Raw genomic sequence first — 54,105 nt, 5'->3', positions numbered from 1 at the left:
CGCGGAGATCCTGAAAAATCTTGATCAGTTGGAAGACGGTCAGGATGTGATGCTCAAATTGACGATCCCGACCAAAGCCAACCTCTATGATGCGGTGGCCGATCATCCGCGCGTGTTGCGCGTTGTGGCTTTGTCGGGTGGCTATTCGACTGAAGAGGCCTGCGACCTGCTGGGGCAGAACGGCAAAATGATCGCCTCATTCTCGCGCGCCTTGACCGAAGGGCTGTCGAAGCAGCAATCTGAGGCCGAGTTCAACGCGGCCCTGGGTGGCAATATCAACAAGATCTTCAAAGCGTCCTGCTAAACCGGCTTGACGAACGCGCGGCGCTTTTGCGCCGCTTTGTCTCGAAAGACGCAACCTTCGGCGTGATCATTGATCAGCCCCATCGCTTGCATAAATGCATAAACGGTGGTGGGGCCGACAAATTTCCAGCCGCGTTTCTTCAGATCTTTAGACATCGCAACCGACTCGGGTGAGGTCGATGCGCTTCGCGGCGCGGGTGGTGTTTCAGGCTCATAGCGCCAAACATAGGCGGCGATCGAGCCTTCCTGAGCGACCAACTCCTGCGCACGCCGTGCGTTGTTGATCACCGCTTCAATCTTTCCGCGATGGCGAACGATACCAGTGTCTTGTAGCAGCCGCGCGACATCTTCGTCAGAAAACACGGCCATCTTGTTGAAATCAAAACCACAAAAGGCACTGCGAAAATTCTCGCGCTTGCTCAGGATCGTGCGCCAACTCAACCCGGATTGAAAGCTTTCCAGGCACAGCTTTTCGAACAGACGAATGTCGTCTGAAACCGGATAACCCCATTCCGTGTCGTGATAGTCAAAAAACTCAGGTGCGGCCTGGCACCACGCACAGCGGTGTTGGCCGTCAGGGCCGGTGATGAGATTACTCATTTGGTCCTCATTTCAAAAGAAACTGCATTCGCGGATCAGCGCGCGACGGGTCGAGTTCCAAAACCTCCGGGGTCACCACGTCGTGGATCACGAACGGGTCCTGAGCGACAAAGGTTGTCACGGCATCACGGTCATCCGAAACCGCCAGGACACCTCCACCGACCTCTTTCAACGTCCCGGCGAGCAGGAATAAACCGTCTTCGAATCCTGTCTTCAGCCATGTCTTATGCGCGTCAACATGCTCCGGTGCCTTATGCTTGTTCTTTGAAAATCTTAACAAGATTAAATACATTGATCACTTTCCTTACCTTCGGTACCGCGTTCTAATTCGTCGTGCAGCCAAGCGTTTAGATGATCAACTTCCTGATCGATATAGGCTTCGTCCTCAAAAGCTTGCGCAAGTGTAGCCACGCCCTGGCTATGGGCCAGCAAGCGCTTTGAAAGCGTTTCCGCATCATCACCTCGTCCAGCCAGTACAAACTGGCGCTGCAACCAGTCTTGAAACATCTCGAACAGTTTGTTGGCCTTGTCCTGGGCACTGTGCTCAAGCTTGGACAATTCCGTGCATAGCGACCCAACCGGACAACCGAAACGCGCGATCTTGGCGCGGTTCATGATCAGAATGCCAATGAAACGTTCGATACGTTTTTGTGGTGAAACACCTTCCTCCCAATCGTCCAGCATCTGCCGCGTTCGGTTCAGGCGTAGACCAATCACCGCATCCAGGATTTGGTCTTTGGTTTTGAAATGATGGTAGAAATTGCCACGCGAAATCTGAACCGCCTGCGCGATGTTCGCAAATGAGGTCTTTGCATATCCTTGTCGATAAAACAGATCGTCGGCAACCTGTATGATCTGCTCTTTCGTGCTTTGACCAGTCATCAAAATTCGGCTCCCAAAACTAGGACATGTGTCCTAATTTTGGTTGTAGGACGCTTGTCCTAGCAAAGTCAAGCATCTTGACCATGCTCTAGTCCAAACGCTCTTGATACCAATTCAGGATATATACACGGATGGCCGAGGCCAAGCCTGTTTCCGGGTCTCGCGCGACATCAATTTCCGACGCCAGGACATTGATTGGAATGTCTTTTTCCTTTGCAATGCTGCGAAAAGCGCGCCAGAACTCATCTTCAAGGGAAACCGAGGTCCGGTGCCCCTTTAGCGTCAGTGAGCGTTTCACCGGGCGGCCGCTCATTCATCCAGCTCACGATTGTCGAGGTCACGTTTCAGCTTGTCCAGCCGCTCAAGCACCTTGTCTTTTTCCGCCTTGGACCGCCCAAACGCCACAGCATTTTGGTCTGCGCGGGCCTTTTTTGCAGCCCGCGCTTTTTCTTTTCGATACCGGTTCAGATTGACCGGTTTGCCCATCAGTCTTTCGGGCCGATCATCTGTTCAGGGCGTACAACCGCATCAAAGGTCGCCTCATCGACAAAACCCAGGGCAATGGCCTCTTCCTTGAGGGTGGTGCCGTTCTTATGGGCCGTCTTGGCAACCTTGGTGGCATTGTCATAGCCGATGGTGGGGGCAAGCGCGGTCACCAGCATCAGCGATTCCTTCATCAGCTTGTCGATGCGGGGCTCATTGGCCTTGATACCCAGCAACATGCGCTCGGTAAAGCTGTCGGTTGCATCGCCCAGCAACTGGATCGATTGCAGCAGGTTGTAGGACATCATCGGATTGTAGACGTTCAGCTGGAAATGACCCTGCGAGCCCGCAAATTTCATCGCCGCATCATTGCCCATCACATGGGCGGCGACCTGGGTCAGCGCTTCGGCCTGTGTCGGGTTCACCTTGCCTGGCATGATCGAGGAGCCGGGCTCATTTTCCGGCAGGATCAGTTCCCCCAGACCTGACCTCGGGCCTGAGCCCAGCAAGCGGATATCGTTCGCGATCTTGTAACAAGAGCCCGCAATGGTCGCCAGGGCACCTGACAGGAAGACCATGGCATCATGGGCCGCCAGCGCTTCGAACTTGTTCGGCGCGGTGACAAAGGGCAGGCCGGTGATGTCTGCCATGTTCTTTGCAACTGCTTCGTCCCAACCATTGTGCGTGTTCAGGCCAGTGCCCACCGCAGTGCCGCCTTGCGCCAGCTCGTAAATGCCGGGCATCGACGCCTCAACGCGGGCGATCCCCTGACGGATCTGATGTGCGTATCCGCCAAACTCCTGTTCCAGCGTCAAAGGTGTCGCATCTTGCGTATGCGTTCGACCGATCTTGATGATCCCTTCGAACTCTTTTGCTTTTTTCTCAAGCGCCGTAGCGAATTTCTCCAGACCCGGCATCAGCACATCTCGCACGCTCATCGCGGTGGCAATATGCATGGCGGTGGGGAAGGTATCGTTTGACGATTGTCCCATATTGCAATGGTCATTCGGATGCACCGGATCTTTCGAACCGATCACGCCGCCCAGAATTTCGATGGCCCGGTTCGCAATCACCTCGTTCGAGTTCATGTTCGATTGGGTGCCCGATCCGGTTTGCCACACAACCAGAGGGAAGTTGTCATCAAACTTGCCCTCGATCACCTCACCCGCGGCTTGGATGATCGCATCGGCAATCTTGGCGTCAAGCTTGCCAGTGGCTTTGTTTTCCATCGCACAGGCTTTCTTGATCACGCCCAGCGCGCGGACAATGGCCACGGGCTGTTTTTCCCAACCGATCGGGAAATTCATGATCGAGCGCTGAGTTTGCGCCCCCCAATACTTGTCAGAAGGAACCTCAAGCGGGCCAAAGCTGTCGGATTCGGTGCGGGTCTGAGACATCTGTCACTCCGTCTGGTATGCAGTTGTATGCCGTTTAGCCCGAGAGATCGTATGACTCAATCGGCAAGTTGCGCGCACCATAGAGGCTGGGCCTTCAAAGATATAGATCGTCAGTAGCGCTCAAACCTTGAAGTTAACGCAAACAGGCCCATTGTGCTGATGGGTAGGCCGGATAGAATGTAGTGCACCCTGCGATGGAGAGTGAAATGCAAAGATCGATTCCCGGACAGTCACTGATCGTGACGCTTGGCGCGGCGTTGATCATGCTGTTCTTGGCTGTTGCTGCCAAAGCGTCCGACATCACACCTTTTGTGGGCAATTATGTTGGCTCGGCGAATGTGGTGAGCATCGACGGCGAAGAAACCCCGCGCGATATGAGCGTTTCTATTCATGAGCTTAAACAGGGGTTCAATGTCAGTTGGACGACAACGACCTACAAGCCGGACGGGCGCGTGAAGGACGAGAAGTATTCCATCGACTTTCTGCCCTCGGGGCGCGGCGACCTGTTCTCGGCTGCGATGAAACGAAATGTTTTCGGGCACGAGGTTCCGTTGGACCCGATGAAAGGCGAACCCTTTGTCTGGGGGCGGATCGACGGGCCGACGCTGACTGTCTTTTCTCTGTTTATTGACGAATCCGGCGGCTATGAATTGCAGCAATTTGACCGAACGCTGGCCGACGGCGGGCTGGAATTGTCCTTCTCGCGGTTCCGCAATGGCGAGAAATCACGCTCGGTCGAAACGTTCTTGCGAAAAGAATAAAGGCCTTAGGCGCAGCGCCGCGATTTGCTTACTTCCGAAAACTGTCGAGCGAGACGATATCTGCATCCTGATGCGACTCGTCTTCTGTTTCCGGCGCTGAGACAGCGATCTCTTCCGAGATATCATCCTCGCTATCGTCATCATTGCTTTCGAAGCGCAAGCCAAACTCGACCGACGGATCCACAAAGGTCTTGATGGCCAGATAGGGGATATACAGAACCTCGGGCGCATCGCCGAAATTCAGCGTGATCGAAAAGCCTTCGTCTCCAACCGTCAGGTTTTCGAACCAATGCTGCATGACGATGGTCATTTCATCAGGATAGCGCTCGCGCAGCCAATCGGCCAACTCGACGCCCGGTTGGCGCGTATCGAAGGTGATAAAGAAGTGATGCGCCCCAGGCAGGCCGGTGTTGGATACATCCGTCAAAACCTGCTTGATCAGGCCGCGCATGGCCGTGTGCATCAGGTTTCCATAGTCAATGTCCTGCGACATAAGTTGTCCTCAATACTCGCTACACTCAGCATAGGGGATTTGGCCGGAAACGAAAGGCCGCGTGGGCCAAGACTGGCTACAAATAGTGCAAAACCAGACCGGCGCAGGTCATCAGAGCCAAACTGACTGCAAACCCCAATTTTGCCCAGAAAATCAACAGCCCAGCGCCAATTGTCAAGCCTAGCGCGGCAAGATTCAAAGAGGTGATTTCGGGCAAAGGTATTGACACCGGACCAAAACTCCAATCCGCGACTGTTCCGAATAAGACGCTCAACCCAAACCAGAGCGACAAATTGAGAATCACTCCGACCACAGCTGCCGTGATCGCATGCAATGCCGAGGTCAGACGCGGGCGTTCAGCAAGGCGGTCGAGATAGGGTGCTGTCAGGAAAACCCACAAGAAACACGGCACGAAAGTCGCCCAAAGGGCCACCGCTCCGGCCGCCAGGGCCAGGGCATATCCACCGGACAGGTAGCCGCTGAGCATGGCCACAAACTGTGTCACCAGAATCAGCGGGCCGGGGGTTGTTTCGGCAAGTCCCAACGCGTCGATCATCTGATCGGTGCTGATCCAGTGATACGTATCCACCACGGTCTGCGTCATATAGGCCAAAACCGCATAGGCCCCGCCAAAGGTCACCACTGCCAGACGGGCGAAATACCAGCCCAGATCACTCAGCAAGGTTTGACCTGTCAGGGTCAGCAGGACCAAGGGGGTCAGCCAAAGCGTCAGCCAGATCGCTGCCGTTCGGATCGGGCTGTTACGGACGGGCGAGGGGGTCGCAGGAACACCCTTGGGTACTGGTGTAACGGCGTATCCCCAAAGGGCGGCGCAGAGGATGATGATCGGGAAAGGCAGGTTGAGCGCGAAGATAGCAACGAATGCCAGCGCAGCGGTCGCTTTGTGGCTCGGCCCGTTAAGAGCCTTTCGCGAAAGGTTGCTCAACGCCTGAAGGACGATCACAATGACGGTTGCCTTGATGCCCAGAAATCCGGCTTGAACCAAGGGCAAATCCCCATAGGCCGCATATAGCGCAACCAGCAGGGCGATGACGATGGCTCCGGGCACGACAAAAAGCGTGCCTGCGATCAGCCCTCCCCAAACGCCGCGGAGCCGCCACCCGGCATAGGTGGCCAGTTGCATCGCCTCGGGCCCAGGCAACAACATGCACAGAGACAGCGCCCTGAGAAAGCTCTGCTCATCCAGCCAAGGGCGGCGCTCGACCAGTTCTTGATGCATCAGGGAAATCTGTGCCGCCGGGCCACCGAAGGACAAAAGCCCAATGCGCCCGAAGACGCGGAGCAGTTCGGGAAATGACGGGCTCATGCGGACCACACGAGATGTCGTGTCACCACAGGGTATGCGCGCGCGTTGGACAGCTGGCGCGCATTCTGCGCCGGACACAGAACCCAAAGCGGCTTGAGGGGCCAAAAGGCTTGGGTTTCAAATCTTCGCGGCGAGGCTGCCATTGCATGTTTCCTGTTTCAACTCGGATACATGCGAAGCTTGGAAAGCGACCTTTGGGGTGTTCGCAAGCTAACCCCGTTCGGGGCTGAGCTAACGCGGAACGCGCGATTTGGTCAAGCGTGCTGTCAGGCCCAGTCCAGGCGCTGCCCAGTCATGCAGACGGGCAGGGTGTCCTGCGGGAACTGACCCAGTTGTTCAAACAGCGAAACGAAGTCGAACTGGTTATAGGCCTCAACCATTTTGTCGCCTTTGAACCGCGCCATAACCTGCCCTGTGGCCGTAACCGGAGCCCCATTGTCAGCGCGCGTTGTTTTCAGGTGTACAAACGCGCTGACTCAATCGCCGCTTTCAAGGATCTTGGGCATTTCAACCGTGATGTCGCCCAGGATGTGTCGAAAGGACATGACGAGGTCACGAAAATCGCCACCATCCATCTGCATTTCAGGGATCAACCCTTCGGTTGTGGTGTCGGGCGCAAAGAACTGATCGATTGCATCCGTATTGCCCTGTTCCCAAACCTGCGAATACCAGTTGCGAAGCATATCTGCGTTGCTCATCACAGCCTCCTGTCTCTTGGTCAGGACGATGCGGCAAAGGCCTAAATAAACCGTGAACAAAACCTGAGATCTTGTTCAGAATTCGCGCATAGGGGAAATGCAGGTTTCTGTTGCCAGGTACCTGCGAACCCCGCCTTACGCGGCTAGGCGCAAGGGCTTAGATTTCGGTCTTGTTACTGCTTACGCAGCAACTGCAACCGGAGCACGATTGTCGTTTGCAATTGTACTAGTTTCGCCGGTAACGGTGGCAGACAGCCGAGACAAAGCTAACCCCTTTAGACGTTCGTCGATCCTGTTTCGGCCCCAAAATCCCCAAACGAAGGATGGTTGGTGGAGCCGCCGGGTACCGCCCCCGGGTCCGATCCGCTTATTACGAGCGCGTTTATGTCCATAGTCCCGAAGGACATCTTTTATATAGGCAAGGCGTAGGACAGATGCAAATGGCGAATCTGCGGCAGCGCCAATGCCTTAGGCGGTTCTGTTGAGATTGGCCGCAATCAGCCACACGGCCAGCACAAGCTCGATTCCCCCAAAAATCAGAGCTTTGGCCAGGGGTGGGTTGTCCAGCACAACAGACACGAACCGCCCCAGCGCCGCCCCGGAATAGACCACGCCCAGCATGACATAGGCCATCGGCTGGTTGAGCCACAAAACCGCGATCCCTGTCACCACAAACAGCCCGCCAACCGAGGCGCGCATTTCGCTGAGCCCCATAGTGCTGGTGGTGGGTGCCAGATCCAGCGCATTGGCCGTATAGGCGGGGGCCAAAAAGCCGAACAGGCCAAACCCGATGGTCAACAGGGCGGCAATTGCGTTCACGATCGGTATCATTCTGGCCTCTTTTTCTGTGGGTTCATTGCGAACCTAGACTGCCCTTGGCGAATGAACAGCACCAACTTGGCGCTTCAAGCGGGTTTGCGACGTTGTTCGGCCACGTCCCGGGCCAATTGCCGCGTATAGGCCTCAAGCTCGATCAGAGCGGCCTCGACGCCATCCGCGTCGCGCGCATCCAGAGCGTCGGCTATGTTGCCGTGCAGCTCGATAATGGCCTCGCGCGACCGGGCGGTGAAGGTGATCATGTTCATCAGTGGCTGCATCGCCTCAACCGCACCCGCCAGTTGGTAGGACAGAACCGGATTGCCAGCACCGTCGACCAACGCGCGATGGAAGGCCACATCCGAGGCGCAAAAGGCCTCATCCGTCAGCCCGGGCTGCGCCTGACGAAAGATCTCGGCCCGCATCGTGGCCAGCTGATCCGGGCTTCTGCGTTCAGCGGACAAGGGCGCGCAGGCGCGTTCCAGCGCATAGCGCGCCTCGCAGGCAGTATCGAAACTGACCGCATTCATAGACAGCAGCAGGGTCGAAGTGGTGATTTGCTGCGAATAAGCGTCCTCAAAGCTGAGACGGTTCACAAAAGCGCCCCCCGTGGCTCCGCGCTGGGTGCGGATCAGTGCCTGAGCGGCCAGACGTTTCAGGGCCTCGCGCACAGTGGGGCGCGAAACCTGGAACTGATCGGCCAGCTCAGCTTCGGACGGCAGACGCTCATCAACGATCAGCGCGCCGGACACGATGGCGTCGCGAATGGCCTGCGCGATCTGCGCCGACAGGTCCGCCGGGTTTTTGGGGTCAATTTTCATCCCGTGTGCCTGCAAATATGAATTTTTATTTGTCTGACATTTAAAAGTCTGACATTTGAAAAGCAAGAGCGATGCTGTGGGAGGATCAGGTGAGTCGCGCAATCATCCGCAACGGGCTGTGGCTGGGCTTCTATCTCGCGATTCTGTGCGCATGGTGGGTGATGTTCTCCATGAGCCGCGCGATGGATCTGGATTGGATCGGGCGCCCGGGGCCCATGGGGCAGGCGATGGCGGCAATGGATCCTCGGATGGATATGTACATGCCCATGGCCGAGTTCGGCCCGTTGTTTTGGATGTGGGCCATCATGATGGCCGCCATGATGCTGCCGACGCTTGTGCCCACGCTGCGCAGTTACGAGGACCTGATCCGCAGCGCCAATGGCTCTCGCGCTGGATGGCTGGGGGTGTTGCTGGGGTATTTCGTCGTCTGGGTCGGATTTGCAGCCCTGATTGCAGGTGTTCAGCTTGTGCTGCTGTTTGGTGGCGTGATCGACATGCTGGGCATCGCCAAATCGGGATGGGTCGCCGCAGGGTTGATGATCGTTGTCGGCGCGTTTCAGTTCACCCGCGTCAAAGAGGTCTGCCACGGCGTCTGTCACGCGCCCATGACCTATTTCCTGGGCCATTGGAAAACCGGCTTTGCAGGCGGTCTGCGCATGGGGCTGGGGCTGGGCAGTTTTTGCGTTGGATGCTGCTGGGGCTTTATGGCGCTAGGCTTTGTGGGCGGAGTCATGAGCCTCTTGTGGATGGGTTTGGCGACGCTGTTCATGGTCTTGGAAAAACTGCCTCAGATCGGGCACCGTGTGACCCGGCCGATGGGGTTTCTTTTGATTGCCGGCGGCGTGCTGCTGCTGGCCTTTCCCGTGACTTACGGATGACTTGCGGAGGAGAGTGAAATGGCAAAAAACAGAAGGGCAGATGCGGACAGGCTGCCGATAAGCCAGCGGATCGACAGCCGCATGCCCAACCCCAAACGGCGCGAGATGAGCCCGACGGAATGGGCCATCAAGGGCGAGTTGATCCTGAACTGTTCCTGCGATGTGTTTTGTCCCTGCGTTGTCTCGCTGGGCGCGCATCCACCAACCGAAGGCCATTGCCACGCCTGGATGGGGGTGATCATCGACGAAGGCCATTACGAGGGCGAAGACCTGTCCGGTTTGAATGTGGGTCTGCTGGTCGATATTCCGGGCCGGATGGGCGAGGGCCAGTGGAAAGTCGCCGCCTATGTCGACGAACGCGCCAGCGGCAAGGCGTATAACGGCCTGCTGCAGATCTTCAGTGGTCAGGCAGGCGGCACCACAGGTCTGTTCACCATGCTCGTCAGCGAGATCATCGGAGCCGAGCGTGCGCCGGTTGAGATTGAACGCGACGGAACCAAGCGTCGCATCATGATTGGTCGCAAAATTCAGGGCGAGATCGAGATGCTGGGCGGCAAGGACCCCGATCATCCGGTGATGGTCTCGAACTCGAAATACTGGATGGGCCCCGACATCATCGTCGCGCGCGGCACCAAATCTAGGGTGCGTGATTATGGCCGGGTTTGGGATTTTGGCGGTAAATCCGCCGAAATTTGCCCCATCGACTGGCACGGACCCAAGTGATGCGCGACCGAAGCGTCGTCGAATGTCTGATCAGTGAGAGGAGAGCGGCGTGACCCAAATTTCTCTGTCCCGGCGCTTGCGGCGCACCCCGTTCTCAGACGGTGTCGAAGCGGCAGGGGTCAAAGCCTATACGGTTTACAATCGGATGCTGCTGCCGACAGTCTTTGAAAGCGTCGAAGCGGATTATCGGCACCTGAAAGAGCATGTGCAGATCTGGGATGTCTCTTGCGAGCGCCAGGTCGAACTGCGCGGCCCGGATGCGACGCGGTTGATGCAAATGCTCACCCCACGCGATTTGCGTGGGATGCTGCCGGGGCAATGCTATTACGTGCCCATCGTTGATGAGACCGGCGGGATGCTGAATGATCCGGTGGCGGTGAAGCTGTCAGAGGACCGTTGGTGGATTTCCATTGCCGACAGTGACCTGCTGTTCTGGGTCAAGGGAATCGCCAATGGCTATCGCTTGGATGTGCTGGTGGATGAGCCCGACGTCTCACCCTTGGCGGTGCAGGGGCCAAAATCGGATGAGCTGTTGGCGCGCGTTTTCGGAGACCGTGTGCGCGATATCCGGTTCTTCCGCTTTGATATGTTCGAGTTTCAGGGCCACAGCCTGGCGATTGCGCGCTCGGGCTATTCGAAACAGGGCGGGTTCGAGATCTATGTCGAAGGCAGCGCGGTTGGAATGCCGCTCTGGAACGCTCTTTTCGAGGCTGGGCGGGATCTGAACGTGCGGGCGGGGTGCCCAAACCTGATCGAACGGATCGAGGGTGGGTTGCTGTCTTATGGCAATGACATGACCGACGACAACACACCGCATGAATGCGGGCTGGGCAAGTTCTGCAACACACATACGGCCATTGGATGCATTGGGCGTGACGCGCTGTTGCGTGTGGCCAAGGAAGGGCCGGTGCAACAGATCCGACCGATCGCCATTGCCGGGGATCCGGTACCGCCCTGCGATCGGCCCTGGGGCGTTTTTGCCGAAGGCAGGCGCGTGGGGCAGATCACTTCGGCTGCCTGGTCCCCGGATTTCGCAACAAACGTGGCCATCGGCATGGTGAAGCTGAGCCATTGGGACGCGGGCACGGCTTTGGAGGTTGAGACGCCCGAGGGGACACGTGATGCGGTGGTGCAGGCGCATTTCTGGATCTGAGCGGAGGTAGGGGGCTCTGCCTCTGTCGCTGCGCGAACCCCCGGGGATTTTTTTGGCCAGATGCAGAGCGGATCTGGCGCTGAGGAACAGAAAGGAAGAACTGAATGTTTAATGCGTTGATCATTAACAAGGACGAGGACAGCGACGCGGCGCAAGCCGAGATCAAGCAAATCTCGGAAGAGGACCTGCCATCCGGAGATGTGACTGTGGCGGTCGAATATTCCACAGTGAATTACAAAGACGGTTTATGCCTTTCCCCCAAGGGTGGAGGGCTTGTGCGCAATTACCCTCATATTCCGGGGATCGATTATGCCGGTACCGTCGAGACGTCCTCGGATGCGCGCTATGCGCCCGGTGACAAGGTGGTTTTAACTGGTTGGCGTGTAGGCGAGGCGCATTGGGGCGGGTACGCCCAGAAAGCCAGTGCCAAGGCTGACTGGCTGGTTCCCTTGCCGGATGGCTTGAGCACGCAACAGGCGATGGCTGTGGGCACGGCAGGATTCACTGCGATGCTGGCGGTGATGACGTTGGAAGACCACGGGCTGACCCCCGGCCACGGGCCTGTTCTGGTTACCGGCGCTGCGGGTGGCGTTGGATCGGTGGCTACAGCCATTCTGGCGCATCTGGGCTATGAAGTGGCCGCAGTAACGGGACGCCCAGAGACAGGCGATTACCTGAAGTCATTGGGTGCCAGCACCATCGTGCCGCGCGAGGAGTTGAACGAGACCACCAAACGCCCGCTTGAGAGCGAAACCTGGGCCGGGTGCGTTGATGCGGTCGGCGGTGAAATGCTTGCACGGGTTCTGGGGCAGATGAAATACGGTTGCTCGGTCGCCGCTGTCGGTCTGGCCGGGGGGGCAGGGTTGCCGGCCACGGTGATTCCGTTCCTTCTGCGCGGTGTGAACCTGCTGGGGATCGACAGCGTTATGCAGCCCTATGACAACCGGGTGCGCGCATGGAACCGCATCGCCACTGATCTGCCGATGGACAAGCTTGAAGCGATGGTACAACCCGCGACTCTGTCGGATCTGCCAAAGCTTGGGGCCGATATCCTGCAAGGCCAGGTCAAGGGCCGTGTCGTTGTCGATGTGAACGCTTGAGGCGCGGCCACAACTCCGGGCATTTGTCTGACAATGGCCAGAAACAACTCTGGCCATTGCCACAATTCATGCTCATGATTGCTATACATCCCAATTGTGATGGCTTATGACCCATCCAAACAGCACCTGAAGACCGGGAGTGAGCAGCATGTCTGATGATTTCGAACTGGACACCGATGATTTGCAACGCCGCATGGACGGCGCCATGGCGAATTTGAAAACCGAATTTGCGTCGCTGCGCACCGGGCGGGCATCGGCCTCGATGCTGGAGCCTGTGATGGTGGATGCCTACGGTTCGATGACGCCGATCAATCAGGTCGGCACAGTGAATGTGCCCGAACCGCGCATGGTGACGGTCAACGTCTGGGACAAGTCGCTGGTCGGCAAAGTGGAAAAAGCCATTCGCGAAAGTGGCTTGGGGATCAATCCTCAGCTGAACGGCACGATCATCATGCTTCCCATTCCCGAGCTGAACGAAGAACGTCGTCGGGAACTGGGTAAGGTTGCCGGGCAATATGCTGAAAGCGCACGCGTCTCGATCCGCAATGTGCGCCGGGACGGCATGGATCAGATCAAGAAGGCCAAGGCCGACGGCATGTCGGAAGACGATCAGAAACTTTGGGAAGCCGAAGTTCAGGAGATGACCGACGCAATGATCAAGTCGGTGGATGACGCGCTTGAGACCAAGCAAACCGAGATCATGCAGGTCTAAGGCCCAGCATATGCCAAAAGATCCCCATACCGGGCCGCGTCACGTGGCCATCATCATGGACGGCAATGGCCGGTGGGCGCAGGCACGTGGTCGCCCACGGCTCTATGGCCATCACGCGGGTGCCAAGCGCGTGCGCGAGGTGGTTGAAGCCTGCCCGGAACTGGGTGTGAAATTCCTGACGATCTTTGCGTTTTCAACCGAAAACTGGAAGCGGACGCAGGTTGAGGTTGCCGGCCTCATGAGCCTGTTTCGGCGCTATATCGTCAAGGAAACGCGCACGCTGAAGGAAAACGGGATCCGGGTGCGGTTCATCGGGGATCGGGTGCGGTTGGACAAAAAGTTGACAAGCTTGATGGACAAGCTTGAACAAGAAACCAAAGACAATGATCTGGTGCACCTGACAGTCGCTCTGAATTACGGCGGTCGGGATGAGGTCGCGCGGGCAACCAAACGTCTGGCCCGAGATGTGGCCGCAGGAAAGCTGCAGCCTGAAGACGTAGATGAGGAAACTCTACCAAAATATTTGGATACAAGGGTTTTACCGGATCCCGACTTGGTGATCCGCACCAGTGGTGAGGCGCGAATTTCGAATTTTCTGCTCTGGCAGTCAGCCTATTCGGAATATGAGTTCATCGATACCTTGTGGCCCGATTTTACAGCCGCTGAGTTCGGTCGCGTTTGCCAAAACTACGGTGCGCGCGAGCGGCGTTTCGGAGCGGTGCCCGCATGAGCGATGGCCGATGGGCTGACCTTACCGCCCGAGTTCTGTCTGCTGCTGTCTTGGTCGCCATTGGCGCGGTTGAAGTTTGGCTGGGCGGCCTATGGTTTGAAATCTTCGTTGGCATCGCCTGTGGCTTGATGACCTGGGAATTGGTGCGCATGATCGCGCCCGAGCGCGCTGGCGTCGCGATCCAGCTTGCGATCTTGACCGGGGCTGCGGTCATTGCCAGCTATCATCTGCCCGCCATTTACCGTCTGCCGATCCTTGCTGCACCCGCGATTGTCGGCGCGGGGCAGGTTGGACGTGCAAAGCTGACCTATGTCGCCTTTGCCGTCTGGATCGCAGCGGCAGGTCTGGGCTTTATCTCGATCCGCGAAAACATGGGGTTTGGCTGGATGGTCTGGCTGATCCTGATTGTCGTCGCCACGGATGTCGCGGGCTATTTCGTGGGCAAGGCGATTGGTGGGCCAAAATTCTGGCCACGCATCAGCCCCAAGAAAACATGGTCGGGAACCGCAGGAGGATGGGCCGCCGCGGCGGTGGTTGGAATAGTTTTTGCAGCCTATTTTGGCTTGGGCTTTTTCTTCGTCGTCATCTCGGTACTGGCGTCAATGGCCAGCCAGATCGGTGATATTGTTGAAAGCGCCACAAAGCGGAAGTTTGGCGTCAAGGACAGTTCGAACCTCATTCCCGGCCATGGCGGCTTTCTGGACCGGTTCGACGGGATGATGGGGGCTGCGCTATTTGTTCTGATCGCAGCTCAGTTCTTTGTTCCTGTGGGGATGTAATGCGCAAGCTATCCATTTTGGGCGCCACAGGATCGATCGGTCAGAGCACGATTGATCTGATATCCAGACAAACAGACGCCTATGATGTGGTGGCGCTGACCGGTGGCAACAACATTGAACAATTGGCAAATGATGCCAAACGCTTACAGGCTGATATTGCGGTAACGGCTTATGACGGACAGCTTGACGCATTGAGGGCTGCGCTGAAAGGATCGGGTGTCGAGGCCGCAGCGGGTCAGACTGCCATTGCCGAAGCGGCTTCCCGTCCGGTGGACTGGGTGATGTCCGCCATCGTCGGGGCCGCAGGGCTCGCCCCAGGGATCAAAGCGTTGGAACAAGGCGCGACGCTGGCGCTGGCGAACAAGGAAACACTGGTTTGCGCCGGACCTTTGGTGCTGCAGACCGCGCAGCAACACAATGCCCGGCTTCTGCCGGTCGACAGTGAGCATTCAGCTGTGTTTCAGGCTCTCGTGGGCGAGGATATGGACGCGGTCGAGCGGATCATCATCACCGCCAGCGGCGGTGCGTTTCGGGACTGGCCTTTGGAAGCTCTGGCCAGTGCAACGGTCGAACAGGCCTCGAGCCACCCGAACTGGGATATGGGGCAGCGCATTACGATCGACAGCGCGTCTATGTTCAACAAGGCGCTGGAGGTCATTGAAACCAAAGAATTCTTTAAGGTTCATCCCGACCAGATCGAAGTGCTTGTTCACCCCGAGTCCACCGTGCACGCGCTTGTGGGTTTCAACGATGGAGCATTGATGGCACATCTTGGCGCGCCAGATATGCGCCATGCTATCGGATATGCGTTGCACTGGCCGGATCGTCGCGATTTGCCTGTCGAGCGACTGGATTTGGCAGCGCTTGGTCAATTGCGGTTTTCAACGCCCGATCTGAACCGATATCCAGCGCTGCGCATTGCCCGGGACGTTATGGAGCGTGGTGGCTTGTCCGGCGCGATATTCAACGCCGCCAAAGAGCGCGCTCTGGATCATTTCATCGCCCGACGGATCGGTTTTTTGGACATGGCAGACTTGGTCTCGGTCGTTCTTGACCAATTTGACACTACAAATGACCTTATTGATGCCGCTTTGACCCTTGATAACGTCCAGCAAACGGACCATCTCGCACGGAAGTGGGTGGATGAAGCCGTGCGACAACGAGCAGGATAAGACACTTGGATATTTTTTCTCTGATCCCGCAATTCGGTGGGCTTCTCTACACAATCGCAGCCTTCGTGATTGCATTGTCCGTTATCGTCGCGGTCCACGAATATGGCCACTATATCGTTGGGCGCTGGTCTGGCATTCATGCCGAAGTTTTCTCGATCGGATTTGGCCCGGTCCTGTGGAGCCGTGTCGACAAGCGCGGCACCAAGTGGCAGATCGCCCTGCTTCCTTTCGGCGGCTACGTCAAGTTTCTGGGCGACGCCAATGCGGCCTCGGGCAAAGACGAAGACACGATGACCGAAATGGCCGAGCAAAGCCCCGAAGCCCTGCGTCGTACGATGCACGGTGCGCCGCTTTGGGCGCGCGCAGCGACGGTGGCTGCAGGACCTGTGTTCAATTTTGTCATGTCGATCTTGGTTTTCGGCGCGATTTTCTGGTCCGAAGGCGTCACCCGCGAGCCGCTGACAATTGCCTCTTTGAAACCTTTGCCGGGGACCGTACAGGGCTTGCAGGATGGGGACGAGATCATCGCTATCGAAGGGATCGCAACTCCCGATATCGATGATGGCAACACATGGTCGGAATTCCGGGATGCGCTGCCCGTCGAACCCGTATTGGATTATACGGTGATCCGAGACGGCGAAACCCTGGACGTCGCTGGCCCGTGGCTGTTCCCGCCGCTGATACAGCAGGTGACGCCACGCAGTGCAGCCATGGATATCGATTTGAAAGCGGGCGATGTAATCACCTCGGTTGACGGCGACCCAATCTTTGCCTTCGACCAGTTGAAAGAACATGTTGAAAGCTCGGACGGGCGCGCCTTGCTTTTGAATGTGTGGCGCGATGGTGCAGACCTTGAATTTGCTTTGGCGCCGCGTCGGACGGACGAGCCCTTGGCCGATGGAGGTTTTGCAACGCATTGGCGTATCGGAATCGTCGGCGGCATGATGCTGGAACCTGCGACCGTTCCCGCCGGTGTTGGCGAATCCCTCTCGGTCGGTGTCAGCCAGACGATGCGGATCATCGAAGGATCATTGTCGGGTATGTGGCACATGATCACCGGAGCGATCAGCACCTGCAATATCTCGGGGCCTATCGGGATCGCCGAAACCTCGGGTGCGGTGGCCAGCCAGGGCGCGCAGAGCTTCATCTTTTTCATAGCTGTCTTGTCTGCGGCGATCGGCCTTTTGAACCTGTTCCCGATACCCGCTTTGGATGGGGGCCATCTGGTGTTCTATGCCTATGAGGCGGTGTCGGGCAAACCACCCAGCGACAAGGCGCTTCGGATCCTGATGGGCATCGGCATCACCATGATCCTGTCTTTGATGCTGTTTTCGATCAGCAACGACCTGTTCTGCTGATTTGGGAAAACCCGGCACAATCTGGACGCATTCTTGCCGCATTTAAACGCTATGATCTGTACTTACACAGAGCATGGAAACCGGACAGATGACCAAGGCATTGCAGAAATCATATCAGAGTTTCAGCTTTCTGTTCCTGATGAACTGGAACATGCTGATGAGTTTTGCGATCACCGCACTTGCCCTTGCGGCAGGCGCTTATCTGGTGACTATGTGATTCCTCGTCTCTGAAAGCCTAAAACCAATACGCTTTTTATGCAGTTTGGTCTTTTGACAAGACTGCATATTCCCGCTACTCAACTTGCAAAGACTTAGATTCTGGGTTGAGAAAAAAACATGGCGGACAGCAGAGGTACGGGCACATCCTGCGGCTCGGTACAGGCACCAATCAATATATTGTGGCGCGCACTAGTATTCATTTTTGCCTTTACTGTCGTCGGGTTAACGGCAGCACCACAGGTCGCGCAGGCGCAGACTTACACGATCAACAGCTTCGAAGTTGAAGGCAATCGGCGGATCGAAACGTCGACGATCATCGAACGAACAGGCATCGAACCGGGCCAAACAGTAACCGCAGGTCAGTTGAACGATGCTTTCCAGCGTTTGCTTGACAGTGGCGTTTTTGAAACAGTTGAACTGACACCGCGCGGCACGACTCTTGTGATCGAGGTGCAGGAATACCCGACAATCAACCAAATCAGCATCGAAGGGAATCGCCGGGTAAAGGATGAGGTGCTGCTTGACGTCATTTCGTCTGAGACGCGGCGGGTGTTTACGCCCCAAGTGGCCGAAGCGGATGCCGATCTGATCGCCGAGGTTTACTCGGCCCAAGGACGCGTTTCGGCGACCGTCATCCCGCGTATCATTCGTCGCAATGACAATCGGGTTGATCTGGTTTTCGAAGTGGCCGAAGGCACTACGATCGAGGTTGAACGCGTAAGTTTCGTAGGGAACCGAGCGTTCTCGGACCGACGTTTGCGCCGTGTTCTAGAAACCAAGCAAGCAACGTTTTTGCGGACCTTTATCCGAAGCGATACCTTCATCGGCGACCGGATCGAGTTCGATAAGCAGGTTATTCGGGATTTCTATCTTTCGCGCGGCTACGTCGACTTTCGGGTTAACAGCACGAATGTCGAGTTCACCCGCGAGCGGGATGCGTTTTTCCTGGTCATGAACATCACCGAAGGTCAGAAGTTCTCATTTGGCAACATCACAACGGTCAGTGAAATTCCGGGTGTCGATCCAGCGATCTATCAGGAAGCCTTGAAGATCAAACCTGGCGTTACCTACACGCCCTCGCTGGTCGAACAGTCGATCGCGAGACAAGAGCGCTTGGGCTTGAAGGAAGGTGTCGATTTTCTTCGGGTCGAGCCTCGCGTCACGCGAAATGACCGTGATCTATCATTGGATATTCAGTTTGTTCTGACCAAAGGGCCTCGCATCTTTGTCGAAAGGATCGACATCGAAGGAAATACGACAACACTCGACCGTGTTATCCGACGCCAGTTCGACACTGTCGAAGGAGACCCCTTTAACCCGCGCGAAATCCGTCAGGCCGCTGAACGTATTCGGGCACTTGGCTTCTTTTCCGAGGCCGATGTCGAAACACGAGAAGGGTCGAGCCCAAGCCAGGTGATCGTCGATGTGGATGTCGCCGAGCAACCCACCGGTTCGCTGAGCCTCGGTGGTAGTTTCTCGGTTTCCGACGGGTTCGGCATCGCGGTTGGTTTGAACGAATCGAACTTTTTGGGACGTGGTCAGAATTTGGGCCTGACAATCTCGACGGCTCAGGAGTCAGAACAGTACACCTTGAACTTTACCGAGCCCTATCTATTGGGTCGCCAATTGCGGTTCGACCTGGGTCTGGGTTTCGCTGCCACGGATTCAAGCTTTGCTTCGTACAATACTGAGCGGTTGTTCTTCCAACCGCAGTTGACCTATTCGATAGGTGAACTATCAGCACTGCGTCTTCGCTATGGTTGGGAAGACAGTGAAATGACCCAGCAAAGCGGCCAGACAAGCGGTGCGGTTATTTCCTCTGAAATCGCCCAGGGCAGCCGGACTTCAAGCTCGGTGGGCCTGTCTTATATCTACGACAGCCGGCTCGGTGGATTGAACCCCAATGCAGGCGTGCTGTTGGAAGCAAACCTGGACTACGCTGGGCTGGGTGGTGACAACAAATATATCCAAACCACAGCGCGCGCGATCGCGCAGCAGCGTGTCTTGAATGAAGAAGTAGTTCTGAGAGCCACACTTGAGCTTGGCGCGCTTAACTGGAGAGGTTCCGATTTTAGTCGAACACTGGATCGCTTCTTGCTTGGAAGCGGGACCTTCCGTGGCTTCGAGCCCTCGGGGATTGGTCCGCGCGACCTTTCGAACGGTGAAGACGACGCTATCGGTGGCAACTATTACTGGGTCGCCCGGTTTGAGACCGATTTTCCACTGGGGCTGCCCGAGGAACTTGGTTTGAGGGGCGGTGTTTTCTATGACGTCGGCAACCTCTACAACATCAACAACGTTGACACGACGGGAGCCAATATCGTTGGTGCAGATGGTTCGATCCGTCACGTATTGGGCGTGTCGGTCCTGTGGACAACACCTTTTGGCCCGCTGCGTTTCAACTTCTCAAAAGCTCTTAAGAAAGAAAGCTTTGACAAAGAGCAAAGCTTTGACCTGACCATTCAGGCAAATTTCTGAGCCTATGAAGCCGTCATTTGTCAAAAGGATTACGCGGGGCCCGATCTGGGCCCTGTGTGTTTTTGTCTGCATCGGTGCATCGGCGGCGGCACAGCAATTGGGCGTGCCGCAATCGGGTGTTCTTACAATTTCAAGCGAGCGTTTGTTTTCTGAATCGCAATTTGGCCAACGTATCTTCCGAGAAATCGAAGAGGAAAGTGCCGAACTTGCGGAAGAAAATGAGAAGATCGTCGCTGAATTGAGCCAAGAAGAGCAAGACCTGACCGAACAGCGCGCGACTCTGCCGCCAGAGGAGTTCACGCCGCTTGCAGATGCGTTCGACCTTAAAGTTCAATCGCATCGTGAAAGCCAACGTGCAAAGCTGGACGATTTGGCACGCCGCAGCGAAGTCGCGCGAGCTGCGTTTTTTGAGTTGGCGCAACCTCATTTGATCGACCTTCTGCGCGAATCCGGTGCCTCGATGATCATCGAAAGGTCCAGTGTCTTTCTGAGCGCCGATCGTACGGACATTACCGATTTTGCAATTTCTCGCATAGATGCAGCTATTGGGGATGGACAAGGTCTCGATGACCTCTCTGGCGACTAGCGTGGCTTGCCCTGACGTGACGGTATTGCTAACCACACGTTCAAGATAACACCAAAAAACGGGACACCAGAACCATGAGCACGGAAACCAAGAGTGCCGACATTCAGCTGATCCAGCGCATTCTGCCGCATCGCTATCCGTTTCTTTTGGTCGACAAGGTGGTCGAAATTGACGGGTATCAATCGGCTATTGGCGTCAAGAACGTCACGATGAACGAGCCTCATTTCCAGGGCCATTTCCCGGGCACGCCGATCATGCCGGGCGTTACCATAGTCGAGGCGATGGCACAGACCGCAGGGGTCATGCTGGGTGTCGGTATGGATGTGATCGACAGCGAGCTGCTGATCTATTTCATGAATATCGACAAGTGCAAATTCCGCCGCAAAGTGGTGCCTGGTGACGTCTTGAAGATGCATGTCGAAACCGTGCGCGGCAAAAAGGGTGGTAAAATCTTCAAGTTCAGCGGCCGTGCGACCGTTGATGACGAAGTGGCCGCCGAGGCCGAGTTTTCGGCCTATGTTGATTGGGACATGGAAAAAACAGCATGAGCGGTATCCATCCCAGCGCCATCATCGAAGAGGGTGCAAAACTCGGGCAGGATTGTACGATCGGACCGTTCTGCTATGTCGGAGCAAATGTCCGTCTCGGAGACCGGGTCGAGCTGAAATCACATGTCGTGATGACCGGTGAGACCTCGGTTGGGGACGACACCGTCATCTTCAACTTTTCGGTCATCGGTGAAATTCCGCAGGATCTGAAATTCGGTGGTGAAAATACGCGGCTCGAGATCGGCCAACGGAACCGCATTCGTGAGCATGTCACGATCAATACCGGCACCGAAGGCGGTGGCGGCGTGACACGCATCGGTGATGATTGTCTGTTGATGGCAGGCGTCCATGTGGCGCATGACGTTCAGATGGGTAATCGCGTGATCATGGTCAACCATTCGGGCGCAGCCGGGCATTGCATCATAGAAGATGATGTCATTGTGGGTGGCATCTCGGGCCTGCATCAATGGGTGCGTGTCGGGCAGGGGGCGATTATTGGCGCTCTGACCATGGTGGCCAAGGATGTCATTCCCTACGGTCTGGTCCAGGCACCGCGTGGTGAGTTGGACGGGCTGAACCTTGTGGGGCTCAAGCGTCGCGGAGTGGCGCGTGAAGATATCGCAGCCTTGCGGGCAGCGTTCCGCGAGTTGTCCGAAGGTGACGGCCCCTTCATGGACCGTGCGCATCGCCTGGGTGAAGACGTCCAAAGCGACTATGTCCGCCGGATCGTGGATTTTGTCACCAGCGATACCGACCGGTCCTTCCTGACGCCAAGGAAATAACCGATGCTGGCTTTGATTGCGGGAACAGGCGCATTGCCGGACGAATTAGTCGCCCGGTTGCCCCAGCGCCCTTTGATCTGCGCCTTGGAAGGGTTCGTGCCCGATAGGCTGACCCCGGACATGGTCTTCCCGCTGGAACAGCTGGGCACGTTTCTGGCCGAGTTGCAGACACGTGGCGTAACCGAAATCTGCATGGTTGGCGCTGTGAAACGCCCGAAGGTAGACCCGGCCCGTATCGACGCGGCGACAATGCCTTTGGTTCCGCAATTGCAGCAAGCGATGATCGCCGGCGACGATGCGGCTTTGCGCGCCGTGATATCAATTTTCGAGGGTGCGGGGCTGAGCGTGCGCGCCGCGCATGACCTTGTCCCGGATCTGTTGCCTCCGCTGGGCTGTTTGACCGAGGCGCAACCTGCTGAAGGAGATCTGGCAGATGCCGATCGTGCCGTGGGCGTGGTTCGCAGCATGGGGGCTGCGGATATCGGGCAGGCCTGTGTCGTTCTGAAGGGGCAAGTGCTCGCGGTCGAGGGCATCTTTGGCACCGCCTGGATGCTGCAATCGCTGACACAGCGCCCGGATGCGGGCGGCGGGATTCTGTTCAAAGGCCCAAAACCCGACCAGGATCGGCGGGTGGACCTGCCCACCATCGGCCCCGACACCGTGGCCGAGGCCGTTGCGGCAGGGCTGACAGGGATCGTCATCGAAAAGGGCGGTGTGATCCTGTTGCAGCGCGACACGGTGATTGCCGAATGCAACCGGCTTGGCCTCTTCCTGACCGTGCGCGAGCGGGCTGTCTGATGCGCGTCTTTCTGGTGGCCGGAGAACCGTCTGGCGACCGGCTGGGTGGCGCGTTGATGGCGGGGTTGAAAACCCTTGTCCCTGACGTCGAATTTCACGGTGTTGGCGGCCCGTTGATGCAAGCAGAAGGGCTGACCAGCCAGTTTCCGATGTCTGAACTCAGCGTCATGGGGCTGGTGGAAGTTCTGCCCAAATTCTTTCACCTCAAACGACGCATCACCGAAACGGCCGAGGCGGTGCTTGCGCTGCAACCTGATGTGTTGATCACCATCGACAGCCCCGATTTTTCGTTGCGCGTGGCCAAGATCGTCAAAGCCTCCAGTGCTACCCGAACCGTTCACTATGTGGCCCCCAGCGTCTGGGCCTGGCGACCAGGACGAGCGGAAAAGATGGCCAAGGTGATCGACCACGTGCTTGCTCTGCTGCCCTTCGAGCCGCCCTATATGGAGCGGGCAGGGATGGAGTGCGACTTCGTCGGTCATCCCGTGGCCAGTGAACCGATTGCAACGCAAGCCGAAATCGCAGGCTTTCGCGAAATCCATGATCTGGGCGATGCGCCTATCCTGCTGGCCTTGCCGGGCTCGCGCCGAGGTGAGATCGAGCGGCTGGCCGACAGCTTTGGCGGCGCGCTGGAGCTGTTTATCGCAAAGCACCCCGCGTTTCGTGTTGTCGTGCCCACGGTTGGGGCAACGACCGATCTCATCAATTCGATTGTTCCCAGCTGGCCGGGCAAACCGGTTGTTTTGGACCCGCGCGACAGCGACACCGCGCAAGCCAGCGCCCAGAAACGCGCGGCCTTTGCGGCTGCGGACCTTGCGCTTGCCGCGTCGGGTACCGTCTCGCTGGAGCTGGCAGCGCAGAACACGCCGATGGTCATTGCCTATAAGCTCAACTGGCTAACCCAGCAATTAGCCGAGCGCATGGTCAAGCTGGACACTGTGACGCTGGTCAATCTGGTAACCGATACGCGCGCTGTACCAGAGTGTCTGCTGGATGACTGCACGCCCGAAAACATCGCTGCCGCCTTGAACACGGTATGCGAAAACCCGGGCGCACAGCAGGACGCAACGGCGTTGACCATGGAAAGGCTGGGCCGTGGTGGTGAAGCGCCGGGCCTGCGCGCAGCGCGCGCCGTTCTGGACCGGCTGCCCAAGGCCCATGCTTGAACTTACACTCTTTGCCCTGTCTGCCGGCATTGCGCTGGTAACCACCAACCTGGACAACCTCGCGGTTCTGCTGGGCCTCTTTCTGGTCGTTGACAGGCGCCGCGCGATAGCAGGCTTCGCGCTGGCTCAAACCATAATGCTGAGCCTGTCGATGATCGTGGCCGTTGGACTGAACAAAAACGGCATCCCGGTTTGGATCGGCTATCTGGGCCTTGTCCCGCTTGTACTGGGCCTGCGCGGTATCTGGCATCAGGCCAGCAGCGCCGAGGTCGAAGAGATGGGGGCCAAAAGCGCGGTCACCTCGATCGTCACACTGTTCCTCAGCCTATCGATTGACAGCTTTGCCGTGATGACACCGCTTCTGGCTGACTCGACCCCCGGCTTTCGCTGGGCGGCCCTGATTGGCGCCAGCATTGCGGCCGCTGGGTTGGTTCTTCTGGCCAGTTGGGGCGCGCCGCATGCCCAGAACCTAGCGCCGCGTTTTGCCCGCATGGATCGCATCGCGCCCTATGTCATGGTTTGCGTGGGGCTTTATATCCTGATCAATTCGCCGACGGATGGGCTTTGACCCCCTAGTCCGGCCCTTGTGAACATGCAGTCGCTAGGGCAGGGTCGAAAAGCTGCGCACAGACCTTCGCCAAGGAGAGACCTCATGACCCGCATTCCCGCCCTGCGCGATGACGAGATGACCCAGACGGCGCGCGAAGCCCATCAGACGCTGGAGGCTTATGGGCCGTTCGACAATTGGTCCCGTGTGGCGGCCCATTGCCCGCCGGTGCTGGACCACGTGGCCGGTATGCTGTGCGAACTGCGCGCACAGGCCAATTTGCCCCGCCGCGCATTGGAGCTGGCCATGGTCACGGTGTCCAAGCTGAACGCTTGTGACTATTGCATCTCACATCACGCAGCCTGGGCCACCGTCGAGGGGCTGAGCGCCGAAGGGGTGGCAAAACTGCCCGAGGTAGACGGCCACCCGGAACTGGATGAGTGCGACAAGGCGGTTGTGCTTTATGCTAAGGCGGTCACGTTGCGCTCAGGCCAGATGCGCGACGCCGAGGTCTCAGACCTGCGGCAGTGGTTCACCGACGCACAAATCGTCGAACTCACTTGGCGCATCGCCCTAACCGGCGCTTTTAACCGCTTCAATGATGCGTTGCAGATTGAACTTGAGGCAGAGTTTGAGGCGGTATCCAACGCTTAGGATTTGGCGGGATTTCGAGTTGAGACAGATTGGATAGATCAGGTCTTTTAGGACATCTGGTGCCACGCGACGTTTTTCTAACACGTGTTAAGGCACCTGCTGTTTGCTGGACAAAACTGTCATCCGCTCTGCACAAAGCTATCGCTTGTGAAGCAGTCAAAACAGACGAAAACGTAGACCATTCCTACGTCTGCGAGGCACACTTCATCACCGACTGAGTCTATCTGAGCGTAAGACGTTATTTCACTGCCGCAGCTCTTGCAAACTTGATTATGCTCAGTTTGAACGAAATCAGGCTTACCACCAATTTTTGAGCGTTTTCCGACGGATGCGTCTGCCCACTTGAAGCCAATTACTTGCTCAGCCTCCAGCGTAATTGCCTGCATAACAAGTGGGATTTCAGGAATATCTTTCATAAGGCCTCGCCAAAATTGAGTTGCAGGTATCATGCGAAGGCGCACGACGCTTTGTCCCAAGGCCAGTATACCAACTCAGTACAAAGTCTCTGGGTTCTCTGCGGTAGGACTCGCTCTTTCCACCCATCTCAGGTTCATCGCACCGTCGCGTGTGTCCTAAACGGCTTGTGCACCGTCACGAAAGGCCCGCCCCTAATACCCCCGCCAGATCCAGCCACCGCCATAGATGCGGCTACCCTCTGAGGCGTAGAACACACAGGCCTGACCGGGTGAGATGCCTTCTTCGGGGGTCAGCAGTTCCACCTCGGCAGTGGTGTCGGACAGGGGGCGGATGATCGCTTCGCGCGGGGGGCGGGTGGAGCGGACTTTGACCGACAGGTGCCATTCCTTGCGCGTGGTAAAGGGCTCATCACCCAGCCAGTTGATCTCACGTACCGGCACGATGCGCGTGGCGAGCATCTCTTTTGGGCCGACGACGACCTGTTTCTTGTCCACGTCCAGCTTGACCACATAAAGCGGCTCACTTAGCCCGCCGATGCCAAGGCCGCGGCGCTGGCCGATTGTATAGTGGATCACGCCCTCATGCTGCGCCAGAACACGTCCATCGGCATGGACGATTTCACCCGGTTCCGCCGCACCGGGGCGCAGTTTTTCGATCACGCTGGCATAGTTGCCATTGGGCACAAAACAGATGTCCTGACTGTCGGGCTTGTCGGCCACCGCCAGCCCGTATTGCGCGGCCATCTCACGGGTGGCGTCTTTCGAGGGCAGGTGGCCCAGCGGAAAGCGCAGAAACTCAAGCTGCTCGGGCGTGGTCGAGAACAGGAAATAGGATTGATCGCGGTTTGCATCCTCGGCGCTGTGCAATTCCGGGCCGTTTGCACCCATCTTGCGCTGAATGTAATGACCCGTCGCCATGCAGTCAGCCTCAAGATCCTTGGCGGTTTCCAGCAGATCCTTGAACTTCACCCGCTCATTACACCGAATGCAGGGCACAGGGGTTGCCCCCGCCAGATAGCTGTCGGCAAATTCGTCAATCACGGCGTCCTTGAAGATGTTCTCATAGTCCAGAACATAGTGGGGAAAGCCGCGCTCTTCGGCCACGCGCCGCGCGTCATGGATGTCGATCCCGGCACAGCAGGCGCCTTTCTTGGCCAAAGCGGCGCCATGATCATAAAGCTGCAGGGTTACGCCGACCACGTCATAGCCTTGATCGGCCAGATGTGCGGCAACCACGGAACTGTCCACACCACCAGACATGGCCACCACCACCCGCGTTTCCGAGGGCGGTTTGGCAAAGCCAAGCGAGTTCAGGGGTGTCTCGGTATCGAGGGCCATCAGGGTATCCGTTCCGGGTTAAAGAAGACCGGCAGAATATAGGAAAATTCTACACACTCTCAAGGGGCGGTTTCACTCGGCTTTAAGTAGACTGGTGCCAGCTTTGTCGCAGCAAGAAAAGGTCAATGAGATGTATTTGCACAAAGTGAAAGGTCCACGATCCGTCACCTTGCCCGATGGCAGCATTCTGACACGCGCTGATCTGCCGCCCACAGATACACGCCGCTGGGTCGCGTCACGCAAGATTCTGGTCGTCCGTGGCGTGGTTTACGGGCTGATCACCCAGTCCGAGGCGCAAAAGCGTTATGCCATCAGTGAGGAAGAGTTCAACAACTGGGTGTCACTGGTTGCCGAACACGGTGAGGCCGGTCTGAAAGTCACTGCGCTAAAAAAATATCGACAACTTTAAGATGAATGTGAATAAATGGATAAACGGTAACTTCAGATTAACCATTTTTCTACAGGCTCGATTCAGTTGAAGAATTTGACCTAAATTGGAGCAGTTAAATGCGCATACTTCTTGTCGAGGATGATCCGACAACGTCCAAAAGCATCGAGTTGATGCTGACCCATGCCAACCTGAACGTGTACGCGACAGATCTTGGCGAAGAAGGGATCGACCTGGCGAAACTGTATGACTACGATCTGATCCTGCTTGATTTGAATTTGCCGGATATGAACGGGCACGAGGTTTTGCGCCAGTTGCGCATCTCGCGCGTTGAAACGCCAATCCTGATCCTGTCGGGTGCGGACGACACCGAAAGCAAGATCAAAGGTTTTGGCTTTGGCGCTGATGACTACCTGACCAAACCGTTCCATCGCGAAGAGCTGGTGGCCCGCATTCACGCCATCATCCGCCGGTCAAAAGGTCATTCTCAATCAATCATTCACACCGGCCAGGTGGCCGTGAACCTGGATGCGAAAACGGTTGAGGTTGAAGGAAAAACCGTTCACCTGACCGGCAAAGAATACCAGATGCTGGAACTGCTCAGCCTGCGCAAGGGCACGACCCTGACAAAAGAGATGTTCCTCAATCACCTGTATGGCGGCATGGATGAGCCGGAATTGAAAATCATCGACGTGTTCATCTGCAAATTGCGCAAGAAACTCAGCAATGCCACCGGCGGTGACAACTATATCGAAACGGTATGGGGGCGTGGCTATGTGTTGCGTGACCCGCAAAGCAACGGTCTGGATGAAACCCGCATGGCCGTCGGCGCCTGATACGACAGATTTGTCGTTATAGGTCCGGGACGACATACTCACTCACGGCTCAGCACAGCACTGGACCTGGCCATGGCCTCGCCCTATCACTGGGGACAAAGAAGATGTGATAGAGCGAGGCCATGAGCGAAACCGTTGCGGTAGAAAACCTGACCGAAGCGCAGGCAAAGGACGAACTGGCCCGCTTGGCTTCGGTGTTGCAGCGCGCAAACCGAAAGTATCACGGCGAAGACGCCCCCGAGATCTCTGACGCAGAGTATGACGCTCTGAAACAGCGCAATGCCCAGATCGAAGCACAATTTCCCGACCTGAAACGCCCCGACAGCCCCTCGGACCAAGTGGGTGCCAAACCCTCGGACGGGTTTGCCAAGGTCACCCATGCGATCCGGATGATGTCGTTGGGTAATGCGTTTGACGATGAAGAGGTGGGCGACTTTGATCGCTCTATCCGCAAGTATCTGGGATTGTCGGCAGACGCTCCGCTGGCTTATACAGCGGAACCGAAGATCGACGGGCTGTCTCTGTCTTTGCGCTATGAGAACGGCAATCTGGTTCAGGCCGCCACGCGCGGTGATGGCGAAACCGGCGAGAATGTGACCGAGAATGCGCGGACGGTGTCCGATATTCCGCATCACATCGAAGACGCACCGGAAATTCTTGAAGTTCGCGGCGAAGTCTACATGTCACACGCCGATTTTGACGCGCTGAATGCGCGGCAGGCCGAGACGGGCGGCAAAAGCTTTGCCAATCCGCGCAATGCGGCTGCCGGATCTCTGCGGCAGTTGGATTCCCAAATCACCCGTGAACGACCGCTTCGATTTTTTGCTTATGCCTGGGGTGCGCTGTCCGAGCCGCTGGCGGAAACACAGCACGAAGCAATCCAGCGCCTGAAAGGCTTTGGATTTCAGGTGAATGCTCTGACGCAACTGTGCCAAACCACGCAGGAAATGCTGGATCACTACCGCATGATCGAGGCGCAGCGGGCGACGCTTGGCTATGACATCGACGGGGTCGTCTATAAGGTCGACGACCTGGCCTTGCAGGCGCGTTTGGGCTTTCGCTCAACCACGCCGCGTTGGGCGATTGCCCATAAGTTCCCGGCCGAGCTGGCCTGGACGCGCCTTGAAGCCATCGACATACAAGTGGGACGCACCGGCGCGTTGAGCCCGGTGGCGCGATTACGCCCCGTGACGGTGGGCGGTGTGGTCGTGTCAAACGCGACGCTGCACAATGAAGATTATATCGCGGGTAAAGATGCCAAAGGCGGCACCATTCGCGGCGGCAAGGACATTCGCGTCGGTGATTGGGTGCAGGTCTATCGCGCCGGCGACGTGATCCCGAAAGTCGCGGATGTGGACCTGTCAAAACGCCCCTCCGATGCTGCTCCTTACGTGTTTCCAACGCAGTGCCCGGAATGTCAAAGTGCAGCGATCCGGGAAGAGGGCGACGCTGTGCGCCGCTGCACCGGCGGGTTGATATGTCCGGCGCAGGCTGTTGAAAAACTGAAACATTTTGTGTCGCGCAAGGCGTTCGATATCGAAGGGCTGGGCGCAAAACAGATCGAGATGTTTCATGGCGACGCGACGCTGCCGATCAACACGCCTGCGGATATCTTTTCGCTGGAAGAGCGCGACAAAACCAGCCTGGCCAGGCTCAAAAACCGCGAAGGTTGGGGAGAAACCTCGGCCAGCAATCTTTTCGCCGCAATAACTGAAAAACGCCAAATCGCCTTTGCTCGGCTGCTTTTTGCCCTCGGTATTCGCCATGTGGGAGAGGTGGGCGCGCGCGATCTGGCGCTGTATTACCGCGATTGGGACGCCATGGCCCAAGCGCTGGATACGGCGCGCCCAGCCGCCCTTGCGCAGCGGCAGGCGGATGAGGCCGAAGAAGCCGAGCGCTTTACTGCTGCCTCAGAAGGCCGCCGCGCCCGCGTGAAAGAGGTGCGCGATGCGGCCATTGCGGCGGCAGATGTGCCGGATGACGCCAGCCGGGCCTGGGCGGATCTGATCGGTATCGATGGGATCGGTGCATCTTTGGGCCTGTCGTTGTCGGACGCGTTCGCCAATGCAGATGAACGTCGGGCCTTTGACGCGTTGCGCAGCCATCTGACGATCATCCCCCCGGACGCGCCGGCCTCGGACAGCCCGGTGGCAGGAAAAACCGTGGTCTTTACCGGCACGTTGGAAAAGATGACCCGGGCCGAGGCCAAAGCCCGCGCCGAAGCGCTTGGGGCCAAGGTGTCGGGCTCGGTCAGCCAAAAGACCGACCTTCTGGTGGCCGGACCGGGCGCGGGTTCAAAGGCTAAGAAGGCAGCAGATTTGGGGATCGAAACGCTGGATGAGGACGGTTGGCTGCAACTGATCGGCGATGCATGAGCGGCCGTCCTGAGCTATTATTCCCGCTTTTTGCGAGCCTTGAAACGCTGGGCGGCGTGGGGCCCAAAACCGCTCAGAACATGGCGCAGCTTGGTATAGAAACGCCGCGTGATGTGTTGTTTTCATTGCCTTATGCGGTGATCGACCGGCGCAGGCGCGACACGATCCAAGGTGCGGATTTGCCCAGCACCCTGACGGTTGAAGTGACAATCGGAGCCCATCGACCACCGCGCAATCGCGGGGGGGCTTACCGGATCCATGTCGAAGACAGTCAGGCCGATTTTCAACTGGTCTTTTTCCATGCGCGTGGTGATTATCTGAAGAAAATCCTGCCGGAAGGAGCCCGGAGGGTGGTGTCGGGCAAGCTGGAGCTGTTCGACGGGATGGCACAAATGGTGCATCCGGATCATATGGTTGCACCGGAAGAAGCCGGAGAGCTACCTGAGTTCGAGCCGGTCTATCACCTGACCCAAGGCGTGACACAGAAAACGGCCTATAAGGCCGCGCAATCCGCATTGGCCCGCATGCCAGAGACGCAGGAATGGGCCGATCCCGAACAGGTCAAACAGAAAGACTGGCCGGGTTGGGCCGATGCCATGCGGGTGGCCCATCACCCCAAGGGCGCGGATGACGTCTCGCCTTTTGCACCCGCGCGAGAACGTTTGGCCTATGACGAGTTGCTGGCGCATCAGCTCACCTTGGCGCTGGCGCGTCAGCGGGAACGTAAATCGCGTGGTGTGGTCAGCGTGGGCACTGGCCGGTTGCAGTCGCGGGTCTTGGGCAATTTGCCTTATCGACCCACCGGGGCTCAGGCCCGGGCCATCGAAGAAATTGCCGCCGACATGGCGTCCGAGGCGCGCATGAACCGCTTGTTGCAGGGGGATGTCGGCGCGGGCAAAACCCTTGTGGCCTTCATGGCGTTGCTGGTCGCGGTCGAGGCAGGCGGGCAGGGTGTGATGATGGCGCCAACGGAAATTCTGGCGCGCCAGCATTTGGAAGGCCTGCGCCCGCTGGCCGAGGACGCGGGCGTAGTGCTTGAAATCCTGACAGGTCGCGACAAAGGCAGCGAGCGCAAGGCCAAACTTGCAGCTTTGGCGCGCGGTGACATTCAGATTCTGGTCGGTACCCATGCGGTGTTCCAAAGCGATGTCGCGTTCCATGAGTTGCGGCTGGCCATTGTGGACGAGCAGCATCGGTTTGGCGTGCGCCAAAGGATGGAGCTGTCGGAAAAGGGGCAGGGCGCGGATGTTCTGGTTATGACGGCCACGCCGATCCCGCGCAGCCTGGCTTTGGCGCAGTATGGAGATATGGACGTCTCGGTGCTGGACGAAAAGCCACCGGGTCGCAAACCGATCAAAACCGCGATCATCAGCACGCAGCGGATGGATGAGGTTGTGGCGCATCTTCGGGGTGCCATTGAGGCGGGCAAGCAATGTTACTGGGTGTGCCCGCTGGTGGACGAATCCGAGGTTTCGGACCTGACCGCTGCTGAGGAACGGTTCAAACGGTTACGCGCAATTCTGGGTGACGGGGTTGTGGGGTTGGTTCACGGGCAGATGCCACCGGCCGAGAAAGACGCGGCCATGGCTGCTTTTCAGGACGGGCAGACAAAGGTTCTTGTGGCCACCACAGTGATCGAAGTTGGTGTGAACGTGCCAAACGCCACGATCATGGTGATCGAGCGGGCCGAGATCTTTGGTCTGGCGCAATTGCATCAGTTGCGTGGACGGGTGGGGCGGGGCGAGGATGCGTCGACCTGTTTGCTGATGTATCAGCCGCCGCTCAGCGAAGGGGGGCGCAAACGGCTTGAGGTGTTGCGCGAAACCGAAGACGGGTTTCGCATTGCCGAGACCGACCTTCAGATGCGCGGCGCGGGTGATTTGATCGGAACGGCGCAATCGGGCCTGCCCAAGTTCCGCATCGCCGATCTGGAACGTCAGGCGGGGTTGATGGCCGTTGCCCAATCGGATGCCCGTGCTTTGTTGTCTGGTGACCCCAAACTCACCTCGGATCGAGGGCAGGCGGCGCGTGTTCTTTTGTGGCTGATGAAACAGGATCAGGCGATCCGTTTGATTTCAGTGGGTTAGCCGGTAAATCCCATAAAGTTCGCAAATGTTCTTAAAAAGTTCTTTACCCGCCCCTCGAAATATGAGAACAAAAGGTCAACAAAACCTTAAGACACGACCAGAGGTGATCCGATGCTGACCCAGATCAAATCCGCATTCAGCCGTTCTCAGGCAACGTTTATTCAAGACGCTGCGGGTGCTGTGTCATTGGTCGTGATCCTGATGGTTGCCCTGCATATGCCCACGGGGTTCTAAAGTTTTCTGCCTGCGATCTCGTGCCGGCCTACCGCGCTTGTCATCCCCATCTCAGTCAAGGGTGACCTGCCTGTCCCAATTCCCTTGAAGGGGCCAGCCTCGGCCCCGCGCGGAGTTCCGGGTCCCACACGAGAGACGCAATACCTGCCGCCGCCCTTTCCGCCCGGAAGGTGCGGCGGTTTTTTTTACAGCTGACCGGTTTTGAAAATCTCCAACAGCGCCGACAGGACCGAGTTCACCGCAACCGAAGCCAGAATCATCCCCATCACCCGGCTGATGATCGCGGCGCCGGAATAGCCGATGAACCGGATAATCGGCTCGGCCAAAAGCATCAGAACAAAAGCGATCAGCACGACAACCAGCATGACAAGCGCGGTTATGCCCTGATCCACCACGCTGTAACGGTTGTTGTCGGTCAGCACGACGATGGCCAGCATAGCCCCGGGTGAGGCCAGTGAGGGCACTGCCAATGGGAAGATGGCAGGGTTGGGTTTCTGCGGCGCTTGGTCCAACTCTTCTTCGGCTTCGCGTTGTTCCCGGTGCTGTTTGCTTTCGCCAAAAATCATGGTCAGCGCAAAGAGAAACAGAATGATGCCACCGGCCACTTGAAAGGAATTCAGACCGATATCCAGGGCTTCGATGACCAGTTGGCCGCACAGCAGAAAGAACAGCAAGATCCCGGCGCTGACCAGGGCCGCCAACAAAGCCACGCGCCTGCGCGCCGCAGCCTCGATCCCCGCTGTCACGGCGATAAACACCGGGATGGTCCCAATGGGGTCGATGACAACCCAGAGCGTGACGAATTGTTCAAGAAGATACTTCAAGTCTTTCTCCGCAATGCGAGACAGACCCTAGATCGATCTCTTTTCAAAAACCACAGATTACGCGCAATGCGCCTGTTCAGCCTGTTCCATCGCCTCGGCGGCGGCTTCCAATGTCAGCATGATCGACGCGTGGCGATTCTTGTAATCGCGTGCGGGCATCAGAACATCCAAGCCGTCAAAGGGTGCATCCGGGGCGGGACCGTCGCTCTTGAGCATGGCCTTCAGCTGATCCCGCGCGGTTTCGACCTGTGACCGGGTCGCCCCAAGAATGGCGCTGCCAACGACCGAAGCCGCAGCCTGGCCCAATGCGCAGGCTTTGACGTCCTGACCGAACTCGGCCACCCGCCCGTCCTGAACCGAGACATCCACGGTCACTGTGGACCCGCACAAAGGTGCGCGTTTCTTGACGGTCGCGTCGGGGGCTTCAAGCCGGTCAAGATGGGGAATATCGGCTGCCAGGGCCAGAATACGACCGGAATACAGCTTGATAAGATCGGTTTCGCCGGACATGGCTTTCCCTCGTTGTCTGTTCCTCATACATAGTGACCCAACCCTGGGATGCAAAAGGTTTTTCTCATGTCAGACTCGATCACGTTTGATCCAAACACTCTTAAGTTCAACGCTGACGGGTTGATTCCTGCGATTGCGCAGGATGAAGAAACCGGAGAGGTTTTGATGATGGCCTGGATGAATGCGCAGGCGGTGTCGCGGACGCTGGAGACCGGGCGCGTGACCTATTGGTCGCGGTCGCGGCAGGCGTTTTGGATCAAGGGTGAATCCTCGGGCCATGTGCAGGAACTGGTGGATTTTCGTGTGGATTGCGACCGGGATTGCCTGTTGGTCGTGGTGCGTCAGACCGGTCCGGCCTGCCACACCAATCGCCGGTCGTGCTTTTACACGGCCGTACGTGACGGGCATGAGGTTGAGCTGATGGCTCCGATGCACTGAATGACGCGCGCGCCGCGCCTTCGGCGAACCTATCTTTGAAATGATGGCCGGGTCAGAGACCCACCATCTTGCGAATATCCAGAGGGCTAGCGCCTTCGGCCCTGTATTTCATCAGCGCCCGCGCGTCGTCTCGTTTGGCCAGGCGCTTACCTGCGTCGTCCCGGATCAATCGGTGGTGGCGATAGATCGGGATAGGCAGGCCCAGTAGGGTTTGCAGCAATACGTGGATCTGCGTGGCCTCAAACAAGTCCTCCCCGCGTACCACATGGGTGATCATCTGCGCGGCGTCGTCGACCACTACAGACAGGTGGTAAGAGCTGCCCATGTTGCGGCGCACCAGAATGATGTCGCCGACAGATGAGATCAGCGCATCAGGGTCCAGTTTATGCGCTCCGTGATAGGTCTCGCCCGTTTCCGCGAAACCCGTCATATCCGCCCGTTGGATGGCTTTGGCCACATCCAGCCGCAACACGTCATCTGGTTGCGCAGACGACATCACCCGGTAACGACAGGTGCCTGGATAGATGCGCCCATCGGGGCCAAATTGCGGAACGCCTTCCTGCGGCGCACCCGCTGCGGCCTCGATATCTGCGCGTTTGCAGCTGCAGGGGTAGACCACCCCCATCTGGATCAACTGATCCAATGCCGCGCGATACTGCGGCAACCGGTCTGATTGGCGCATCACTGGTGCAGGCCAGCGCAGGCCAAGCCAGCTCAGGTCGTCATATATCTGATCCTCCCACTGCGCCCGCGCGCGGGACTGGTCAATATCCTCGATCCGCAGCAGAAACTGGCCACCCTGTGCTGCGGCCATGTCAGAGGCCAACAACGCCGAATAGGCATGGCCCAGATGCAGCGGACCGGTGGGGGATGGCGCAAAACGGGTGGTGAAGGTCACGCTTTTTCAAGAAGGATGACGTCGGAATTCAGGTTCTGGCGGGGCAGGTGCGGCCCGCTTTCGCGAAACAAAATGCGCGCCGCACCGGTGTCGACCCAATCTGTCAGCCGAGAGGTAAAGGCCGGATCATCTAGCGTATGATCGTTGAAGGAAAAGGCCAGAATTCCGGATTTGGGCAGGGCGTTCATCAACAGATCAAAGGTTTCTGGCGGCGCGGCTCCCGTTCCGATCACCCCTATGGCGGCGATGACGGAATAGGCGCCGTTTTGCAGCGGTGCCGGGTCGTCGATGTCAAACCCTTTTAGGTTGCGATAAACGCCCTTGGCCTGCGCGCCCTCTAACATCTTTGGTGTCGGGTCCATGCCATCGAGCACACGGAAACCTGTCTCGTGCAGCGCCAAACCCGACAGGCCCGTGCCACAGCCATAGTCCAGAATCGGGGTCTGTGGCTCTGGCAAATGCGCCCATAACGCAGCCGCAACACGGCGCGGCGTCGCATAGCCGTTTTCGGCCACCTCATCGTCATAAGAGGCCGCCCAGTCCTGATAAAGATCTTGCGTTTCCTGAGAGGAATTCAGGTTATAGGCGTCGTCGAGGAACTTCTTGCTCATGCTCGCATGTTAGGCGCAGCCTGCCTGCCACGTCCAGTCAACATTGGCTTAACCAGTTGGTCCATTCCTGTTTTGCGCGGTCGGTATAGGCCTTATACCGATCCTTTCGCCCGCGCCGCCCGCCTTTGAGGCCATCAACCGGGCGGAACAGACCGAAATTGACGTTCATCGGCTGAAAGGTCTTGGCATCTGCGCCGCCAGTGATGTGGTGGATCAAGGCACCCATGGCGCTGTCTTGGGGCACATCAGGCAGGGAGTTCCCCAGAATTTCAGCCGCCGCCAACCGGCCGGCCAGCAGCCCCATGGCAGCACTTTCGACATAGCCTTCGACACCGGTGATCTGACCTGCGAACCGGATGTTAGGCTTGGATTTCAGACGCATCTGCGCATCGAGGAGTGTTGGCGAGTTCAGAAACGTGTTGCGATGGATACCGCCCAGGCGGGCAAAACTTGCATTCTCCAGCCCAGGGATCGTTCTGAATACATCTGTTTGCGCGCCGTATTTCATCTTGGTCTGAAAGCCCACGATGTTGAACAGTGTGCCCAAGGCGTTGTCGCGGCGCAGCTGGACCACGGCGTAAGGTTTGACATCCGGCTGATGTGGATTGGTCAGCCCCACCGGCTTCATTGGACCATGGCGCAAGGTTTCGCGACCACGTTCGGCCATTACTTCGATGGGCAGGCACCCGTCGAAATACCCTGCGGTTTCGCCTTCGTGGAATTCGGTCTTGTCAGCTGCAAGCAGCGCATCGATGAACGCCTCATACTGATCACGATCCATCGGGCAGTTCAGATAGGCGGTGCGTTCTTCCTCGGTCTCACCCTTATCATAGCGCGACTGCATCCAGGCCTGGCTCATGTCGATGCTTTCGGCATAGACGATCGGAGCGATCGCATCGAAGAAGGCCAGCGCCTCAGCCCCGGTTTCCGCCTGAATGGCCGCGCCCAGATCTGGCGAGGTCAGGGGGCCGGTGGCAAATATCCAATGCCCATCTTCGGGCAGGGTGGTGACCTCTTCCCCGGTCACGGTCACTTTGGGATGTGCGTGCAGTTTGGCGGTGACGGATTCCGCAAACGGATCACGATCCACGGCCAGCGCGCCACCAGCGGGCAGGCGATGCGCGTCGGCAGTGGTCATGATCAACCCGTTGGCTGCGCGCATTTCCCAATGCAGCAGACCAACAGCGTTCTGCTCATCATCGTCGGACCGGAAGGAATTCGAGCATACCATCTCGGCCAGATTGCCAGTTTGGTGCGCAAAGGTGCCAACTTTGGGCCGCATTTCGTGGATGACAACATCCACACCCATTTCTGCCGCTTGCCAGGCCGCCTCGGATCCGGCCATGCCGCCGCCAACGATATGCAATTTCTGTGTCATGCGCTGCCACATAGGGCACGGCGCAAACATGCGCAACGCGTGTCTTTCAGGTGTTGGAAAACTTGGGAGATTTTGGGGTCGCCGCTGCGGGAATGTCTGCGCCGGTGAGAGAAACCAGCTGGAGGGACCTTCCGCCCACGGCGACCCAAAAGCATATTTGGGCCTTAGCCCTGACTAACCTGTGCCACAGTGTTGCCCTTTTGGGAAGGGAAAAATTGCGAACAGTCGTTAAAATTATCAGAGACCATTGCCTTATTGCCGCCAATTGGGTGGTCGCTTCTCAATAAAGGCAGAAATTCCTTCTTCGGTGTCGCGATGCATCATATTCTGTGCCATTACCTCGGCGGTATGGGCATAGGCCTGATCCACAGGCATATGAATCTGCTCATAAAATGCCCGCTTTCCGATCTTCACAGCCGCGCCAAGCTTGCCTTCCAGTTGTTTGGCCAGTGCTTCGGTTTCGTGCTCAAGTAGCAATTCTGGCACAACTCGGTTGATCAAACCCAGCTCAGCTGCGCGTTCTGCAGATATGAATTCACCGGTCGTCAACATCTCAAATGCTTGTTTTCTAGGGATATTTCGGCTGAGCGCCACCATCGGTGTCGAGCAAAAGAGACCGATGTTCACCCCATTGACGCCAAACCGCGTGCCTTCGGCGGCCACAGCCAGGTCACAGGTGGCCACCAATTGACATCCTGCGGCCGTCGCAATGCCATGAACGCGCGCAATTACCGGCTGGGGCAGAGACTGGATCGACAGCATCATGCGAGCGCAGCGGTCGAACAGATCCTGAAAATAGGCCTTACCGCCATCTTCGGCCTGACGACCTTGTGTCATTTGCTTCAAATCATGCCCGGCACAAAAGGCTTTGCCCGCACCGGACAAGATGACCACCCGAATCGATTCGTCATTCTGTAGCGCATCAAATTGGTCTTGGAGTGCCGCCAGCATCTCATCACTGAGTGCATTCAAACGCTCGGGCGCATTCAAGGTCAGGTGGGCAATGGCCCCCGTGTCGCTACGTTCCAGAATTGCCATCTTGCCCTCCCCATGACAGTTGGCCAACTCTAGGGCGGCAGGGCACGGAGGGGAAGTATGTCATTGGCGCTGAACAAAGAAGAATTGACGGAATATCTGGCGCAGGTCTTTCCACAGGTGCATCAGGATTTTGTGGTCGAGGCGCTGAGCGAAGATCAGATTACCATGCGGCTTGTCGTGGAAGAGCGGCATCTGCGTCCGGGCGGCACCGTGTCGGGCCCGTCGATGTTTGGGTTGGCGGATGTCTGCGTCTATGCGATGGTTCTGGCGCGCAAAGGGCGGCAATCTTTGGCGGTGACTACCAACAGCTCTCTTGATTTTCTGCGCAAACCGGACGGCACAAAGGACATGATTGCCCACTGCAAGTTGCTGAAACTTGGGCGCAGCCTTGCCGTTGGGGACGTGCTGATATTTTCCGAAGGATCGGACAAGCCCGTGGCCCGCGCCAGCATGACCTATTCCATCCCGCCCGAAGGCTCGGCCGCAGCGGCATTTGGATGAAAAAGGGCCGGGGGCAAGCCCCGGCCAGGAAGAGGTCCCGAAAACGGGACTGGGGATGGGTCAGTTCAGCCAGAAATACCGGCGAGATTGTTCATAGGCCTGGCGCCGCGTCAGGCCGACATCGCGCAGCAACCGGTCATCCAGCTTGCCCAGATTGACGCGGCTGCGGCGGCGCTGCTCCCATTTCGTGACCGTCGCTGCAAACTGCACGGCCAGAGCTGCGATCAGCGGCAGCCGGGGGCTGTCGGTCAGCAACAAGAGGGCGGGTGTGTGCGTTGCGCGTGTCATGGGAGGTATCCTTTCCAAATTGTATTGACACAAAGTAAATTGCCTTGATACAAGTATCTGATACATTCAGGATTGTGTCGAAATCAAAGGAAGAATTGTAATGGATACAATTTGGCCGTCTGAACTGCCGAAAACAAAAGGACCAAAATATGCATTGGTCGCCGATACAATTCGAAAAGCGATTGAAAACAAAACCCTGGAGGTCGGCGTTAAGCTGCCTCCCGTGCGTGAATTGGCCTATCGCCTGCAGATCACTCCGGGCACAGTCGCGCGGGCGTATACGATACTGACCGATGAAGGGCTCTTATCCGCCGAAGTTGGAAGGGGTACATTTGTTGCCCCGCCAAAGTCTCCGATCCTGGATGATGTGTGGTCGCGGCAGTTGCATCTGCGAGACGACAAGTACAATGCCAATGTCAGCCTGTTCAGCCCCCGCCTGCCAGATGCAGGACAGGTGGCGCTGATCCGCGAATGTCTGCAAAAGGTTTCGCATGCCGACCCGGGCTTGTTCCTGAATTATCCGACGCGTGATGCCTATCAGCCCATGCGGCAATCGGTGGTGGACTGGCTGTCGGACTTGCCGCTGGGTCCGCTGACCCATGATGATATCGTTCTGACCCATGGCGGACAGAACGGTTTGTGCCTGGTGTTTCAGACCATCTTGCGAGGGCCACGGCCCGTCGTTCTGGTCGAGGATCTGTCTTATGCCGGCTTCCGCCGTGCGGGAGAGCTGATGCGGGCCGAGGTTATTGGGGTCAAGATGGACAAATGGGGCATTGATCCGAAAGCGCTGGAACACGTCTTGCGCCAGACCAGTGCGCAGGCGGTCTGCGTGTCGCCCGAGGTTCAGAACCCAACCGGCGTGCATACACCGCTTGAACGCCGAAAAGAGGTGGTTGAAGTGGCCCGCCGCCACGATCTGCAAATTGTCGAAGACGATTGTTACCGCATGGGCGAAGCGCGCGAGCCCAGCTATCGCGCTTTGGCGCCCGAGCGGGGGTGGCACGTGTCGTCGATTTCGAAAATCCTGACCCCGGCGTTGCGTGTCGGCTTTGCGATTGCACCCCGCGACCGCAGCGTCGATCTGCGACGGTCGGCGGAATATGGCTATTTCGGATTGGCGCAGCCGCTGGCCGAATTGACGCGCTTGCTGCTGTCAGACCCGCGCACCCCACGCATCGCCATGGATGTGCGCAAGAAGATGGGTGACTATGTGCGGATCACGGTAAACGCATTAGGCGGTTTTGACCTCAACTGGGCCCCGGATGTGCCCTTTGTCTGGCTGAACCTGCCAGCGGGTTGGCGCGCAGCAGCCTTCAGTCGCGCTGCCGAGCGCGAAGGGATACAGTTGCGCTCGGCAGACGAGTTTGCTCTGCGCGATGGCCGTGCGCCAAACGCCGTCCGTATAGCCATGAACGGCCATATATCACTCGAACGGTTTGAAGAGGCGATGCTGAAATTGCGGGTTCTGCTGGACAACCCGCCCGAGCAAATCAGCGTTTAACATCAATCCGTCGGCGCGGGATCGCCGAAGAAACCTGCAAGATGCTGGATCTTGCCTCCTGTGCCAAGCCGAACAAAGTCGTGACCGGCGACCATTTCCTGACCCTCTGCGTTGATCATGTGCCATCTGAAATGGACGACATAATGGTGAACGCTGGGTTTGGTGGTGATCTCGACCCGCCCACCGGAGGACTTCAGAACTTCACCTATATGCACTGAAAGAGCCTCGCGGCCTTTAACGTCCGCCGTCGGATCCACGTATCGACCATCCTCTTCAAAGCACCGCTCCAACAGACGCATCCTGTTGTCAGCGTCCAACTCCTGCCAGGCGGCACCGTAGTCCAAGATGGTTTGATCCAAATCCTGCACCAGAACACTCCTTTTCTGATAACACAGTCCCACTATACGTTCTGCGATAGGGCACAGGTCAAAAATGGCCCTTGTTGTTGGGGTAAAATAATACCTATTTTATATCACTTTGTTTTATAACGTTTTTTCCTGAAATGCTGTTGTTGACGCGGTAAGTGACACAGTCTAAACACCGCTCATCGAATTCGGACCGGTCTGCGATCAGGCCGGTCTTTCACATCAAACAGGACTATCCTGCCATGAAAACCTTTTCTGCAACACCTGCAGACATCGACAAGAAATGGATCCTGATCGACGCCGAGGGCGTTGTTCTGGGCCGTCTTGCCTCGATCGTCGCCATGCGCCTGCGTGGCAAGCACAAAGCGTCGTTCACCCCGAACATGGACATGGGCGACAATGTCATCGTGATCAACGCTGACAAAATCCAGATGACCGGCAAGAAGCGCGACGAAAACTTCTATTGGCACACAGGCCATCCGGGCGGCATCAAATCGCGCACCAAACAAGAGATTCTTGAAGGTGCGCATCCCGAGCGTGTCGTGACCCAGGCGGTCAAGCGCATGCTGCCGGGCAACCGTCTGGCGCGCAAGCAGATGACCAACCTGCGCGTTTACGCCGGTGCCGAGCATCCCCACGAGGCGCAAGCGCCCGAAGTTCTGGATGTTGCATCCATGAACAAGAAAAACACCCGGAGCTAATGACCGATGGCTGATCAGATCAATACTCTCGAAGAGCTGAGCGCCGTCGCAGGCGTTGAAACCGTGGCTGAAGAAGTCATTGCACGTGAGCCCGTGCGTGACGAACTTGGCCGCTCCTACGCCACCGGCAAGCGTAAAGACGCTGTTGCCCGTGTCTGGATCAAACCAGGTTCCGGCAAGGTCACCGTGAACGGCAAAGACCAGGACGTGTATTTCGCACGCCCCGTTCTGCAGCTGATCCTGCGCCAGCCGTTCCAGGTTGCCGGCGTGGAAGGTGAGTTCGACGTTGTCGCAACCGTCAAAGGCGGTGGCCTGACCGGTCAGGCCGGTGCGGTCAAGCACGGCATCTCGAAAGCGCTGCAGCTTTATGATCCCAACCTGCGTGGTGCACTGAAAGCCGCAGGCTTCCTGACCCGCGACAGCCGCGTTGTGGAACGTAAGAAATACGGTAAGCGCAAAGCGCGTCGTTCGTTCCAGTTCTCGAAGCGTTAATCGCATCGAACTGCAAAAACTCAAAGGGCTCGCATTTGCGAGCCCTTTTTTGTTGCGCTATGTCCGGTGCTTATTCTTCGTAGACCAGTTTCCACGCGCCGTTTTCGACGACATTCACAAAGACCGTGTCAGCACCCTGGTGATCGTCGGGGCCATAGGTGATGTGATTCCCCACCAACTCGTCCATGTAATCCAGCGACTCCATTGCTTCAATAAAGCTGTCATGGGTCAGGTCCGGCCCGGCGGCCTCCAGCGCTTTGACCATCATCTCGGCAGCGGAATAGCCCAGCATTGCAAAGCCTACCGGATCTTCGCCCGTCGCTTCTTTGTATTCAGCGATGAACGCGGCGGGGGCGGGTTCTTCGGCGCGGGCCCAGAGGTCAAGCCATGAGGCCGCGGCATAGAACCCATCCGTCACACCGCCCGGGACCTGTGCCACAACGGTCAGGAAACTGGCCGAGGTGCCCAGGAATTTCATGTCCTCAAGCCCCATCTTCTTTGCCGTGCCCACAACGGTGATCGCCTGACGCACCCCCAAGGCCATGGTGACGATGTCACAGCCTTCTTCCTTGAGCTTGCTGAGCGAGCCGACAAAATCGGTCTCATCCGGTTTATGGGTGGTTTCGGCTCCAAAACTGATGCCAGCCTCTTCGGCGCCCGATTTGCTGCCGTCCAGAATCTCTTCGCCGAAATCGGTGGGCAGATACATGGTGCAAACGGTTTGCGAGCCGAACTCTCCGGCCAGGTATTTCACACCGATCCGCGCCTGATCGTAATAGGTGGAGAACGAGGTGAACTTGTTGCGCATCGGCTCTTGCAGCATCTGACGCGCGGCGGTCAGGGGGGCCACGTTGGGAATGCCTTTGGGATCCAGCAGGTTAAAGCCCGCCACATTCATCGGCGTGCCCAGAGATTGCAGCATCGCAAACACCTTGTCGCGGTTCAGCAACTTGTTATAGCCCTGCATCGCGCGCGGCATTTGATACCCGTTGTCTTCAACCACATAGCGGATCTGGCGTCCGTGCACGCCGCCCGCGGCGTTGACCCGGTCAAACACAACATTGGCACCTTTGGTGGCTGGCACGCCGACGGCGGCGAAAATTCCGCTGAGGTCATTGACCGAGCCGATAACGATTTCATCGTCGGTGACGCCTTGCGTCTGTGCCCAGCCCGCCGTTGTCATAGCTCCTGCAATGGCCAATCCTGAAATGATGTTTTTCATGTTTCTCCTCCCGTTGGGCAAAGCCCTGATTAATCGTACATGGTTTCGATCAATTCTGCGTTGTTCTTTTCCACCAAGCTCCGCTTGAGCTTCATTGTGGCGGTCAGTTCGTCGTCATCGGCGGTGAGCAATACGTCGATCAGGCGGAAATCCTTGATCTGTTCGACCCGCGCGAAATGTGTGTTGACCTGAGCAACTTCGGACGCGATCAGATTACGCACCTCGTCGGCGGCACAGAGTGAGGCAAAGTTTGAGAAGGGGATCTTTTGCTCCTGCGCAAATTTCTCGACGTTTTCCTGATCGATCATGATCAGCGCCGTCAGGTATTTGCGGCGATCCCCGATCACAATTGCATCCGAGACATAGGGGCTGAATTTCATCCGGCTTTCGATTTCAGCCGGGGTGACGTTCTTACCGCCTGCGGTGATGATGATATCTTTGAGACGCCCCGTTATCGTGACAAACCCGTCTTCGTCCACATGGCCCATATCGCCGGTACGCAACCAACCGTCTGCGGTGAATGTCTCGGCTGTCTTGGCGTTGTTGCGCCAATAGCCCTGAAATATGTTCAGGCCTTTGATCTGAATCTCGCCATCTTCCGCAATGCGCAACTGATTGCCCGGGACGGGTCGGCCGATTGTACCCAGCTTGTTGTCGATCAGCGTGTTGAGCGTGGCGACACCAGATGTTTCGGTCATGCCGAACCCTTCGACAATTGGAACGCCGATGGCCCAAAACCATCGCAGCAAATCCGGTGAGATCGGTGCTGCCCCTGATCCACCACGCCGGAGCTTGTCCATGCCCAGCATCCGCCGCAGATTGCGCAGAACCAGACGATCCCACAGCCAGAACTGCGCTGCGACACCGGCAGGAACCGGCTGGCCGGACAAGATGTAGTCGGCCCGCGCGAGGCCCGCTTTCACAGCCAATCCAAAGGCCGCGCGCCCCGTGGGCGTCGCTTCTTTGGCCATGAACTGGACCTGTGAATAGATCTTCTCCCACACGCGGGGCACGGCTGTGAATGTGGCGGGCGAGACCTCTTGCAGGTTGGCAAATACCGTTTCCGGGCTTTCGGCAAAGTTCACAGTGCTTTTGGACGCCAGAGGCAAGTAGATCGACACAACGCGTTCCAGGATGTGGCACAGCGGCAGAAAGCACAGCTGTTCATCGCTTGCTTGACTGGGCAGGGAATGCGCGCCCGCCTCAATGCTTGCCATGATGTTTTCGTTGCTGACCATCGCGCCTTTGGGCATGCCCGTTGTACCCGAGGTATAGACCAGGATCGCTGTGTCCTGCGGCGTCGTTCTGGCGATTTCATCCTCGAACGCCTGCGGTGCGTCTAGATCGGCCTGTTGGCCCAAAGCATAGAGATCATCGATCATCATGCAGCGCGGATGGTTCAGATCGTGCAGCCCTTCGTCTTCCAGGATCACTACGCGCAACAGGTTGGGCAGGGCGTCTTCCACAGCCAGGAACTTATCCAGTTGTTCTTCGTCTTCAACAATCAGGAACCGGCTATCGCTGTCTTTGACGATGTATTCCAGCTGGCTGGCCGAATCCGTCGTATAGATGCCCGATGCGATCCCGCCGACGCCCTGGATCCCCATATCCAGCCAGGCCCATTCCTTACGGTCCTCAGACAGGATTGAGACGACCTCACCCCGTTTCAATCCAAGCTTGCGCAGGGCCAGACCGATCCATTTGGCGTGGGTCCAATATTCGCCCCAGGAATAGGGTTTCCAGATGCCATAGTCCTTTTCGCGATGGGCGGTCCGATCGGTCAGATCGGCGCAGCGTTTCTGGAACAACTGACCAATCGTGGTGCAGCCATCCACGCAAACCGGGCGTTGACCGGGGGTGGCGTTGTAGGACACGCCATCGATCAGCTGTTGCGCAGGCAAGCTGTCATGCATCCCGGTCACCTCCACGTCTTTTTCCGCTTCCAGCGCCGGTTCTCGCGACTGCCTTCTTCCTGCACACCCAGATAGAAGTTCTGAATGTCCTCTGATGCCCGCAGCTCCTCTGCCGCTCCGTCCATCACGATGCGACCCACTTCCATCACATAGCCATGATGGGCCAGCTCAAGCGCCGCGTTGGCGTTCTGTTCGACCAGCATCATGGTCATGTTCTGCTCGGCGTTTAGGCGTTTCAGGATGTCGAAAATCTCTTGCACCAAAAGGGGCGAAAGGCCCAAAGATGGCTCGTCGAGCAGCATGATACGCGGATTGCCCATCAAACCACGACCAATCGCCAGCATCTGTTGCTGCCCCCCGGACAGGGTTCCGGCCTCTTGTGTGCGGCGCTCTTTCAGGACAGGGAAATAGCTGAACACCAACTCTCGGTCCCGCTCGACCTGCGCCTTGTCCGACAGGGTATAGGCCCCGAGGCTGAGGTTTTCATCAACAGTCATCAACGGAAAGACTTCACGGCCCTCGGGCACATGCACAATGCCACGCTGCACCACCTTATGCGGCTCGGATCCCTGTATCTGCGTGCCGTCAAAAGTAATAGTGCCCTTTTCAGGGTCCATCACGCCCGAGACGGTTTTCATCAGCGTCGTCTTGCCTGCGCCATTGGCGCCCAGGATCGACACGATCTGACCGGGATGCACATCCAGAGACACGCCACGAATGGCCATGATCGGACCATAGAAACTTTCGACATTGCGGATTTTAAGGATCGGCTCACTCATGAGGCCTTCCCCAGATAGGCCTCGACCACTGCCGGGTGTGACTGCACTTCGGATGGCGTGCCCAACGCCAGCATCGCCCCATCTGCCATGGCCAGAACACGGTCGGACACGCCAGACACCAGGCCCATGTCGTGCTCGACCATCAAAACGGTGATCCCCATTTGCCGCCTTATGTCGTCGATCCACCACCGCATATCGGTGGTTTCCTCGACCGACAGCCCCGAGGCCGGTTCATCGAGCAACAGCAACTTGGGGTCAGTGGCCAATGCCCGCGCCACCTCGACCACCTTGCGCACGCCGTAAGGCAAGCCCGAGATCATCTTGTCGCGAAACGCCTGAAGATCCAGAAAATCTATGATCTCTTCAACCTTTTCACGGTTCTCCAACTCCTGCTTGCGGGCTGCGCGTGTGAAAAGGATGTTCTGCATAAGGTTGGTTTGACGATGCCGGTGGCGTCCGACCAGAAGGTTTTGCAATACGGTCGCGTGCTCAAAGAGTTCGATGTTTTGAAAGGTGCGCGCAACGCCGAACGCCGCCACACCTGAGGGTTTGACCGTCAAAAGATCGTGCCCGTCAAAACGGATCTGGCCCGCAAACGGGTCGTAGAACCGCGAGATCAGGTTGAAGACCGTCGACTTCCCGGCCCCGTTGGGCCCGACAATGGCAAAAACCTCGCCTTCGTCGACTGAAAAGGACAGATCATCCACCGCAGTCAGCCCGCCGAATTTGAGCGTTACGTTTTCAAACTCCAACAGGCTCATCTCAGACGCTCCGTCTTGAGATAGGATTTCTGCCGTTTGAACATGTCCTTGCGGTAGAAGGGGAACAGCTCGAACCAGGTGCGGATTTTCAGCCAGCGGCCATACATGCCCATCGGTTCAAACAGGATGAAGGCAATCAGGATCATGCCGAAAATCCCAAACTCCAAGCCGGGGATCGCAACCGTACTGCCCCCGAATACCGCACCGACGTATTCCTTTGAGATCGACAGGAATTGCGGCAGGAACCCGATCACGATGGCTCCCAGAAACGCGCCGTGGATTGATCCCAGCCCTCCGATCACTATCATCATCAGCAGCTGGATCGAGATGAGGACGTTGAAGGTCTCGTTGTTGAACGCCCCGGCATACATGCCCATCAAGGCCCCAGCCCATCCCGTGACGGCGCAAGACAGCGCAAACGAGATGGTTTTGGTGCGTGAGATATCGACCCCCATCGCTTGTGCAGACACCTCGGAATCGCGCACGGCGATGAAGCTGCGCCCCAGCGGTGTGCGCAGCAGGTTGATATAGCCCAGCGTCACCAGCACCGCGACCGCCAGCACCAGCCAGAAGAACAGATCCGGTGTGCCCCAGCGATCGACCGTCAGGCCCAGAATATCGACACCGCCCAGGAATTTGCCCGCAACGCCTCCGGTGATTGGTTCGGCCAGAACGATGATGTCGTCCATCAGCACGGACAGGGCCAGCGTGAAAATGGCCAGGTAGATGCCGTGCAGGCGCAGGGCAGGGATGGCCACTGTTACTCCGGCAATTCCTGTCAGTAGCCCGGCAACAGGGAAGGCGATCAGAAAGGGCACACCCGCTTCGATCAAAGCGACATTGGCGTAGCATCCAACCGCCAAAAAGGCGGCATGGCCCAGACTGGCCTGACCCGTATGACCGGTCAGGATCATCAACCCAAGACCGGCAATGGCCCAGATCAGAACATTGGTCAGCTCACCCAGATAGAAGTCGTCCAGCCACCACGGGGCCGCGATCACGGCCGCCAGCAGGATCAGATAGAGGCTGAGTTGATAACCATCCTTCCAGGGGCGGATATCTTGCATGTAGTCGGTTTTGAACACGATCCGCATGGGGTTAGACCTTCTTGATCCGAACCTGACTGAACAGGCCATGCGGGCGGAAGATCAACACGGCCAGCAGCAGGGCATAAGGCGCGATTTGGCTGTATCCGGCAGCGATATACCGGCTGGCAAAGGGCTCAATCACACCCACGATCAGCCCTCCGGCCAAGGCACCCGGCAGGCTGCCAAACCCGCCGATGACGGCCGCCGCAAACGCTTTGATCCCCAGCAGGCCCGTGGTCGGATCAACCGAGCCTTTGGCGGCAAAGAGGATCCCGGCGATCCCTGCAACCACTCCGGCCAGAGCCCAGATCAGACCCTGAACGCGCTTGACTGGAATACCCATGTAGTATGCCGCCAACTGGTTTTGCGAGGCACCCTGCATGGCGAGGCCCAGCTTGGTCTTGTTGAAAAAGACGTAAAGGCTCCAGGTCAGCAACACGGTGACAACAATCACCGCCACGTCCTCGAGCCCCAGCACCAGACCGCCAAACCGAATATCCTTGCCCGCCAGAGGGTTCTGCAAAGCGTGCGGCTCGTGCCCCCAGATCAGACCCGCGACAAAGCGGATCACAAAACCCATGGCAATGGTCAGGATCACCACGGCTGTCTGGCTTTCTCCAAACAAGCGGCGAATGATCAGGCGGTCGACCAGATATCCGAAAACCGCCATGATCCCCAACGAAATCGGCAGCGCCAACCAGAAAGGCAGACCCATATATTCGGTATTGGTCAGCCCGATGGTGACGAAAGCACCCAGCATCATGAAATCGCCCTGCGCGAAATTCACCGCTTCGGTCGCTTTGTAAATCAGCACAAACCCAAGAGCGATCAGCCCATAGACACAGCCATTGGCCAGCCCGCTGATCAGCAGCTGCGCATTGTCCAAATTTTTCCTCCCATTTGCCGGATTGCCCGGCCCTCGGGACTACTATGGCGTGATTATCACCTTGCCGTCACTCTTTTTCAGTGCAGAGACCAGATTTGACACAACGTCACGCAGTCCAAGACGTTCCGAGATATCGGTTTTCCAGCGCCCATCGGCAAACCGCGCCTGAACTTCGCCCACCACACGCATCTGATCTGCGGGTGGCGTGGACATCATCCATTTGGTGAGCCAGAACCCCTCGATCTGCTTGCCCTGAAAGATCAACTGACCCATCTGGGTCAATTGCGGCATCTCGGTGCTGAGCTTCCCATAACAGACCCAACGCGCGCCGTTGGGCATGGCGCAGAAGATCTGTTCGGACAGCTGATCCGCCACCGCATCCAGGAACACCCGGGGCTTTAGCGTGGCGCTGAGGGCTGCGAATTTCTGCGCCACGTCATCTTCTGTCGTGACCAGCACTTTGGCGGCACCGAGGTCGCGCAGAGTGTCTGCGGCTTCGGCCCGACGTACCAATGCGATGGGTTTCAAACCCAGATCGCGCCCAAGACTGCACATCAGCTTGCCAAGCTGACTGGTCGCGGCGGAAACAACAAAAGCGTCGCCCGCATTGCGCGCAATATCGACCATCGCCATTGCGGTCAGCGGATTGACGATCTGCGCCGCGCCGTCTTCGTCGCTGATCTCAGGGCGCAATGGGATGCACATCATCGCCTGTGTCACCACATATTCCGCCCAAGCGCCCGAGCCTGCCGCCACAAAGGCCACGCGCTGTCCGATCAGCCCTTCGGCGCCGTCTCCGGCTGCGACCACATCACCGCAGCCTTCAAACCCGGCAGGCATGCCTTTGACGCGGGGCTGCCCGTATTCGCCCTTGATGAAATGAATGTCTGACGGGTTGACCGAGGCCGCCCGCAACCGGATCAGAACCTGACCCGCCGCGGGTTCAGGCAGGGGAACCTCTGCCTCTGCCAACCAATCGGAGGCATCCTCAATCACTGGCCCGGTAGCCGAAGCGGAATATCCGTCATGGGTTTGAACAACAGCAAACATCGAAGCGGGCAGGGTGGTCATGGGGTGATCCTTCGTTTCTGACGTGACCGCACTCTCCGATGCACATCATATCGGACGGTTACGTTGGACAGGTTGAGAAGGAGTCAAACAAACGCGCTGCAGAGCGTCAACCGGTCAAGCGCGTGACCTGAAGGCAAGGACCGGCCACACGGGCCGGCCCAAGTGTTTTATTGCGGTTGCGTCAAAAGCTGCTGCAACTCCTGCATCTTGGTGACCAAGGTCTCGGGTGAGGCTTTGATCTCATCCAAAATCACAATCGCCTGGGTCTTGATCTCTTGCGCCAATGCGCTGTCCCGCACCGACGCGACCATGCTGTCATAGTCGAACTGTCCCGTTGTCAGCGTACCGTCTTCGATCCACGAATTGAACAGATCCTGACCCTGTTGCGACAGCGCTGCAATTTGGTCGCCTGCCTCGGTTGCGGCGTCTTCGACCTGCGTCCCAACAGATGACGCGCCTTCGCTGATCTGATCTGCTGCTGCATTTGCAGTATTGGTCACAGCGTTTTGCGCCGCCTCTGCGGTCTCGGTGGCCTGATCAACGGCACTGTCCAGCGCGTCGCTTACCGCCTGGCGCGCAGCTTCGGTCGCTTCCCCAGCAGCTTCAGCTGCGTCCTGCGCTGCGGATTGAAGCTCTTCCGCCGGTGTCGGTTCGGGTTGGTTCAGGTAGTAATACGCGCCTGCGCCGATGGCGGCTATGGCGACAATCAAAAGTATGCGTGACATGGAAATGCTCCTTAGGGGTGAGTTGCGAGGGTTCCATCGCCCCAAAAGTAGCGAGTCGAAAGGGGAAAACCGATGCGCCGCACCCCTATTTCCGAATTGGGCCAGTGTCTGCTGATCACCCGACAGCACAGCGGCAAAAACACGCCATGTCGCTCGCGGCATATTGAAACTGTCGTGCTATTGAAACAATCGCAGCGCACTCGCGCTGATCGAATGGCGGAGAGACAGGGATTCGAACCCTGGGTGGGCTTGCACCCACAACGGTTTTCGAGACCGCCCCGTTCGACCACTCCGGCACCTCTCCGCGGGGGTCTGTGAGGGGGGGATTTAGTGAGGAACGGGCAGGGGCGCAAGCAGAAAATTCCCCAAATTTCCCTTTGTGGGTTTTTCCATTGCCAGCCAGCCGAATAGGCCTAAGCTTGCCAGTATGACAAACCTTGCTCGCCACCTGCTTTCGCCCTTTATGCTCACCTGCGCCATAGTTTTTGCTCTGACCGTTCCAGTGTCAGCCGCAAATCGGGACAGGATCGAGGCCTTTCTGACCACCACCGGCTTTGACGTTGCTTTGGAAAGCATCGCGCTGGCCTCTGCCTCGGCGCCCGAGATGCTTGGCATTGATCCCGACGGGTTCGGATCGGATTGGGCCCGCCTGACCGAAGAAGTGTTCGACACGCAAGAGATGCATGAAACTGCCGTATCGATCCTAGAGCAAACCCTGAGCGACGAGGCCCTGAACCACGCGGTCGAGTTCTATGCCTCGGATCTGGGACAGCGGCTGGTCGTGGCTGAAAACGCCTCGCATATGCAAGAAGATGATGCAGCCACTCAGACGGAAGGGCAGAAGATCGTGGCCGATCTGATTCAACAAGGCTCGGACCGGGTGGAAAGCCTGAAACGAATGAACCGCGCGGTGGATGCCAGCGGGACGTCTCTGCGGGCGTTGCAGGAAATTCAAGTGCGGTTTTTGATGGCCGCAAGCGCCTCGGGCGTGATCGAGCTGCAACTAAGCGGCGATGAACTGCGCGAGATGATGCGACAGAACGAGGGCGAGATGCGCCGGTCGCTGCAACTGTCGGCCCTGGCCGGTGCCGCCTATACCTATCAGCATTTCTCTGACGCCGATGTTGATGCCTATGTCGACGCATTGGAACAGCCGCTGATGCAAGAGGTCTATGAACTGCTGAACGCGATCCAGTACGAAATCATGGCGATGCGGTTCGAAGTTCTTGCCACACGGATGGCCGAACTGCGCCCGGCACAAGATATCTGATGCGGCTTGTCGCTTTACTGATCGCTGCGCTGCTTTGGGCCGGGCCGCTGGCCGCCAGTGACAATCTTGAGCGTTTGGCCAAAGCCATGCACTTGGCAGACGTAGCGGAAATTCTCCGGGCCGAGGGGCTAGAGCAGGGAAAGGATCTGAACGAAACCCTGCTGAACGGGCGGGCCGGGCAATATTACGAGGAACAGATCGACCTTTTGTTCGATGAAACACGCCTGCATGATCAAATCGCGTCCGCTTTGGATCGAAAAATGACCGATGCGCAGATCGAAAAGGCTGCGATTTTCTTCGAATCCGAACTTGGGCAATCTATCGTCACCCTCGAAAACGCGGCCCGGCGTGCTTTCTGGGATGAGCAGATCGAAGACTATGCGATTGCCTCTTATCGCGACGCTGACCGCGACAGCCCGTTCTATCGGCTGATCGAAGAGTACATCCGCCTGAACAATCTGATTGAACTGAACGTTCAAGGCTCGATGAGCGCGCATTACAACTTCTATCTCGGTCTGTCCGAGGGTCGCGACTCTTTTGCAAGCAGTGACAGTTTTCTGCTGGGGTTGCTGGACGATGAAGTTTCGAAAGCGGAAACCACAGAATGGCTCTATTCCTTCCTACTGATGGCCTACCGTCCGCTGAGTGAGGCCGAGCTGCGTGAGAACATCGCCTTTTCGCGGACCGAGACGGGGCGCGCTTTGAACAGGGCCTTGTTTGCAGGGTTCGATGACATATTCGACGGCATCTGGTACCAGCTTGGAACGGCCGTTTCGAAAGAGATCAACGCATCCGATCTGTAAGACCCATTTAGGGTTGACTTTACCCTCCAATCTCTGGATAAGCGCGCATCCCGGCCGGTTTTCCGCGCCGGGTATCGTTATTATTTGACCCACGGCCATTAGGCCAAAGGTCAGTCACACAGCCCGAAAAGGGCGCGCTGTTCGAGGTGGCGAAAGCCGACAACACCCGTAAGGGGACCACAGAACGCGGTTTGGAAAAGGAAAGACGCATGTTTGCGGTCCTCAAGACTGGCGGCAAGCAGTACAAGGTTCAGGCGGGCGATATGCTCCGTGTTGAAAAGCTGGCTGCCGATGCAGGTGAAACAGTTCAATTCAACGATGTTCTGATGCTGGGCGGTGACGCTCCGGTTGTTGGTGCACCTTTCGTTGAAGGCGCAGGCGTTCAGGCCGAAGTGATCGAACAGATCAAAGGTGACAAGGTCATCAAATTCGTCAAACGCCGTCGTAAGCACAGCTCGAAGCGTACCGTTGGCCACCGTCAGAAGCTGACACTGGTCAAGATCACTGACATTCTGTCGTCGGGCGCTGATAAGTCGGGCGTCAAAGCCGCAACCGGTTCGGTCTCGGCCACTGCTGTCGAAGCCGCAGCTCCGAAGAAAGCGGCCCCCAAGAAAGCAGAAAAGGCCGAAGCGCCTGCCGCTGCTGAAGCGGGTGCAGACGATCTGAAGAAATTGTCGGGCGTTGGACCCGCGCTTGAGAAAAAGCTTCTCGACGCAGGCGTGACCACATTTGCTCAGATTGCGGCATGGACGGAAGAAGACGTTGCTGCTATGGACGAGAAACTGTCGTTCAAAGGCCGGATCGAGCGTGAAGGCTGGATCGAACAGGCCAAAGAACTGGCTAAAGGCTAAGGAGAGAGAGAATGGCACATAAAAAAGCTGGCGGTTCCTCCCGTAACGGTCGCGACTCAGCGGGTCGTCGCCTTGGCGTGAAACTCTATGGTGGCCAGGCGGCCATCGCGGGCAACATCATCGTACGTCAGCGCGGCACCAAGTTTTGGCCGGGCGAAGGCGTAGGCATGGGCAAAGATCACACCATCTTTGCAACCACCGATGGCGCCGTGAAGTTCCACAAGGGACTGAAAAACCGCACCTTTATTTCGGTCCTGCCAGTGGCGGAGGCCGCAGAGTAAGCCGAAACCCATAAGGTTAGCAAAAAATTCATGGGGGACCGGCAGAACAAGCCGGTCCCCTTTCTCGTTTTCAGGAGCGGTCCTATGACCGAAGTGATCAAAACACAGCGTCTTGTCTTGCGTCGGTTCCGGCGCGAGGACGCATCGCGTTTGGTCGACCTCCTGAATGACCTGGATGTGGTGCGTTGGGTGACCAGCATCCCTTTTCCATTCCGCATCGAGGACGCAGAAAACTTCGTCACCAATCTGGCTTCACAAGTTTATGATGC

At 57.5% G+C, this 54,105-nt stretch carries 65 protein-coding genes, 1 tRNA gene and 1 other RNA gene (2 of these 67 cut by a window edge); 35 read left to right on the top strand and 32 right to left on the bottom strand.

Annotated elements, in window-relative coordinates:
- Window positions 1-304: the 3' portion of a fructose bisphosphate aldolase gene (locus GOV38_RS02800; RefSeq protein ID WP_171207546.1), read on the top strand. 578 nt of this gene lie to the left of the window's left edge; only the last 304 of its 882 coding nucleotides appear in the window; its start codon lies off the left edge, out of view; the stop codon is at window positions 302-304.
- On the opposite strand, the gene GOV38_RS02795 is transcribed toward GOV38_RS02800, so the two are convergent.
- The 6 genes from GOV38_RS02795 to fumC form a co-directional block, all read right to left on the bottom strand.
- Complete coding sequence (locus GOV38_RS02795; RefSeq protein WP_171207545.1) at window positions 301-903, bottom strand: DNA-3-methyladenine glycosylase I; 603 nt, start codon at window positions 901-903, stop codon at window positions 301-303. The two genes, GOV38_RS02800 and GOV38_RS02795, sit on opposite strands and share 4 nt — an antisense overlap.
- A gap of 7 nt (window positions 904-910) precedes the next feature.
- Window positions 911-1,195: a YciI family protein gene (locus GOV38_RS02790; RefSeq protein WP_171207544.1), complete on the bottom strand. Its 285-nt coding sequence runs from the start codon at window positions 1,193-1,195 to the stop codon at window positions 911-913.
- Window positions 1,186-1,785, bottom strand: a complete 600-nt coding sequence (locus tag GOV38_RS02785; RefSeq protein WP_171207543.1) for a TetR/AcrR family transcriptional regulator — start codon at window positions 1,783-1,785, stop codon at window positions 1,186-1,188. Before GOV38_RS02785 ends, GOV38_RS02790 begins: the two co-directional genes overlap by 10 nt.
- Window positions 1,786-1,873: 88 nt before the next feature.
- A complete protein-coding gene (locus GOV38_RS02780; protein ID WP_171207542.1) occupies window positions 1,874-2,098 on the bottom strand; it encodes a ribbon-helix-helix domain-containing protein in 225 nt (74 codons plus the stop codon).
- A complete protein-coding gene (locus GOV38_RS02775) occupies window positions 2,095-2,271 on the bottom strand; it encodes a DUF4169 family protein (RefSeq protein WP_171207541.1) in 177 nt (58 codons plus the stop codon). The genes GOV38_RS02780 and GOV38_RS02775 overlap by 4 nt, the downstream gene beginning before the upstream one ends.
- The gene (gene fumC, locus GOV38_RS02770) at window positions 2,271-3,665 is read right to left on the bottom strand and encodes a class II fumarate hydratase (RefSeq protein ID WP_171207540.1); all 1,395 of its coding nucleotides are present in this window, start codon (window positions 3,663-3,665) and stop codon (window positions 2,271-2,273) included. The genes GOV38_RS02775 and fumC overlap by 1 nt, the downstream gene beginning before the upstream one ends.
- Window positions 3,666-3,871: 206 nt before the next feature.
- Between fumC and GOV38_RS02765 the strand changes: the two genes are divergently transcribed.
- Window positions 3,872-4,426: a hypothetical protein gene (locus tag GOV38_RS02765; RefSeq protein WP_171207539.1), complete on the top strand. Its 555-nt coding sequence runs from the start codon at window positions 3,872-3,874 to the stop codon at window positions 4,424-4,426.
- A gap of 28 nt (window positions 4,427-4,454) precedes the next feature.
- Here the strand turns inward: GOV38_RS02765 and GOV38_RS02760 are convergent, their stop codons facing one another.
- From GOV38_RS02760 to GOV38_RS02735, 7 genes are all read right to left on the bottom strand, one after another.
- Complete coding sequence (locus GOV38_RS02760) at window positions 4,455-4,919, bottom strand: SspB family protein (RefSeq protein ID WP_171207538.1); 465 nt, start codon at window positions 4,917-4,919, stop codon at window positions 4,455-4,457.
- Between the two features lie 76 nt (window positions 4,920-4,995).
- Window positions 4,996-6,246, bottom strand: coding sequence for a chromate efflux transporter (gene chrA / locus GOV38_RS02755; RefSeq protein WP_171207537.1), 1,251 nt, complete (start codon window positions 6,244-6,246; stop codon window positions 4,996-4,998).
- A 266-nt stretch (window positions 6,247-6,512) separates the two neighbouring features.
- Window positions 6,513-6,650 (bottom strand): hypothetical protein, encoded by a 138-nt coding sequence (locus tag GOV38_RS22250; protein WP_254430430.1) that lies wholly within the window; start codon window positions 6,648-6,650, stop codon window positions 6,513-6,515.
- 72 nt (window positions 6,651-6,722) lie between these two features.
- Window positions 6,723-6,944 carry a nuclear transport factor 2 family protein gene (locus tag GOV38_RS22245; protein WP_254430429.1) on the bottom strand — a complete coding sequence of 74 codons (222 nt, stop codon included), beginning with the start codon at window positions 6,942-6,944 and terminating at the stop codon, window positions 6,723-6,725.
- A gap of 96 nt (window positions 6,945-7,040) precedes the next feature.
- Window positions 7,041-7,388: a transfer-messenger RNA gene (ssrA, locus tag GOV38_RS02745) on the bottom strand.
- Between the two features lie 24 nt (window positions 7,389-7,412).
- A complete protein-coding gene (locus GOV38_RS02740; RefSeq protein ID WP_171129375.1) occupies window positions 7,413-7,775 on the bottom strand; it encodes a DUF4345 family protein in 363 nt (120 codons plus the stop codon).
- Between the two features lie 74 nt (window positions 7,776-7,849).
- Window positions 7,850-8,581 (bottom strand): FadR/GntR family transcriptional regulator, encoded by a 732-nt coding sequence (locus GOV38_RS02735; RefSeq protein ID WP_171207536.1) that lies wholly within the window; start codon window positions 8,579-8,581, stop codon window positions 7,850-7,852.
- Between the two features lie 161 nt (window positions 8,582-8,742).
- Between GOV38_RS02735 and GOV38_RS02730 the strand changes: the two genes are divergently transcribed.
- From GOV38_RS02730 to GOV38_RS02650, 18 genes are all read left to right on the top strand, one after another.
- Entirely contained in the window at window positions 8,743-9,459 is a 717-nt protein-coding gene (locus tag GOV38_RS02730; protein ID WP_371808495.1) for a DUF2182 domain-containing protein, read from the top strand.
- Window positions 9,460-9,477: 18 nt separating this feature from the next.
- Entirely contained in the window at window positions 9,478-10,182 is a 705-nt protein-coding gene (locus GOV38_RS02725) for a DUF1326 domain-containing protein (protein WP_171129381.1), read from the top strand.
- Between the two features lie 49 nt (window positions 10,183-10,231).
- Complete coding sequence (locus GOV38_RS02720; RefSeq protein ID WP_171207534.1) at window positions 10,232-11,335, top strand: dimethylsulfoniopropionate demethylase; 1,104 nt, start codon at window positions 10,232-10,234, stop codon at window positions 11,333-11,335.
- 104 nt (window positions 11,336-11,439) lie between these two features.
- Window positions 11,440-12,435, top strand: a complete 996-nt coding sequence (acuI, locus tag GOV38_RS02715) for an acryloyl-CoA reductase (protein WP_171207533.1) — start codon at window positions 11,440-11,442, stop codon at window positions 12,433-12,435.
- A gap of 148 nt (window positions 12,436-12,583) precedes the next feature.
- On the top strand, window positions 12,584-13,147 hold the full coding sequence (gene frr / locus GOV38_RS02710; protein WP_171098876.1) for a ribosome recycling factor: 564 nt from the start codon (window positions 12,584-12,586) through the stop codon (window positions 13,145-13,147).
- Between the two features lie 10 nt (window positions 13,148-13,157).
- Entirely contained in the window at window positions 13,158-13,877 is a 720-nt protein-coding gene (locus GOV38_RS02705; protein ID WP_171098878.1) for an isoprenyl transferase, read from the top strand.
- Window positions 13,874-14,656 (top strand): phosphatidate cytidylyltransferase, encoded by a 783-nt coding sequence (locus GOV38_RS02700; protein WP_171207532.1) that lies wholly within the window; start codon window positions 13,874-13,876, stop codon window positions 14,654-14,656. The genes GOV38_RS02705 and GOV38_RS02700 overlap by 4 nt, the downstream gene beginning before the upstream one ends.
- Complete coding sequence (dxr, locus tag GOV38_RS02695; protein WP_171207531.1) at window positions 14,656-15,828, top strand: 1-deoxy-D-xylulose-5-phosphate reductoisomerase; 1,173 nt, start codon at window positions 14,656-14,658, stop codon at window positions 15,826-15,828. Before GOV38_RS02700 ends, dxr begins: the two co-directional genes overlap by 1 nt.
- A 5-nt stretch (window positions 15,829-15,833) precedes the next feature.
- Window positions 15,834-17,186 (top strand): RIP metalloprotease RseP, encoded by a 1,353-nt coding sequence (rseP, locus tag GOV38_RS02690; protein ID WP_171207530.1) that lies wholly within the window; start codon window positions 15,834-15,836, stop codon window positions 17,184-17,186.
- Between the two features lie 88 nt (window positions 17,187-17,274).
- Complete coding sequence (locus tag GOV38_RS22445; protein ID WP_256367814.1) at window positions 17,275-17,403, top strand: hypothetical protein; 129 nt, start codon at window positions 17,275-17,277, stop codon at window positions 17,401-17,403.
- A gap of 119 nt (window positions 17,404-17,522) precedes the next feature.
- Window positions 17,523-19,883 carry an outer membrane protein assembly factor BamA gene (gene bamA / locus GOV38_RS02685; RefSeq protein WP_171129393.1) on the top strand — a complete coding sequence of 787 codons (2,361 nt, stop codon included), beginning with the start codon at window positions 17,523-17,525 and terminating at the stop codon, window positions 19,881-19,883.
- Window positions 19,884-19,986: 103 nt separating this feature from the next.
- Complete coding sequence (locus GOV38_RS02680; RefSeq protein ID WP_371731813.1) at window positions 19,987-20,469, top strand: OmpH family outer membrane protein; 483 nt, start codon at window positions 19,987-19,989, stop codon at window positions 20,467-20,469.
- Between the two features lie 74 nt (window positions 20,470-20,543).
- Window positions 20,544-21,017 (top strand): 3-hydroxyacyl-ACP dehydratase FabZ, encoded by a 474-nt coding sequence (fabZ, locus tag GOV38_RS02675; RefSeq protein WP_171098890.1) that lies wholly within the window; start codon window positions 20,544-20,546, stop codon window positions 21,015-21,017.
- Entirely contained in the window at window positions 21,014-21,799 is a 786-nt protein-coding gene (gene lpxA, locus GOV38_RS02670; RefSeq protein ID WP_171207529.1) for an acyl-ACP--UDP-N-acetylglucosamine O-acyltransferase, read from the top strand. Before fabZ ends, lpxA begins: the two co-directional genes overlap by 4 nt.
- Window positions 21,800-21,802: 3 nt before the next feature.
- Window positions 21,803-22,597: an LpxI family protein gene (locus tag GOV38_RS02665; protein WP_171098893.1), complete on the top strand. Its 795-nt coding sequence runs from the start codon at window positions 21,803-21,805 to the stop codon at window positions 22,595-22,597.
- Entirely contained in the window at window positions 22,597-23,763 is a 1,167-nt protein-coding gene (gene lpxB, locus GOV38_RS02660) for a lipid-A-disaccharide synthase (protein WP_171207528.1), read from the top strand. Before GOV38_RS02665 ends, lpxB begins: the two co-directional genes overlap by 1 nt.
- Window positions 23,756-24,331, top strand: a complete 576-nt coding sequence (locus GOV38_RS02655; protein WP_171207527.1) for a cadmium resistance transporter — start codon at window positions 23,756-23,758, stop codon at window positions 24,329-24,331. Before lpxB ends, GOV38_RS02655 begins: the two co-directional genes overlap by 8 nt.
- An 84-nt stretch (window positions 24,332-24,415) precedes the next feature.
- Window positions 24,416-24,964, top strand: coding sequence for a carboxymuconolactone decarboxylase family protein (locus GOV38_RS02650; protein WP_171207526.1), 549 nt, complete (start codon window positions 24,416-24,418; stop codon window positions 24,962-24,964).
- 119 nt (window positions 24,965-25,083) lie between these two features.
- Here GOV38_RS02650 and GOV38_RS02645 read toward each other — a convergent pair whose 3' ends face one another.
- Both GOV38_RS02645 and mnmA read right to left on the bottom strand, forming a co-directional pair.
- Window positions 25,084-25,380 carry a hypothetical protein gene (locus GOV38_RS02645; protein ID WP_171207525.1) on the bottom strand — a complete coding sequence of 99 codons (297 nt, stop codon included), beginning with the start codon at window positions 25,378-25,380 and terminating at the stop codon, window positions 25,084-25,086.
- Window positions 25,381-25,572: 192 nt separating this feature from the next.
- Complete coding sequence (gene mnmA / locus GOV38_RS02640; RefSeq protein ID WP_171207524.1) at window positions 25,573-26,718, bottom strand: tRNA 2-thiouridine(34) synthase MnmA; 1,146 nt, start codon at window positions 26,716-26,718, stop codon at window positions 25,573-25,575.
- Window positions 26,719-26,848: 130 nt separating this feature from the next.
- Between mnmA and GOV38_RS02635 the strand changes: the two genes are divergently transcribed.
- The 5 genes from GOV38_RS02635 (at window position 26,849) to GOV38_RS22440 (ending at window position 32,638) form a co-directional block, all read left to right on the top strand.
- Window positions 26,849-27,127: a DUF1153 domain-containing protein gene (locus GOV38_RS02635; RefSeq protein WP_171207928.1), complete on the top strand. Its 279-nt coding sequence runs from the start codon at window positions 26,849-26,851 to the stop codon at window positions 27,125-27,127.
- A 98-nt stretch (window positions 27,128-27,225) separates the two neighbouring features.
- Entirely contained in the window at window positions 27,226-27,942 is a 717-nt protein-coding gene (gene ctrA, locus GOV38_RS02630; RefSeq protein ID WP_171129413.1) for a response regulator transcription factor CtrA, read from the top strand.
- Between the two features lie 122 nt (window positions 27,943-28,064).
- Entirely contained in the window at window positions 28,065-30,317 is a 2,253-nt protein-coding gene (ligA, locus tag GOV38_RS02625) for an NAD-dependent DNA ligase LigA (RefSeq protein ID WP_171207523.1), read from the top strand.
- Window positions 30,314-32,404 carry an ATP-dependent DNA helicase RecG gene (recG, locus tag GOV38_RS02620; RefSeq protein ID WP_171207522.1) on the top strand — a complete coding sequence of 697 codons (2,091 nt, stop codon included), beginning with the start codon at window positions 30,314-30,316 and terminating at the stop codon, window positions 32,402-32,404. The genes ligA and recG overlap by 4 nt, the downstream gene beginning before the upstream one ends.
- A 111-nt stretch (window positions 32,405-32,515) precedes the next feature.
- Complete coding sequence (locus GOV38_RS22440; RefSeq protein ID WP_256367812.1) at window positions 32,516-32,638, top strand: hypothetical protein; 123 nt, start codon at window positions 32,516-32,518, stop codon at window positions 32,636-32,638.
- A gap of 185 nt (window positions 32,639-32,823) precedes the next feature.
- Here GOV38_RS22440 and GOV38_RS02615 read toward each other — a convergent pair whose 3' ends face one another.
- Window positions 32,824-33,462, bottom strand: coding sequence for a MarC family protein (locus GOV38_RS02615; protein WP_171098912.1), 639 nt, complete (start codon window positions 33,460-33,462; stop codon window positions 32,824-32,826).
- A gap of 57 nt (window positions 33,463-33,519) precedes the next feature.
- Complete coding sequence (locus GOV38_RS02610) at window positions 33,520-33,972, bottom strand: iron-sulfur cluster assembly scaffold protein (protein WP_171129419.1); 453 nt, start codon at window positions 33,970-33,972, stop codon at window positions 33,520-33,522.
- A gap of 48 nt (window positions 33,973-34,020) precedes the next feature.
- Between GOV38_RS02610 and hisI the strand changes: the two genes are divergently transcribed.
- The gene (gene hisI, locus GOV38_RS02605) at window positions 34,021-34,410 is read left to right on the top strand and encodes a phosphoribosyl-AMP cyclohydrolase (protein WP_171207521.1); all 390 of its coding nucleotides are present in this window, start codon (window positions 34,021-34,023) and stop codon (window positions 34,408-34,410) included.
- A gap of 52 nt (window positions 34,411-34,462) precedes the next feature.
- Here hisI and gluQRS read toward each other — a convergent pair whose 3' ends face one another.
- The 4 genes from gluQRS to GOV38_RS02585 all read right to left on the bottom strand — a co-directional run bounded on the left by gluQRS (window position 34,463) and on the right by GOV38_RS02585 (window position 38,335).
- Window positions 34,463-35,308 carry a tRNA glutamyl-Q(34) synthetase GluQRS gene (gluQRS, locus tag GOV38_RS02600; RefSeq protein ID WP_171207520.1) on the bottom strand — a complete coding sequence of 282 codons (846 nt, stop codon included), beginning with the start codon at window positions 35,306-35,308 and terminating at the stop codon, window positions 34,463-34,465.
- Complete coding sequence (locus GOV38_RS02595) at window positions 35,305-35,919, bottom strand: class I SAM-dependent methyltransferase (protein ID WP_171207519.1); 615 nt, start codon at window positions 35,917-35,919, stop codon at window positions 35,305-35,307. Before GOV38_RS02595 ends, gluQRS begins: the two co-directional genes overlap by 4 nt.
- 37 nt (window positions 35,920-35,956) lie before the next feature.
- The gene (gene trmFO, locus GOV38_RS02590; protein ID WP_171207518.1) at window positions 35,957-37,297 is read right to left on the bottom strand and encodes a methylenetetrahydrofolate--tRNA-(uracil(54)-C(5))-methyltransferase (FADH(2)-oxidizing) TrmFO; all 1,341 of its coding nucleotides are present in this window, start codon (window positions 37,295-37,297) and stop codon (window positions 35,957-35,959) included.
- Window positions 37,298-37,549: 252 nt separating this feature from the next.
- Complete coding sequence (locus GOV38_RS02585) at window positions 37,550-38,335, bottom strand: enoyl-CoA hydratase (protein WP_171207517.1); 786 nt, start codon at window positions 38,333-38,335, stop codon at window positions 37,550-37,552.
- Window positions 38,336-38,392: 57 nt separating this feature from the next.
- Between GOV38_RS02585 and GOV38_RS02580 the strand changes: the two genes are divergently transcribed.
- Window positions 38,393-38,836: a PaaI family thioesterase gene (locus tag GOV38_RS02580; RefSeq protein WP_171207516.1), complete on the top strand. Its 444-nt coding sequence runs from the start codon at window positions 38,393-38,395 to the stop codon at window positions 38,834-38,836.
- Window positions 38,837-38,896: 60 nt separating this feature from the next.
- Here the strand turns inward: GOV38_RS02580 and GOV38_RS02575 are convergent, their stop codons facing one another.
- Window positions 38,897-39,124 (bottom strand): DUF1127 domain-containing protein, encoded by a 228-nt coding sequence (locus tag GOV38_RS02575; protein WP_171207515.1) that lies wholly within the window; start codon window positions 39,122-39,124, stop codon window positions 38,897-38,899.
- Window positions 39,125-39,224: 100 nt separating this feature from the next.
- Here GOV38_RS02575 and GOV38_RS02570 point away from each other — a divergent pair, with 100 nt between their 5' ends.
- Window positions 39,225-40,628: a PLP-dependent aminotransferase family protein gene (locus GOV38_RS02570; RefSeq protein WP_171207514.1), complete on the top strand. Its 1,404-nt coding sequence runs from the start codon at window positions 39,225-39,227 to the stop codon at window positions 40,626-40,628.
- A 2-nt stretch (window positions 40,629-40,630) separates the two neighbouring features.
- On the opposite strand, the gene GOV38_RS02565 is transcribed toward GOV38_RS02570, so the two are convergent.
- Window positions 40,631-40,996: a nuclear transport factor 2 family protein gene (locus tag GOV38_RS02565; RefSeq protein ID WP_171207513.1), complete on the bottom strand. Its 366-nt coding sequence runs from the start codon at window positions 40,994-40,996 to the stop codon at window positions 40,631-40,633.
- Between the two features lie 239 nt (window positions 40,997-41,235).
- On the opposite strand from GOV38_RS02565, the gene rplM reads away from it, so the two are divergent.
- Complete coding sequence (gene rplM, locus GOV38_RS02560) at window positions 41,236-41,694, top strand: 50S ribosomal protein L13 (protein WP_171098934.1); 459 nt, start codon at window positions 41,236-41,238, stop codon at window positions 41,692-41,694.
- 6 nt (window positions 41,695-41,700) lie between these two features.
- Complete coding sequence (rpsI, locus tag GOV38_RS02555; RefSeq protein ID WP_171098936.1) at window positions 41,701-42,186, top strand: 30S ribosomal protein S9; 486 nt, start codon at window positions 41,701-41,703, stop codon at window positions 42,184-42,186.
- Window positions 42,187-42,256: 70 nt separating this feature from the next.
- On the opposite strand, the gene GOV38_RS02550 is transcribed toward rpsI, so the two are convergent.
- The 9 genes from GOV38_RS02550 to GOV38_RS02510 all read right to left on the bottom strand — a co-directional run bounded on the left by GOV38_RS02550 (window position 42,257) and on the right by GOV38_RS02510 (window position 50,935).
- On the bottom strand, window positions 42,257-43,408 hold the full coding sequence (locus GOV38_RS02550) for an ABC transporter substrate-binding protein (protein ID WP_171207512.1): 1,152 nt from the start codon (window positions 43,406-43,408) through the stop codon (window positions 42,257-42,259).
- Between the two features lie 29 nt (window positions 43,409-43,437).
- On the bottom strand, window positions 43,438-45,321 hold the full coding sequence (locus tag GOV38_RS02545; RefSeq protein WP_171207511.1) for a long-chain fatty acid--CoA ligase: 1,884 nt from the start codon (window positions 45,319-45,321) through the stop codon (window positions 43,438-43,440).
- Window positions 45,322-45,326: 5 nt separating this feature from the next.
- The gene (locus GOV38_RS02540; protein ID WP_171207510.1) at window positions 45,327-46,100 is read right to left on the bottom strand and encodes an ABC transporter ATP-binding protein; all 774 of its coding nucleotides are present in this window, start codon (window positions 46,098-46,100) and stop codon (window positions 45,327-45,329) included.
- Complete coding sequence (locus GOV38_RS02535; RefSeq protein ID WP_171207509.1) at window positions 46,097-46,861, bottom strand: ABC transporter ATP-binding protein; 765 nt, start codon at window positions 46,859-46,861, stop codon at window positions 46,097-46,099. Before GOV38_RS02535 ends, GOV38_RS02540 begins: the two co-directional genes overlap by 4 nt.
- Window positions 46,858-47,955: a branched-chain amino acid ABC transporter permease gene (locus GOV38_RS02530; RefSeq protein ID WP_171207508.1), complete on the bottom strand. Its 1,098-nt coding sequence runs from the start codon at window positions 47,953-47,955 to the stop codon at window positions 46,858-46,860. The genes GOV38_RS02535 and GOV38_RS02530 overlap by 4 nt, the downstream gene beginning before the upstream one ends.
- A 4-nt stretch (window positions 47,956-47,959) precedes the next feature.
- On the bottom strand, window positions 47,960-48,835 hold the full coding sequence (locus tag GOV38_RS02525; protein ID WP_171207507.1) for a branched-chain amino acid ABC transporter permease: 876 nt from the start codon (window positions 48,833-48,835) through the stop codon (window positions 47,960-47,962).
- Between the two features lie 42 nt (window positions 48,836-48,877).
- Window positions 48,878-49,906 (bottom strand): zinc-binding dehydrogenase, encoded by a 1,029-nt coding sequence (locus tag GOV38_RS02520; RefSeq protein WP_171207506.1) that lies wholly within the window; start codon window positions 49,904-49,906, stop codon window positions 48,878-48,880.
- A 167-nt stretch (window positions 49,907-50,073) separates the two neighbouring features.
- Window positions 50,074-50,631, bottom strand: coding sequence for a hypothetical protein (locus GOV38_RS02515; protein ID WP_171207505.1), 558 nt, complete (start codon window positions 50,629-50,631; stop codon window positions 50,074-50,076).
- A 214-nt stretch (window positions 50,632-50,845) separates the two neighbouring features.
- Window positions 50,846-50,935 (bottom strand) — tRNA-Ser (locus GOV38_RS02510).
- A 123-nt stretch (window positions 50,936-51,058) separates the two neighbouring features.
- On the opposite strand from GOV38_RS02510, the gene GOV38_RS02505 reads away from it, so the two are divergent.
- The 5 genes from GOV38_RS02505 to GOV38_RS02485 form a co-directional block, all read left to right on the top strand.
- The gene (locus GOV38_RS02505) at window positions 51,059-51,901 is read left to right on the top strand and encodes a DUF2059 domain-containing protein (protein ID WP_171207504.1); all 843 of its coding nucleotides are present in this window, start codon (window positions 51,059-51,061) and stop codon (window positions 51,899-51,901) included.
- A complete protein-coding gene (locus tag GOV38_RS02500) occupies window positions 51,901-52,704 on the top strand; it encodes a DUF2059 domain-containing protein (RefSeq protein ID WP_171207503.1) in 804 nt (267 codons plus the stop codon). Before GOV38_RS02505 ends, GOV38_RS02500 begins: the two co-directional genes overlap by 1 nt.
- Before the next feature lie 209 nt (window positions 52,705-52,913).
- Window positions 52,914-53,555 carry a 50S ribosomal protein L21 gene (locus GOV38_RS02495; protein WP_171207502.1) on the top strand — a complete coding sequence of 214 codons (642 nt, stop codon included), beginning with the start codon at window positions 52,914-52,916 and terminating at the stop codon, window positions 53,553-53,555.
- Window positions 53,556-53,566: 11 nt separating this feature from the next.
- Window positions 53,567-53,836 (top strand): 50S ribosomal protein L27, encoded by a 270-nt coding sequence (rpmA, locus tag GOV38_RS02490; RefSeq protein WP_039535512.1) that lies wholly within the window; start codon window positions 53,567-53,569, stop codon window positions 53,834-53,836.
- Between the two features lie 84 nt (window positions 53,837-53,920).
- Window positions 53,921-54,105, top strand: the 5' end (the start) of a protein-coding gene (locus GOV38_RS02485; RefSeq protein WP_171207501.1) for a GNAT family N-acetyltransferase. 319 nt of this gene lie beyond the right edge of the window; the window shows 185 of its 504 coding nt (coding positions 1-185); its start codon is at window positions 53,921-53,923; its stop codon lies off the right edge, out of view.

It is taken from the genome of Ruegeria sp. HKCCA5839, assembly GCF_013035585.1.
Classification (GTDB): domain Bacteria; phylum Pseudomonadota; class Alphaproteobacteria; order Rhodobacterales; family Rhodobacteraceae; genus Ruegeria.
Note: the sequence above shows the minus strand (reverse complement) of the source record. Positions and strands in the feature narration are given on the sequence as shown.

Coding starts and splice junctions, on each gene's coding strand:
- bamA (WP_171129393.1), top strand. CDS start 17,523: ATGGCGGACAGCAGAGGTACGGGCACATCCTGCGGCTCGGTACAGGCA.
- GOV38_RS02505 (WP_171207504.1), top strand. CDS start 51,059: ATGACAAACCTTGCTCGCCACCTGCTTTCGCCCTTTATGCTCACCTGC.
- GOV38_RS02575 (WP_171207515.1), bottom strand. CDS start 39,124: ATGACACGCGCAACGCACACACCCGCCCTCTTGTTGCTGACCGACAGC.
- GOV38_RS02535 (WP_171207509.1), bottom strand. CDS start 46,861: ATGAGCCTGTTGGAGTTTGAAAACGTAACGCTCAAATTCGGCGGGCTG.
- GOV38_RS02650 (WP_171207526.1), top strand. CDS start 24,416: ATGACCCGCATTCCCGCCCTGCGCGATGACGAGATGACCCAGACGGCG.
- GOV38_RS02705 (WP_171098878.1), top strand. CDS start 13,158: ATGCCAAAAGATCCCCATACCGGGCCGCGTCACGTGGCCATCATCATG.
- GOV38_RS02780 (WP_171207542.1), bottom strand. CDS start 2,098: ATGAGCGGCCGCCCGGTGAAACGCTCACTGACGCTAAAGGGGCACCGG.
- mnmA (WP_171207524.1), bottom strand. CDS start 26,718: ATGGCCCTCGATACCGAGACACCCCTGAACTCGCTTGGCTTTGCCAAA.
- GOV38_RS02545 (WP_171207511.1), bottom strand. CDS start 45,321: ATGCATGACAGCTTGCCTGCGCAACAGCTGATCGATGGCGTGTCCTAC.
- GOV38_RS02495 (WP_171207502.1), top strand. CDS start 52,914: ATGTTTGCGGTCCTCAAGACTGGCGGCAAGCAGTACAAGGTTCAGGCG.
- lpxB (WP_171207528.1), top strand. CDS start 22,597: ATGCGCGTCTTTCTGGTGGCCGGAGAACCGTCTGGCGACCGGCTGGGT.
- GOV38_RS02595 (WP_171207519.1), bottom strand. CDS start 35,919: ATGAGCAAGAAGTTCCTCGACGACGCCTATAACCTGAATTCCTCTCAG.
- GOV38_RS02735 (WP_171207536.1), bottom strand. CDS start 8,581: ATGAAAATTGACCCCAAAAACCCGGCGGACCTGTCGGCGCAGATCGCG.
- acuI (WP_171207533.1), top strand. CDS start 11,440: ATGTTTAATGCGTTGATCATTAACAAGGACGAGGACAGCGACGCGGCG.
- GOV38_RS02540 (WP_171207510.1), bottom strand. CDS start 46,100: ATGAGTGAGCCGATCCTTAAAATCCGCAATGTCGAAAGTTTCTATGGT.
- ctrA (WP_171129413.1), top strand. CDS start 27,226: ATGCGCATACTTCTTGTCGAGGATGATCCGACAACGTCCAAAAGCATC.
- GOV38_RS02610 (WP_171129419.1), bottom strand. CDS start 33,972: ATGTCCGGCGAAACCGATCTTATCAAGCTGTATTCCGGTCGTATTCTG.
- GOV38_RS02500 (WP_171207503.1), top strand. CDS start 51,901: ATGCGGCTTGTCGCTTTACTGATCGCTGCGCTGCTTTGGGCCGGGCCG.
- lpxA (WP_171207529.1), top strand. CDS start 21,014: ATGAGCGGTATCCATCCCAGCGCCATCATCGAAGAGGGTGCAAAACTC.
- rplM (WP_171098934.1), top strand. CDS start 41,236: ATGAAAACCTTTTCTGCAACACCTGCAGACATCGACAAGAAATGGATC.
- GOV38_RS02700 (WP_171207532.1), top strand. CDS start 13,874: ATGAGCGATGGCCGATGGGCTGACCTTACCGCCCGAGTTCTGTCTGCT.
- GOV38_RS02585 (WP_171207517.1), bottom strand. CDS start 38,335: ATGGCAATTCTGGAACGTAGCGACACGGGGGCCATTGCCCACCTGACC.
- rpmA (WP_039535512.1), top strand. CDS start 53,567: ATGGCACATAAAAAAGCTGGCGGTTCCTCCCGTAACGGTCGCGACTCA.
- GOV38_RS02725 (WP_171129381.1), top strand. CDS start 9,478: ATGGCAAAAAACAGAAGGGCAGATGCGGACAGGCTGCCGATAAGCCAG.
- GOV38_RS02645 (WP_171207525.1), bottom strand. CDS start 25,380: ATGAAAGATATTCCTGAAATCCCACTTGTTATGCAGGCAATTACGCTG.
- GOV38_RS02580 (WP_171207516.1), top strand. CDS start 38,393: ATGTCATTGGCGCTGAACAAAGAAGAATTGACGGAATATCTGGCGCAG.
- recG (WP_171207522.1), top strand. CDS start 30,314: ATGAGCGGCCGTCCTGAGCTATTATTCCCGCTTTTTGCGAGCCTTGAA.
- GOV38_RS02665 (WP_171098893.1), top strand. CDS start 21,803: ATGCTGGCTTTGATTGCGGGAACAGGCGCATTGCCGGACGAATTAGTC.
- rpsI (WP_171098936.1), top strand. CDS start 41,701: ATGGCTGATCAGATCAATACTCTCGAAGAGCTGAGCGCCGTCGCAGGC.
- hisI (WP_171207521.1), top strand. CDS start 34,021: ATGCAAAAGGTTTTTCTCATGTCAGACTCGATCACGTTTGATCCAAAC.
- frr (WP_171098876.1), top strand. CDS start 12,584: ATGTCTGATGATTTCGAACTGGACACCGATGATTTGCAACGCCGCATG.
- GOV38_RS22245 (WP_254430429.1), bottom strand. CDS start 6,944: ATGAGCAACGCAGATATGCTTCGCAACTGGTATTCGCAGGTTTGGGAA.
- GOV38_RS22250 (WP_254430430.1), bottom strand. CDS start 6,650: ATGGCGCGGTTCAAAGGCGACAAAATGGTTGAGGCCTATAACCAGTTC.
- GOV38_RS02515 (WP_171207505.1), bottom strand. CDS start 50,631: ATGTCACGCATACTTTTGATTGTCGCCATAGCCGCCATCGGCGCAGGC.
- GOV38_RS22440 (WP_256367812.1), top strand. CDS start 32,516: ATGCTGACCCAGATCAAATCCGCATTCAGCCGTTCTCAGGCAACGTTT.
- GOV38_RS02530 (WP_171207508.1), bottom strand. CDS start 47,955: ATGCGGATCGTGTTCAAAACCGACTACATGCAAGATATCCGCCCCTGG.
- dxr (WP_171207531.1), top strand. CDS start 14,656: ATGCGCAAGCTATCCATTTTGGGCGCCACAGGATCGATCGGTCAGAGC.
- GOV38_RS02765 (WP_171207539.1), top strand. CDS start 3,872: ATGCAAAGATCGATTCCCGGACAGTCACTGATCGTGACGCTTGGCGCG.
- chrA (WP_171207537.1), bottom strand. CDS start 6,246: ATGAGCCCGTCATTTCCCGAACTGCTCCGCGTCTTCGGGCGCATTGGG.
- GOV38_RS02795 (WP_171207545.1), bottom strand. CDS start 903: ATGAGTAATCTCATCACCGGCCCTGACGGCCAACACCGCTGTGCGTGG.
- GOV38_RS02635 (WP_171207928.1), top strand. CDS start 26,849: ATGTATTTGCACAAAGTGAAAGGTCCACGATCCGTCACCTTGCCCGAT.
- ligA (WP_171207523.1), top strand. CDS start 28,065: ATGAGCGAAACCGTTGCGGTAGAAAACCTGACCGAAGCGCAGGCAAAG.
- GOV38_RS02790 (WP_171207544.1), bottom strand. CDS start 1,195: ATGTATTTAATCTTGTTAAGATTTTCAAAGAACAAGCATAAGGCACCG.
- GOV38_RS02785 (WP_171207543.1), bottom strand. CDS start 1,785: ATGACTGGTCAAAGCACGAAAGAGCAGATCATACAGGTTGCCGACGAT.
- GOV38_RS02740 (WP_171129375.1), bottom strand. CDS start 7,775: ATGATACCGATCGTGAACGCAATTGCCGCCCTGTTGACCATCGGGTTT.
- fumC (WP_171207540.1), bottom strand. CDS start 3,665: ATGTCTCAGACCCGCACCGAATCCGACAGCTTTGGCCCGCTTGAGGTT.
- GOV38_RS02730 (WP_371808495.1), top strand. CDS start 8,743: ATGTTCTCCATGAGCCGCGCGATGGATCTGGATTGGATCGGGCGCCCG.
- GOV38_RS02655 (WP_171207527.1), top strand. CDS start 23,756: ATGCTTGAACTTACACTCTTTGCCCTGTCTGCCGGCATTGCGCTGGTA.
- GOV38_RS22445 (WP_256367814.1), top strand. CDS start 17,275: ATGACCAAGGCATTGCAGAAATCATATCAGAGTTTCAGCTTTCTGTTC.
- trmFO (WP_171207518.1), bottom strand. CDS start 37,297: ATGACACAGAAATTGCATATCGTTGGCGGCGGCATGGCCGGATCCGAG.
- GOV38_RS02775 (WP_171207541.1), bottom strand. CDS start 2,271: ATGGGCAAACCGGTCAATCTGAACCGGTATCGAAAAGAAAAAGCGCGG.
- fabZ (WP_171098890.1), top strand. CDS start 20,544: ATGAGCACGGAAACCAAGAGTGCCGACATTCAGCTGATCCAGCGCATT.
- GOV38_RS02550 (WP_171207512.1), bottom strand. CDS start 43,408: ATGAAAAACATCATTTCAGGATTGGCCATTGCAGGAGCTATGACAACG.
- GOV38_RS02760 (WP_171207538.1), bottom strand. CDS start 4,919: ATGTCGCAGGACATTGACTATGGAAACCTGATGCACACGGCCATGCGC.
- GOV38_RS02570 (WP_171207514.1), top strand. CDS start 39,225: ATGGATACAATTTGGCCGTCTGAACTGCCGAAAACAAAAGGACCAAAA.
- GOV38_RS02520 (WP_171207506.1), bottom strand. CDS start 49,906: ATGACCACCCTGCCCGCTTCGATGTTTGCTGTTGTTCAAACCCATGAC.